The organism is Rhodococcus sp. JVH1 (assembly GCF_000280725.2).
Taxonomy (GTDB): Bacteria; Actinomycetota; Actinomycetes; order Mycobacteriales; family Mycobacteriaceae; genus Rhodococcus_F; species Rhodococcus_F jostii_A.
The window spans coordinates 6,517,672-6,574,744 of the sequence record NZ_CP166289.1 but is presented as its reverse complement, the minus strand read 5'-3'; the positions used below and the strand labels follow the sequence as shown (position 1 = coordinate 6,574,744).

At 67.4% G+C, this 57,073-nt stretch carries 54 protein-coding genes and 3 tRNA genes (2 of these 57 running past the window's edge); 23 read left to right on the top strand and 34 right to left on the bottom strand.

The features are described from left to right. From JVH1_RS30565 to JVH1_RS30545, 5 genes are all read left to right on the top strand, one after another. Positions 1-171, top strand: the 3' end of a protein-coding gene (locus JVH1_RS30565) for a Gfo/Idh/MocA family protein (RefSeq protein ID WP_009474062.1). The gene continues 930 nt to the left of window position 1, outside the view; only the last 171 of its 1,101 coding nucleotides appear in the window; its start codon lies off the left edge, out of view; the stop codon is at positions 169-171. 5 nt (positions 172-176) lie between these two features. Beyond that, positions 177-1,049, top strand: coding sequence for a sugar phosphate isomerase/epimerase family protein (locus JVH1_RS30560; RefSeq protein ID WP_005261338.1), 873 nt, complete (start codon positions 177-179; stop codon positions 1,047-1,049). A gap of 11 nt (positions 1,050-1,060) precedes the next feature. After that, the gene (locus tag JVH1_RS30555) at positions 1,061-2,566 is read left to right on the top strand and encodes a CoA-acylating methylmalonate-semialdehyde dehydrogenase (RefSeq protein WP_009474063.1); all 1,506 of its coding nucleotides are present in this window, start codon (positions 1,061-1,063) and stop codon (positions 2,564-2,566) included. Between the two features lie 66 nt (positions 2,567-2,632). Further along, entirely contained in the window at positions 2,633-4,024 is a 1,392-nt protein-coding gene (locus JVH1_RS30550; protein ID WP_009474064.1) for an NAD(P)/FAD-dependent oxidoreductase, read from the top strand. Continuing rightward, complete coding sequence (locus JVH1_RS30545; protein ID WP_016879931.1) at positions 4,021-5,022, top strand: ROK family protein; 1,002 nt, start codon at positions 4,021-4,023, stop codon at positions 5,020-5,022. The genes JVH1_RS30550 and JVH1_RS30545 overlap by 4 nt, the downstream gene beginning before the upstream one ends. A gap of 66 nt (positions 5,023-5,088) precedes the next feature. Here the strand turns inward: JVH1_RS30545 and JVH1_RS30540 are convergent, their stop codons facing one another. Together JVH1_RS30540 and JVH1_RS30535 are read right to left on the bottom strand one after the other, a co-directional pair. After that, positions 5,089-5,493, bottom strand: coding sequence for a hypothetical protein (locus JVH1_RS30540; protein ID WP_043778407.1), 405 nt, complete (start codon positions 5,491-5,493; stop codon positions 5,089-5,091). Between the two features lie 62 nt (positions 5,494-5,555). Beyond that, positions 5,556-7,025, bottom strand: coding sequence for a sugar porter family MFS transporter (locus tag JVH1_RS30535; RefSeq protein ID WP_009474066.1), 1,470 nt, complete (start codon positions 7,023-7,025; stop codon positions 5,556-5,558). Between the two features lie 236 nt (positions 7,026-7,261). On the opposite strand from JVH1_RS30535, the gene JVH1_RS30530 reads away from it, so the two are divergent. Further along, entirely contained in the window at positions 7,262-8,314 is a 1,053-nt protein-coding gene (locus JVH1_RS30530; protein ID WP_009474067.1) for a LacI family DNA-binding transcriptional regulator, read from the top strand. Between the two features lie 41 nt (positions 8,315-8,355). Here the strand turns inward: JVH1_RS30530 and JVH1_RS30525 are convergent, their stop codons facing one another. Beyond that, the gene (locus tag JVH1_RS30525; RefSeq protein WP_009474068.1) at positions 8,356-9,222 is read right to left on the bottom strand and encodes a sugar phosphate isomerase/epimerase; all 867 of its coding nucleotides are present in this window, start codon (positions 9,220-9,222) and stop codon (positions 8,356-8,358) included. A 71-nt stretch (positions 9,223-9,293) separates the two neighbouring features. Beyond that, positions 9,294-10,481, bottom strand: coding sequence for a phytanoyl-CoA dioxygenase family protein (locus JVH1_RS30520; RefSeq protein WP_009474069.1), 1,188 nt, complete (start codon positions 10,479-10,481; stop codon positions 9,294-9,296). Positions 10,482-10,553: 72 nt separating this feature from the next. On the opposite strand from JVH1_RS30520, the gene JVH1_RS30515 reads away from it, so the two are divergent. Continuing rightward, positions 10,554-11,567 (top strand): LacI family DNA-binding transcriptional regulator, encoded by a 1,014-nt coding sequence (locus JVH1_RS30515; RefSeq protein WP_009474070.1) that lies wholly within the window; start codon positions 10,554-10,556, stop codon positions 11,565-11,567. Positions 11,568-11,583: 16 nt separating this feature from the next. Here the strand turns inward: JVH1_RS30515 and JVH1_RS30510 are convergent, their stop codons facing one another. The 8 genes from JVH1_RS30510 to JVH1_RS30475 all read right to left on the bottom strand — a co-directional run bounded on the left by JVH1_RS30510 (position 11,584) and on the right by JVH1_RS30475 (position 19,607). After that, on the bottom strand, positions 11,584-12,360 hold the full coding sequence (locus tag JVH1_RS30510) for a M23 family metallopeptidase (protein WP_043778443.1): 777 nt from the start codon (positions 12,358-12,360) through the stop codon (positions 11,584-11,586). Between the two features lie 260 nt (positions 12,361-12,620). Then, on the bottom strand, positions 12,621-14,555 hold the full coding sequence (locus JVH1_RS30505; protein ID WP_009474073.1) for a sugar phosphate isomerase/epimerase and 4-hydroxyphenylpyruvate domain-containing protein: 1,935 nt from the start codon (positions 14,553-14,555) through the stop codon (positions 12,621-12,623). A 7-nt stretch (positions 14,556-14,562) separates the two neighbouring features. Continuing rightward, positions 14,563-15,003: a type II 3-dehydroquinate dehydratase gene (gene aroQ, locus JVH1_RS30500; protein WP_005248177.1), complete on the bottom strand. Its 441-nt coding sequence runs from the start codon at positions 15,001-15,003 to the stop codon at positions 14,563-14,565. Between the two features lie 68 nt (positions 15,004-15,071). Continuing rightward, complete coding sequence (clpX, locus tag JVH1_RS30495) at positions 15,072-16,352, bottom strand: ATP-dependent Clp protease ATP-binding subunit ClpX (protein WP_009474074.1); 1,281 nt, start codon at positions 16,350-16,352, stop codon at positions 15,072-15,074. A gap of 240 nt (positions 16,353-16,592) precedes the next feature. Then, complete coding sequence (locus JVH1_RS30490; protein ID WP_009474075.1) at positions 16,593-17,255, bottom strand: ATP-dependent Clp protease proteolytic subunit; 663 nt, start codon at positions 17,253-17,255, stop codon at positions 16,593-16,595. Between the two features lie 48 nt (positions 17,256-17,303). After that, entirely contained in the window at positions 17,304-17,891 is a 588-nt protein-coding gene (locus JVH1_RS30485; RefSeq protein WP_011594411.1) for an ATP-dependent Clp protease proteolytic subunit, read from the bottom strand. Between the two features lie 184 nt (positions 17,892-18,075). Further along, the gene (gene tig / locus JVH1_RS30480) at positions 18,076-19,470 is read right to left on the bottom strand and encodes a trigger factor (protein ID WP_009474077.1); all 1,395 of its coding nucleotides are present in this window, start codon (positions 19,468-19,470) and stop codon (positions 18,076-18,078) included. Positions 19,471-19,530: 60 nt separating this feature from the next. Continuing rightward, positions 19,531-19,607: transfer RNA gene (locus JVH1_RS30475), tRNA-Pro, on the bottom strand. A 139-nt stretch (positions 19,608-19,746) separates the two neighbouring features. Between JVH1_RS30475 and JVH1_RS30470 the strand changes: the two genes are divergently transcribed. Beyond that, positions 19,747-19,820 (top strand) — tRNA-Gly (locus JVH1_RS30470). 254 nt (positions 19,821-20,074) lie between these two features. Then, positions 20,075-20,893 carry a hypothetical protein gene (locus JVH1_RS30465; protein ID WP_009474078.1) on the top strand — a complete coding sequence of 273 codons (819 nt, stop codon included), beginning with the start codon at positions 20,075-20,077 and terminating at the stop codon, positions 20,891-20,893. A 7-nt stretch (positions 20,894-20,900) separates the two neighbouring features. Here JVH1_RS30465 and JVH1_RS30460 read toward each other — a convergent pair whose 3' ends face one another. Both JVH1_RS30460 and JVH1_RS30455 read right to left on the bottom strand, forming a co-directional pair. Then, the gene (locus tag JVH1_RS30460) at positions 20,901-21,698 is read right to left on the bottom strand and encodes an Fpg/Nei family DNA glycosylase (protein WP_009474079.1); all 798 of its coding nucleotides are present in this window, start codon (positions 21,696-21,698) and stop codon (positions 20,901-20,903) included. A gap of 6 nt (positions 21,699-21,704) precedes the next feature. Next, positions 21,705-22,178: a ribose-5-phosphate isomerase gene (locus tag JVH1_RS30455; RefSeq protein ID WP_005248193.1), complete on the bottom strand. Its 474-nt coding sequence runs from the start codon at positions 22,176-22,178 to the stop codon at positions 21,705-21,707. Positions 22,179-22,245: 67 nt separating this feature from the next. Here JVH1_RS30455 and JVH1_RS30450 point away from each other — a divergent pair, with 67 nt between their 5' ends. Continuing rightward, complete coding sequence (locus tag JVH1_RS30450) at positions 22,246-23,220, top strand: M48 family metallopeptidase (RefSeq protein ID WP_011594414.1); 975 nt, start codon at positions 22,246-22,248, stop codon at positions 23,218-23,220. Positions 23,221-23,244: 24 nt separating this feature from the next. Here the strand turns inward: JVH1_RS30450 and JVH1_RS30445 are convergent, their stop codons facing one another. Continuing rightward, positions 23,245-23,901 (bottom strand): DsbA family protein, encoded by a 657-nt coding sequence (locus JVH1_RS30445; protein WP_009474081.1) that lies wholly within the window; start codon positions 23,899-23,901, stop codon positions 23,245-23,247. Between the two features lie 100 nt (positions 23,902-24,001). Between JVH1_RS30445 and JVH1_RS30440 the strand changes: the two genes are divergently transcribed. Next, entirely contained in the window at positions 24,002-25,237 is a 1,236-nt protein-coding gene (locus tag JVH1_RS30440; protein WP_009474082.1) for an NAD(P)/FAD-dependent oxidoreductase, read from the top strand. 72 nt (positions 25,238-25,309) lie between these two features. Continuing rightward, positions 25,310-27,913: an aminopeptidase N gene (pepN, locus tag JVH1_RS30435; RefSeq protein ID WP_009474083.1), complete on the top strand. Its 2,604-nt coding sequence runs from the start codon at positions 25,310-25,312 to the stop codon at positions 27,911-27,913. A 21-nt stretch (positions 27,914-27,934) separates the two neighbouring features. Here pepN and dinB read toward each other — a convergent pair whose 3' ends face one another. Further along, complete coding sequence (dinB, locus tag JVH1_RS30430) at positions 27,935-29,161, bottom strand: DNA polymerase IV (RefSeq protein ID WP_009474084.1); 1,227 nt, start codon at positions 29,159-29,161, stop codon at positions 27,935-27,937. 37 nt (positions 29,162-29,198) lie between these two features. After that, positions 29,199-29,675: a helix-turn-helix transcriptional regulator gene (locus JVH1_RS30425; RefSeq protein WP_009474085.1), complete on the bottom strand. Its 477-nt coding sequence runs from the start codon at positions 29,673-29,675 to the stop codon at positions 29,199-29,201. A 12-nt stretch (positions 29,676-29,687) separates the two neighbouring features. On the opposite strand from JVH1_RS30425, the gene JVH1_RS30420 reads away from it, so the two are divergent. Next, entirely contained in the window at positions 29,688-29,843 is a 156-nt protein-coding gene (locus tag JVH1_RS30420; protein ID WP_009474086.1) for a hypothetical protein, read from the top strand. A gap of 73 nt (positions 29,844-29,916) precedes the next feature. Here JVH1_RS30420 and JVH1_RS30415 read toward each other — a convergent pair whose 3' ends face one another. From JVH1_RS30415 to JVH1_RS30405, 3 genes are all read right to left on the bottom strand, one after another. Next, the gene (locus JVH1_RS30415) at positions 29,917-30,396 is read right to left on the bottom strand and encodes a DUF5130 family protein (RefSeq protein ID WP_005264322.1); all 480 of its coding nucleotides are present in this window, start codon (positions 30,394-30,396) and stop codon (positions 29,917-29,919) included. Beyond that, positions 30,383-30,643, bottom strand: a complete 261-nt coding sequence (locus JVH1_RS30410; protein WP_009474087.1) for a hypothetical protein — start codon at positions 30,641-30,643, stop codon at positions 30,383-30,385. The genes JVH1_RS30415 and JVH1_RS30410 overlap by 14 nt, the downstream gene beginning before the upstream one ends. Before the next feature lie 75 nt (positions 30,644-30,718). Continuing rightward, a complete protein-coding gene (locus tag JVH1_RS30405; protein WP_167540926.1) occupies positions 30,719-31,390 on the bottom strand; it encodes an HNH endonuclease in 672 nt (223 codons plus the stop codon). 140 nt (positions 31,391-31,530) lie between these two features. Between JVH1_RS30405 and JVH1_RS30400 the strand changes: the two genes are divergently transcribed. From JVH1_RS30400 to JVH1_RS30390, 3 genes are all read left to right on the top strand, one after another. Continuing rightward, the gene (locus JVH1_RS30400) at positions 31,531-31,926 is read left to right on the top strand and encodes a globin (RefSeq protein ID WP_043778414.1); all 396 of its coding nucleotides are present in this window, start codon (positions 31,531-31,533) and stop codon (positions 31,924-31,926) included. A gap of 67 nt (positions 31,927-31,993) precedes the next feature. Further along, positions 31,994-33,589, top strand: coding sequence for a glycoside hydrolase family 13 protein (locus tag JVH1_RS30395; protein WP_009474090.1), 1,596 nt, complete (start codon positions 31,994-31,996; stop codon positions 33,587-33,589). Then, on the top strand, positions 33,577-34,488 hold the full coding sequence (locus JVH1_RS30390) for a DMT family transporter (protein WP_009474091.1): 912 nt from the start codon (positions 33,577-33,579) through the stop codon (positions 34,486-34,488). Before JVH1_RS30395 ends, JVH1_RS30390 begins: the two co-directional genes overlap by 13 nt. 7 nt (positions 34,489-34,495) lie before the next feature. Here the strand turns inward: JVH1_RS30390 and JVH1_RS30385 are convergent, their stop codons facing one another. The 7 genes from JVH1_RS30385 to JVH1_RS30355 form a co-directional block, all read right to left on the bottom strand. Next, a complete protein-coding gene (locus tag JVH1_RS30385) occupies positions 34,496-35,182 on the bottom strand; it encodes a hypothetical protein (protein WP_009474092.1) in 687 nt (228 codons plus the stop codon). Beyond that, complete coding sequence (locus tag JVH1_RS30380) at positions 35,175-35,600, bottom strand: thioesterase family protein (RefSeq protein WP_009474093.1); 426 nt, start codon at positions 35,598-35,600, stop codon at positions 35,175-35,177. The genes JVH1_RS30385 and JVH1_RS30380 overlap by 8 nt, the downstream gene beginning before the upstream one ends. After that, on the bottom strand, positions 35,597-40,498 hold the full coding sequence (locus tag JVH1_RS30375; RefSeq protein WP_009474094.1) for an NAD-glutamate dehydrogenase: 4,902 nt from the start codon (positions 40,496-40,498) through the stop codon (positions 35,597-35,599). Before JVH1_RS30375 ends, JVH1_RS30380 begins: the two co-directional genes overlap by 4 nt. Before the next feature lie 106 nt (positions 40,499-40,604). Beyond that, on the bottom strand, positions 40,605-41,030 hold the full coding sequence (locus JVH1_RS30370; protein ID WP_009474095.1) for a thioesterase family protein: 426 nt from the start codon (positions 41,028-41,030) through the stop codon (positions 40,605-40,607). A 3-nt stretch (positions 41,031-41,033) separates the two neighbouring features. After that, entirely contained in the window at positions 41,034-42,713 is a 1,680-nt protein-coding gene (gene ettA / locus JVH1_RS30365; protein WP_007296602.1) for an energy-dependent translational throttle protein EttA, read from the bottom strand. A 133-nt stretch (positions 42,714-42,846) separates the two neighbouring features. After that, positions 42,847-43,275 (bottom strand): single-stranded DNA-binding protein, encoded by a 429-nt coding sequence (locus tag JVH1_RS30360; protein ID WP_009474096.1) that lies wholly within the window; start codon positions 43,273-43,275, stop codon positions 42,847-42,849. Positions 43,276-43,444: 169 nt separating this feature from the next. Beyond that, positions 43,445-45,475 (bottom strand): cytochrome c oxidase assembly protein, encoded by a 2,031-nt coding sequence (locus JVH1_RS30355; RefSeq protein ID WP_009474098.1) that lies wholly within the window; start codon positions 45,473-45,475, stop codon positions 43,445-43,447. Between the two features lie 103 nt (positions 45,476-45,578). Here JVH1_RS30355 and JVH1_RS30350 point away from each other — a divergent pair, with 103 nt between their 5' ends. Next, a complete protein-coding gene (locus tag JVH1_RS30350; protein WP_009474099.1) occupies positions 45,579-45,956 on the top strand; it encodes a DUF4345 domain-containing protein in 378 nt (125 codons plus the stop codon). 57 nt (positions 45,957-46,013) lie between these two features. Continuing rightward, positions 46,014-46,086 (top strand) — tRNA-Arg (locus JVH1_RS30345). A 70-nt stretch (positions 46,087-46,156) separates the two neighbouring features. Here the strand turns inward: JVH1_RS30345 and JVH1_RS30340 are convergent. The 3 genes from JVH1_RS30340 to JVH1_RS30330 form a co-directional block, all read right to left on the bottom strand. Continuing rightward, positions 46,157-46,981, bottom strand: a complete 825-nt coding sequence (locus tag JVH1_RS30340; RefSeq protein ID WP_009474100.1) for an alpha/beta fold hydrolase — start codon at positions 46,979-46,981, stop codon at positions 46,157-46,159. A 295-nt stretch (positions 46,982-47,276) separates the two neighbouring features. Next, positions 47,277-47,837, bottom strand: a complete 561-nt coding sequence (locus tag JVH1_RS30335; protein WP_011594430.1) for a PaaI family thioesterase — start codon at positions 47,835-47,837, stop codon at positions 47,277-47,279. Next, entirely contained in the window at positions 47,837-48,553 is a 717-nt protein-coding gene (locus JVH1_RS30330; RefSeq protein ID WP_009474103.1) for an SDR family oxidoreductase, read from the bottom strand. The genes JVH1_RS30335 and JVH1_RS30330 overlap by 1 nt, the downstream gene beginning before the upstream one ends. Before the next feature lie 87 nt (positions 48,554-48,640). On the opposite strand from JVH1_RS30330, the gene JVH1_RS30325 reads away from it, so the two are divergent. Then, the gene (locus tag JVH1_RS30325) at positions 48,641-49,144 is read left to right on the top strand and encodes a helix-turn-helix domain-containing protein (RefSeq protein ID WP_011594432.1); all 504 of its coding nucleotides are present in this window, start codon (positions 48,641-48,643) and stop codon (positions 49,142-49,144) included. A 100-nt stretch (positions 49,145-49,244) separates the two neighbouring features. Next, positions 49,245-50,588: an NADP-specific glutamate dehydrogenase gene (gene gdhA, locus JVH1_RS30320; protein WP_009474105.1), complete on the top strand. Its 1,344-nt coding sequence runs from the start codon at positions 49,245-49,247 to the stop codon at positions 50,586-50,588. Between the two features lie 414 nt (positions 50,589-51,002). Here gdhA and JVH1_RS30315 read toward each other — a convergent pair whose 3' ends face one another. The 3 genes from JVH1_RS30315 to JVH1_RS30305 are packed head-to-tail and all read right to left on the bottom strand — an operon-like array spanning position 51,003 to position 53,540. Further along, positions 51,003-51,212 (bottom strand): hypothetical protein, encoded by a 210-nt coding sequence (locus tag JVH1_RS30315; protein WP_009474106.1) that lies wholly within the window; start codon positions 51,210-51,212, stop codon positions 51,003-51,005. A gap of 12 nt (positions 51,213-51,224) precedes the next feature. Beyond that, positions 51,225-52,397: an acyl-CoA desaturase gene (locus tag JVH1_RS30310; RefSeq protein WP_009474107.1), complete on the bottom strand. Its 1,173-nt coding sequence runs from the start codon at positions 52,395-52,397 to the stop codon at positions 51,225-51,227. A 33-nt stretch (positions 52,398-52,430) separates the two neighbouring features. Then, positions 52,431-53,540: a ferredoxin reductase gene (locus JVH1_RS30305; protein WP_009474108.1), complete on the bottom strand. Its 1,110-nt coding sequence runs from the start codon at positions 53,538-53,540 to the stop codon at positions 52,431-52,433. A 118-nt stretch (positions 53,541-53,658) separates the two neighbouring features. On the opposite strand from JVH1_RS30305, the gene JVH1_RS30300 reads away from it, so the two are divergent. The 3 genes from JVH1_RS30300 to JVH1_RS30290 all read left to right on the top strand — a co-directional run bounded on the left by JVH1_RS30300 (position 53,659) and on the right by JVH1_RS30290 (position 55,900). Further along, on the top strand, positions 53,659-54,366 hold the full coding sequence (locus JVH1_RS30300) for a TetR family transcriptional regulator (RefSeq protein WP_009474109.1): 708 nt from the start codon (positions 53,659-53,661) through the stop codon (positions 54,364-54,366). Between the two features lie 26 nt (positions 54,367-54,392). Further along, positions 54,393-55,244 (top strand): alpha/beta fold hydrolase, encoded by an 852-nt coding sequence (locus JVH1_RS30295; RefSeq protein WP_009474110.1) that lies wholly within the window; start codon positions 54,393-54,395, stop codon positions 55,242-55,244. 77 nt (positions 55,245-55,321) lie between these two features. Then, positions 55,322-55,900 carry a hypothetical protein gene (locus tag JVH1_RS30290; protein ID WP_009474111.1) on the top strand — a complete coding sequence of 193 codons (579 nt, stop codon included), beginning with the start codon at positions 55,322-55,324 and terminating at the stop codon, positions 55,898-55,900. Here the strand turns inward: JVH1_RS30290 and JVH1_RS30285 are convergent. After that, on the bottom strand, positions 55,897-57,073 hold the 3' portion of the coding sequence (locus JVH1_RS30285) for an MFS transporter (RefSeq protein WP_009474112.1). The gene runs 149 nt beyond the window's last position; 1,177 of the gene's 1,326 nt are visible here — the last part of the coding sequence; the start codon falls outside the window, past its right edge; it ends in the stop codon at positions 55,897-55,899. The genes JVH1_RS30290 and JVH1_RS30285 overlap by 4 nt on opposite strands.

Sequence of the window (57,073 nt, the reverse complement as noted above, 5' to 3'; positions counted from 1 at the left end):
GGCAACTACATCGACGGACCGGGTGCGTGGGACGGCTACGCCGCCGCTGCCGTGTGCGCCGCCGGCGTGCAGTCGCTCGAGACCGGCGAACGTGTGGCCGTCGACATGGTCGACCGTTCCTCCATCCCAGGAGCGGAGCCTGCGGAGCGACCCATCGGACCGGGGGCCTGAACACGATGAAGATTGCACTCGATCCCACCCCCTTCCACCACGACTACTCACTTCTCGAACTGCCGGCGGTGGTTGCGGAACTCGGCTTCGAACACCTGCAGCTCACCCCGCATCGCGACATGATCCCGTTCTTCAACCACCCGAAGGCCGACGACGAGTTGGTCCGGCAGTTCCGCAAGTCCTGCAGCGACGCGGGCGTCGGAATCGCCTCCGTTTTGCCGGTCCTGCGGTGGTCCGGCCCGGACGAAGACGCCCGCGAGGCGGCGGTGCGGTACTGGAAGCGCGCAATTCAGATCACCGTCGACCTCGGTGTGAACGTGATGAACACCGAGTTCAGCGGCCGCCCGGAGAAGGCCGAGGAATCGGAGCGCGCCTTCTACCGGTCGATGGAGGAACTCGTCCCCATCATCGAGCGTGAAGGCATCGACGTTCGCATCGACCCGCACCCCGACGATTTCGTGGAGAACGGTCTGGACGCCATCCGGATGATCCGCGGCATCAACTCCAAGAACTTCGGACTGGTGTACGTCGCGTGCCACAGCTATCACATGGGCGCCGGCATGCTCGAGATCATGCGCGCGGCCGGAGACATGCTGCGGCTCGTCCATGTCGCGGACACGATGGATCACCACCGCTCCCACGGACTGCGGTACATCACCAACCCGCCCGGCAACCCGGTGCGTGTCCACCAGCACCTCAAGATCGGTGACGGCGACCTCGACTGGGACGAGTTCTTCGGCGGGCTCGGCGAACTCGGCTTCTACGACAAACCCGACACGGTGATGGTGTCCAGTGTTTTCGCCGAAGACGAGAACGCTCACGACGTCTCCCGCTACCAACTGAAGACCATGAAGGATTACATCGCGCGCACGCGGTGAAAGGACAACACATGAGCACCAACATCACTCGCGAAATCGCACACTGGTCCGACGGCAAGGGATTCGCCGGTACCAGCGGCAACACCGCCCCGGTCACCAACCCGGCGACCGGTGCCGTCACCGGTCAGGTCGCCCTGGCCAGCGTCGAGGACGCCCGCGCCGTCGTCGACGCCGCCGCCGCCGCGTTCCCCGCCTGGCGCGACACCTCCCTCGCCAAGCGCACCCAGGTGATCTTCACGTTCCGGGAACTGCTCAACGCCCGCAAGGGCGAACTCGCCGAAATCATCACCGCCGAGCACGGCAAGGTCGTCTCCGACGCCCTCGGCGAGGTCTCCCGCGGCCAGGAAGTCGTCGAATTCGCCTGCGGCATCGCGCACCTGCTCAAGGGCGGCATGACCGAAAACGCCTCCACCAACATCGACGTCTCCTCCCTCCGCCAACCCGTCGGCCCGGTCGGGATCATCTCCCCGTTCAACTTCCCCGCCATGGTCCCGATGTGGTTCTTCCCCATCGCCATCGCCGCCGGCAACACCGTGGTGTTGAAGCCGTCGGAGAAGGACCCGACCGCCGCGATCTGGATGGCCGAACTCTGGGCCGAAGCCGGCCTCCCCGCCGGCGTGTTCAACGTCCTGCAGGGCGACAAGACCGCCGTCGACGAACTGCTCACCAACCCCGCCATCAAGGCCATCAGCTTCGTCGGCTCCACCCCCATCGCCCAGTACGTCTACGCCACCGGCACCGCCCACGGCAAACGCGTCCAAGCCCTCGGCGGGGCGAAGAACCACGCCATCGTCCTCCCGGACGCCGACCTGGATCTGGCCGCCGACGCCATGGTCAACGCCGGCTTCGGCTCCGCGGGCGAACGCTGCATGGCCATCAGTGCCCTGGTCGCGGTCGGCGACATCGCCGACGAACTCGTCGCCAAGATCAAGGACCGCACCGACACGTTGAAGATCGGCGACGGCACCCAGGACTCCGACATGGGACCACTGGTGACGAAGGTGCACCGCGACAAGGTCGCCTCCTACATCGACGCCGGCGAAAAGGACGGCGCCACCATCGTCGTGGACGGCCGACAGGTGCAGGCCAATGGCGGCAAGGACGGGTTCTGGCTCGGCCCGACCCTGATCGACCACGTCACCACCGACATGTCCGTGTACACCGACGAAATCTTCGGACCCGTCCTCTCCGTCATCCGCGTCGGCTCCTACGACGACGCCCTGGAACTGGTGAACTCCAGCCCGTTCGGGAACGGCACCGCCATCTTCACCAACGACGGCGGCGCCGCCCGACGGTTCCAGAACGAGGTCGAGGTCGGCATGGTCGGCATCAACGTCCCCATCCCCGTCCCGATGGCGTACTACTCCTTCGGGGGCTGGAAGAACTCGCTGTTCGGCGACACCCACGCCCACGGCACCGAAGGCGTGCACTTCTTCACCCGCGGCAAGGTCGTCACCACCCGCTGGCTCGACCCCAGCCACGGCGGCCTCAACCTCGGATTCCCCCAGAACGCATAGGTACTGGTTCTCCGCGCCGGACCGTCCGCGGTCCGGCGCGGAGTCCGTTCGATCGAAAGGAACTTCATGAGCGACACCTCTCTCGCCCGCCGTCATCGGGTCGTGGTCATCGGATCGGGATTCGGCGGCCTCTTCGCCACCAAGGCCCTGAAACGGACGGACGTCGATGTCACTCTGATCGATCGCACGACGCACCACCTGTTCCAGCCGTTGCTGTACCAGGTGGCGACGGGAATCCTGTCCGAGGGTGAGATCGCGCCCGCGACCCGGCTCGTCCTCGAGGACCAGCAGAACGCGTCCGTCCTGATCGGCGGAGTCGAGAAGATCGATGTCGCCGACCGGACCGTCACGTCCACACACCGCGGCCGCACCACCGTCACCGAGTACGACAGCCTCGTCGTTTCGGCAGGCGCCCGCCAATCCTATTTCGGCAACGACCATTTCGCCGAGCACGCACCCGGAATGAAGACGATCGACGACGCCCTCGAGCTGCGCGGCCGCATCCTGGGCGCCTTCGAAAGCGCCGAGGTGAGCACCGATCCCGCCGAGCGGGAGCGACTCCTGACATTCGTCGTGGTCGGCGCCGGGCCCACCGGAGTGGAGATGGCCGGCGAGATCGCCCAGCTCGCGCACCGCACTCTCGCCGGCGCCTACCGCACCATCGACCCCCGTGACGCGCGGATCATCCTCCTCGACGCGGCGCCCAGGGTGCTTCCGCCCTTCGACGAGAAGCTGCGTCGGGCTGCCGCCGACACGCTGGAGGATCTCGGCGTCGAGATCCAACTCGGCGCGATGGTGACCGACGTCGACGACGACGGACTCACCGTCCGCGACCAGGACGGTGTCGAGCGGCGGATCGAGGCCGCCTGCAAGATTTGGTCCGCCGGTGTCGCAGCCAGTCCGCTGGGCCGGCAACTGGCCGAACAGACCGGCGCCGCCACCGACCGTGCGGGCCGCGTCCTCGTCGAACCCGACCTCACCCTCCCCGGCCACACCAACGTCTTCGTCGTCGGCGACATGATGAACCGCGACGGCCTTCCCGGCGTCGCGCAGGTCGCGATCCAGGGCGGCCGCTACGCCGCGCAGCTGATCGCCGCGGAGGTGCGGGCCCACCGGAAAGGTCGCGAGAAGCCCGAACGCGCCCCGTTCCGCTACACGGACAGGGGCAGCATGGCCATGATCTCCCGCTTCCACGCGGTCGCGAAGGTCGGCCGCCTCCAACTGACCGGGCTGCTCGCCTGGTTGCTCTGGCTCCTGATCCATCTGGTCTACATCGTCGGATTCAAGAGCCGACTCGCGACCGCCATGTCCTGGACATGGTCGTTCCTGGGCAGAACTCGGGGACACCTGGCGGTCACGGAGCAACAGGTGGTCGCGAGGACGGCGATCAACCGGCTCGATGCCTGGGAGGATTCCTCCCGGGCGGTACCCGAGGCGGCGACGGCCTCCGCACGGTGAGTACCGTCCCCTCCGTGCCTGCTTCCGCTCTCACCGTCGGCATCGACGTCGGTGGTACCAGTATCCGTGCCTGCGTGGTCGACGAGACCGGCGAGGTGCTCGACTCCGTCCAGGCACCCACACCGCAGTCGGCGAAAGCCCTCGAGGACGCGCTCGACCGCGCCGTCCGCGAGCTCGCGTCCCGTCATCGGATCGCCGCCGTCGGTCTCGCCGTGGCGGGATTCATCAGTTCCGACCTCACCACCGTGCGCTTCGCCCCGCACCTGCCGTGGAAGAACGTGCCGGTCGCGAACGACCTGAGCGACCGGCTCGGACTGCCGGTGGTCCTCGAACACGACGCGAACGCGGCGGCGTGGGCGGAGCACCGGTTCGGCGCTGCCGCCGGTGGTCGCAATGTCGTGATGGTCGCGATCGGCACCGGTATCGGTGCGGCGCTGCTCATCGACGGCACCCTGTACCGGGGCAGTTACGGCGTCGCTCCCGAACTGGGCCACCTCCAGGTGGTCCCGGGCGGCAGACCGTGCGCCTGCGGTAAACGGGGGTGCTGGGAACGGTATTGCAGCGGAACCGCGCTCGTCGACACGGCCATCGAACTCCTCGCCGCCGACCCGACGAGTTCCACGGTGCTCGCACGCGAGGTCGCGAGCGATCCGGGCTCGCTCACCGGCCGCCGCATCGCGAGCGCCGCGCGGGACGGTGACCCGCTCGCCGTGCGCACCATGGAGGAGTTCGCACGGTGGCTGGGCGTCGGACTCGCCATGGTCGGTGACGTCTACGACCCCGATCTCGTCGTCGTCTCCGGTGGCGTCAGCGGCTCTGCTCCGCTGTTCCTCGACCACGCACGCGACGTCTACGCCTCTCTCGCAACCGGTTCCGGACACCGCCCCCTCGCCCGCATCCGCGAAACCCAACTCGGCGAATCGGCCCAGCGGATCGGGGCCGCCACGATGGCAAGGGACGCGCTGCTGAACGGAGCTCCGCTCCCCGTGCGTGGTTGACGAGTCTCTGGACTCCTCGAGCACTCACGACCGGCGGAGCCGCATTTGTCGGTGGCCGCCGCGGACTCAACCCGGCCCACTCCGGGGGCCCGCGACGGTAACTGCCGCTTCCCCGACTGCCAGGTCCCGGCGCGGCTCTGCGACATCGACCACACGACGCCGTTCGATCACGACCACCCCGAGAACGGTGGTCTCACCGTCGAGTCGAATCTCGCGTGCCTGTGCCGACGTCGCCACCGGCTGAAAACCGACGGCTCCTGGACCGTCCGCCAGACCGGCGGAGGGAACCTCGAATGGACCACGCCGCGCAGCGACATCATCCGAACCGAACCCGAAGGGGCAGCAATCGAACTCACCCACAACCACATCCGCGGGGTGCAGCCCTCCCGTGCCCTCCGACTCCTCACCGAGCGCTCCCACGACCAGCAGGACGAGGTGTATCCGAACGAACTGCACGGGGAGGCTGGCCACACACCACCACGCACCGGCACCACCACCCGAAGGCGGCGGCACCGGTACGTGAGAGCGTGCGATCAGTGGGCGGCGACGGCGGCGGTGCTTCCTGCAGCCGACGCGTCGGGCCTGCCTGCGCCGAGGCGGTCCTCCAACTCTTCGAGGCTGCGCCCCTTGGTTTCCGGGACGAAGCGGTACACGAAGTACACCGATATCAGGTTGACCAGGACGAACAGGCCGAACGTTCCGGTGGACCCGAGGACGGAGTTCAGGATCGGGAAGACGAACGAGATCAAGGCGTTCGTCGTCCAGAGCACGAAGACCGCGATGCCCATGGCGAACCCACGGATGGCCATCGGGAAGATCTCCGAGAGCAGCAACCACACGCAGGTTCCGATGAAGCACTGCACGAAGGCGACGAACACCATCATCGCGGCGAGGATGATGTAGCTACGCCCCGTGGACGAGGGCAGCAGGAACACAAGCGACAACGCAGCCTGCGAGGAGGCCACACCGATGAAGCCGGTCAGCAGCATCTTGCGACGATTCACGAAGCCCAGCAGGATGATTCCGAGAATCGTCATGACCACAGACGTGACACCCACCGCGATGGTGGCCACCAGGGACGCGCTCACGCCCAACCCGCTCTGTTCCAGGATCGTCGGGGCATAGTAGTTGACCGTGTTGATGCCCGTCGCCTGCTGCACGATGGCCAAACCGCAGCCGATCCAGAGGATCCGGCGCATCCACGGGTAGTCGCGCAGATAGTGGACGGCGCCACTGACCTTCGAGTTCCGGTCGCGGGCGGCGTGGAGGCTGATGCTGGCGTACTCGACTGCGGCCTCCGACTCGCTGCGGCTCAGCTCGAGCGTGCTGCGGGTCTCGGCGAGCCGGCCCTTGGACGCGTACCAACGCGGTGAATCCGGGAGCGCGAGCATGCCGAGCAGCAGCAGAACCGCGGGCACCGAGGCGATGGCCAGCATGTACCGCCACACCGTCGGGTCCTCGATGAGGTGATCGAGTAGCGCGTTGATCGAGAAGGCGAGCATCTGACCGGTGACGATCATCAGTTCGTTGATGGTCACCATCCGCCCGCGACGCTCGACCGGCGCCATCTCGGCCAGGTAGAGCGGGCAGGTGACGGCGGCGGCGCCCACACCGAGACCGAGGACGATCCGCGCCAGCACCATGATCTCCACGTTGGGGGCCATCGCACACCCGAGGGCGCCGATGAGGAACAGACCCGCACAGACGAGGAGTGTGCGCTTGCGGCCGAGAGCGTCCGACAGTCGGCCTCCCAGCAGCGCACCGACGGCGGCACCCGGGAAGAGCAGCGAGCTCACGACGGTTGCTTCGCCGACGGCGCTGAGGTTCAGCTCGTCCTTCATGTAGAGCAGCGCACCGGAGATCACACCGGTGTCGTAGCCGAACAGCAGGCCCCCGAGCGTGGAGATGACGGTGAGCTTGGTCAGGAAGCGTTTGTGACTGCGCTCGTTGCGCGCAGCGCCGCCGCTTCCGCGGGCACTGGCAGCCGAGTGGGTTGTCGACATCAGGTGTTGGCCTTTCTGGGGAATGCTCACGCATCGCGACACGGAAGATCGGTTCACGTGTCGATACCGCCCGAGTGCGCTCGGCTCGATGCAGCCGAAGGGGCGTTCTCTCCTGGACTGAAGCGCTTCACTAACGCGCTTCAGTTACCTACTATGATGTGAATCACAGAGGGTGTCAAGGGCAGAGATCTCGCTGCGGGAGAATGTCCCTGACGACACAACCGAGGGAGTTCGAGATGCTCGACGATCGAGCCGCCGCGCACGACGGTGCGGAGCGGCTACCGGCCGGCCTGCACCGACGCCCCACGATGGCAGATGTCGCGACGCGGGCCGGGGTGTCGCGCACCCTGGTGTCACTGATCTTCAGCAACAAGCCCGGAGCGTCCGACGAAACCCGGGACCGCGTCCTCCAGGCTGCAGACGACCTCGGTTACCGTCTCGACCGGGCCGCCCGCATGCTCGCGCGCGGCCGCAGCCGCACCCTCGGCGTGCTCATCGACGTCCACCAGACCTTCCAGGCCGACCTGATCGGAACCGTCTACGCGGAGGCCGAGGCCGCCGGATACGAGGTGCTGCTCTCCGCGAGCGCACCCACCCGGGACGAGCACAAGGCGATCGAAGCCCTCCTCAGCCACCGCTGCGAGGGCCTGATCCTGCTCGGCCCGCTCTCCGAGGTGGACTATCTGCGCACGCTCGCGGACCGTGCCGTCGTCACCGTCGTCGGCCGCGCACTCCCCCACACCGCCGTCGACACCGTGCGGACGGCGGACGCCAAGGGCATCCGGCAGTCCGTCGACCACCTGGTCGAACTCGGGCATCGCGAGATCGTGCACGTCGACGGCGGCGCGGACCCGGGGTCACCCGAGCGGCGTCGCGCGTACCTCGCCGCGATGCGCAGGCACGACCTCTCCGACCACATCCGCGTCATTCCCGGTCAGCACAGCGAAGCGGCAGGTGTCGCCGCCGCGAACACTCTGCTGGCCGAAGACCGCCTGCCGACCGCCGTGCTCGCCGGCAACGACCGCTGCGCCATCGGTCTGATGGACGTGTTCACCCGCGCCCACGTCGACGTGCCCGGCGACATCTCGATCGTCGGGTACGACGACAGCCACCTTGCCCAGTTGTCGCAGATCGACCTCACCACCGTGCGGCAGGACACGGAGGGTCTGGCGCGGCACGCCGTGCAGTTCGCCATCGGCCGGCTCGAGAACGACGACCTCGGCCCGCATGATTTCGTGATCGACCCCCATCTGGTGGTGCGCGGCACGACCGGTCCGGCCCGGTCGTAGCCGCGTCCCGCTGCAGCCGATTCAGCGCAGAGGCAACGGACTCACTGCGTGATGCTCCTCAGGTATTCGACGCTCCGGAGGACGTCGCGCACGGGGCCTTCGTCCTCCGGTTCCGACGCGAGGATGGTGTCCTGTTCGAGGACGTACCAGCCGTCGTAACCCTGATTCTGCAGCCGCTCGACCACCCCTGCGATATCCACGTCTCCGGTGCCCAGTGGCGTGTACATCCCTTGCGCGACGGCCTCGGTGTAGGTGAGTTCGCCCGCCCGGACCCGCGCGAGAAGCGCCGCATCGACGTCCTTCAGGTGCGCGTGGGCGATCCGCTCGGGGGCGGTGGTGACGAGGTCGAGGGGGTCGGTGCCACCGATCAGCAGGTGTCCGGTGTCCAGGCACAGCGGGATCGACGAGCCGTCCAGGATGTGGTCCACCTCGGCACGGTTCTCGATCATCGTCCCCACGTGGGGGTGGATCACCGCCCGGAGTCCCCGGTCGGCGGCGGCCGACGACAGCCGGTCGAGGTTGCGCAACAACGTCTTCCATCCCGAGTCGTCGAGTTCCGGTCGCGAATCGTAACCGACGGCTCCCGTGACCGCCGCCAGAACCATCACCTCCGACCCCGACGCGACGAGTGAATCGATCGCCCCGCCAACCGCAGCGACGGCGTCGTGATCCGGATCGTGGAGCAGCACAGGAACGAATCCCCCGACCGCCGTCAGGTCGTACCGGGCGAGGGTGTCCGTCAGCTCGCGCGGATCCGAGGGGAGGAATCCGTCCGGACCCAGTTCGGTGGCAGCCAGGCCGGCGTCACGCATCTCGGTGAGCACCCGGTCGGGGTCGAGCTGGTGACCCCAGCCCTCCACCTCACACACTCCCCACGAAATGGGCGCACCTGCAAGTCGAATCGTCATCGTCCTATTTCATCCCATCGCACCGGTCGGTGCTGTTGCAGTGACAGTGGGGCCGTGTCCGGGAATCCCGCTCACGGCTGTCGCCGGGTGGTCTGTGCGGCCAGACGTTCCGCGAGCACCGCCGGATCGGCGTTCTCCCGCAACGCTTCCCAGACCGTGTCCACCTGAGTGGCCGGCGCGAGACTGTGCACCGGTTGATCCTGGTCGAGGTTGGTGGGGAACGGGTAGCACTCGGCCGTCGCGACGACGGCATTGCGGAGGGTGCGCTCGCTCGCCCCGGCACTCTGCAGTGCCAGCAGGGTCGGGTATACGGCGTTCGCCATGGCCTCCCGGTCCAGCACCTCCATCGCCCGGCCGAACGGCGACGAGATCTGGAGCAGATTGGCCGACCGCCGGATCGCGTGCGAACGGTTGTGGCCTGCGCCGTGGTAGAGCGCCGGGTTGAAGAACACCGCGTCGCCCTTCCGCAGAGGCAGCTGAACATGACTGTCGCGGAAGAACTCGACGAACTCCGGCAGGGAGAACGCCAGGTATCCCGCCTCGAACAGTTGCGAGTACGGCAGATACAGGGTGGGTCCGCTCTCGACGGGCATGTCGCAGTGCGCCACCGCCCCCTGCAGTGTCAACGTGGCCGACATCCGATGCAGATGCGCCGGATAATCCGCCAGTTCGTGCCGGGGCACGATGCCCAGGTGGTAGTCCCGATGCGGCACCTGCGCGGCACCACCGGGGTTGACCACGTTGACCTGCGACGTCACCTGATACAGCGGGCCCAGCCAGCTCTGGCAGATCAGCGCGAGAATGTCGTTGGCGTAGTACTCGGCGAACACGTCCGGAGCGCCGAGAGCCAGCTTCTGCGCTGCGTTCCAGATTCGGTCGTTGGCGCCCGCCTTGCCGAAGTGGTCACCCACCACACCACCCGACGCGTGTTGCTGCGCGATGAGGAGGTCGAATTGTTCGGTGGCGCGGTCAAGGACCGCGAGATCACTGAAGGCATTCTGGAACACCACGATTCCGGGACCGTCCGTGAGCGCGCGCCCCAGTTCGGTCTGCACGGCGCGGCGGGACTGCGCGTCGTCGAGGTGGGGCATCAGCACGTCACTGCGGTACAACAGGACGTTCTGTTCCACGGAGTGAGCGAACGGGTAGTCGGCGAGGTTCGTCGAGCGATCCACGGAGGCGCGAAACGCGTCGAGGTCGCAGTCGGAGTCGCGGATCCAGTCACGCCGGCCGGTCGGCGGAGGAGTCGTGATGGTCATGGGGATAGTCTTGCCGTGATGTGAGTGGCAAACAACAGCAGAAATCCATCATTTTCACCTCAGGAGGCGGCTGTGAAGCACCGCTACAAGGTCCGTGAGATCGCCCAGCAGTCGGGATTGAGCGAGGCTACCGTCGACCGCGTGCTCCACGAACGCCCCGGAGTACGGGAATCGACGAGAGCGGAAGTGCAGCAGGCAATCCACGATCTCGACAAACAACGCACCCAGTTGAAGCTGAGTGGGCGCAAGTTCCTCGTCGACGTCGTCATGCAGTCACCCGAACGCTTCACCACCGCATTCCGTGCGGCCGTGGAGGCGGAACTGCCCGCTCTCGCCCCCGCCGTCGTGCGGTCGCGGTTCCATTTCCGGGAAACCGGCTCGACACCGGCGATGGTCGAGACTCTCGATCGGATCGCAGCCCGCGGCACGCAGGGCGTGATCGTGAAGGCGCCCGACTCCGTCGAGGTCGTCGAGGCCATCGACCGGCTCACCGCGGCGGGGATACCGGTGATCACCTATGCCACCGACGTCCCGGGCAGCTCGCGGGCCGGCTACGTCGGGATCGACAACCGGGCCGCGGGGGCGACCGCCGCCTACCTCGTCGACCAGTGGCTCGGCGACCTGTCGTCCGCCGTCCTGATCACGCTGAGCAGCAATGCCTTCCGTGGAGAGGAGGAACGGGAGATGGGGTTCCGCGCCGCACTGCGAAGTTTCGGCACCGACCGTGCGGTGATCGACATCGCGGAGAGCGACGGACTCGACGCGACCATCGAGAGCCTCGTGCTCCGGGCGCTCGAACATAACCCGGACATCGCGGCCGTCTACTCGATCGGCGGCGGCAACGTGGCCACGGCCCGCGCATTCGAACGGACCGGCCGCACCTGCCGCGTGTTCATCGCCCACGACCTCGACGAGGACAACACACGGCTGCTGCGAGCCGGCACGCTCTCCGCCGTGCTGCACCACGATCTCCGGGCCGACGCCCACCTGGCGTGCCGCATGTTGCTGCAGGCGCGGGGCGCGCTCGGCGGTGTCACGACGGCCGCGTCCCCCATCCGGGTGGTCACCCCGTACAACCAGCCGTGACGGCGTGGATCAGCGCCTAGCTGCCCTGCCCCTGGGGGACGGGCACGCCGCGGGACTGGAACCAGCCCGCCGGATCCATCTTGGTTCCGTTGACCGCCCACACCTCGTAGTGCAGGTGCGGTCCGGTCGACTGACCCCGGTTGCCCATGGTGGCGATCTGGTCGCCGGCCCGGACCTGCTGCCCGACCGACACCAATGACTGGTCGATGTGGCCGTACACGCCGGTGGTGCCGTCGTCCTGCTGGATGCGGACCCACAACCCGAATCCCGAGGCGGGACCGGACTCGATCACGGTGCCGTTGGTGACGGCCTTGATCGGGGTGCCGATGGAGTTGGCGATGTCGATGCCGTTGTGGTTGGTGCCCCACCGCGGACCGAAGCCCGAGGTGAACGTGCCGTCGGCCGGGACCAGCACAGCGGGTCGACGTGCCGCTTCCGCGGCCGCAGCCGCGCGGGCAGCCTGTTCTGCGGCCTCGCGAGCCAGCCGCTCGACCTCGGCCTTCTCGAACGCGAGCCGCTCGACTTCACGCTGGGCGGCGCGCTGGAGTTGCTCGGCGTAGTCGACGGGCACCGGGCGCGTGACCTGCAGGAACTGGGGCGGTGTCGAGAGAGACACGCTCGTCTCGGTCGACGCCTGCGCAACCTCACCGGTCGCGGCGGAGGCGATGCCCCCGGATGCGAGCAGAGCAGCGGCCGCCAGTGAGGTCGCCACCAGCCGTCGGCGGGAGGTCGTCGTCGAACGGAGGCGCCGGGTGCGCCGGGTGCGCGGGACGGTGTTCGGGTGTAGAGCCAAAACCACATTCCTCTGTCGAGTTCGTGATCGATAACGAAACGGTCACGGTTTCGACACAGGTTAGTACGGATCAGGCTGAATCCAGCGCGCCTCATTGACGAATGTGCAGCGCTCTGTCGTCTCGCGCCGGATTTTCCGGCCTCATCAGTCACATGCACCCCGTGAGAGCACATCGACGACAGTGGCCACGCGTCAGAAGTGTCCGACGTCACGGATCACGCGGTCGGGACCGCGGGCTCCGTGACCTCCGAATCGGCCGCTCAACCGGCGGCCCGCAGCTGCGCCGCCAAACGCATCGCGGAGTTCGCGTCCCCGTATCCCTCGTAGCCGCCGACGCGTTGCACCACCTCGAAGAACAGGTCGGCGCCCACCGTCTGGGTGAACAGGTGGAAGAACTCGCCATGGGCATCGGCGTCGTACATGATGCCGGACCCGCTCATCCGGTCCAGGAGTTCGCGGGAGAGTCCGAAGCGGGCCTCGAGATCGTCGTAGTAGTTCGGCGAGATCACGAGGGGGTCGAACCCGTTGGACTGCATGGTCGCGGCGGCGGTGAAAATGTCCGTGCACGAGAACGCGACGTGGCTGATGCCGCCGCGCCGGGCCGCGGCGATGTGGGAGTTCCCCGACACCGCACCCGGAACCATGTTCAGGGAGATGCGCAGCGGACGGTCGATGCCGTCGGCACCCGTCTGGTCCATCGTCAGGGCCTGACTGCGCATCATGCCGACCGCGTCGGTGACGTCGAGACCCTCGTGCGGCGCCATCGCGAACACCGAACGGAGCAGCAGCATGATGCCGTCCCAGTTGTCGGACGGCACGGCGAGCGCCACGTGATCGACTCCCGTGAACACGGGCACCTCGTCCTGCCAGCGCGACTCCGTCGGATACAGGTCGAACGCCGACTGCCACGAGGCGGCACTGCCCGGGCCGCGCAGATCCAGCGACGTCGCATCGGTGATCTTCAGACGCACCACATCGGATTCGGGGGCCGTGTCCACACCGGGCAACAGGACCTCGTGCACCGGGACCTCGAGCGCCGCGGCGCGCTCACCCCACGCATCGGGATCGCTCGACCGGATACCGATCTGGGTGAGCACCGGCAGGTGCGCAGGCAGACCCGGAGCGGTCCACACGGTGCCCGCGGTCGCGTCGACCACGATGGTCATCCGGCCGTGCCGCCACAGCTGGAGGTCGTGGCTGCGGTGGCGGCCAACCAGACGGAATCCGATGTGCTGCAGCGCCTGCCGAAGGTCGGAATCCTTGCCGGGACCGGCCGCGAGCCGGAGCGACACGATGCCTTCGAGGGGTGCGCGCGGCGGCGGCTCGAACAGGGCCAGACCGCGACCGGTGTCCTCACCGTGCTCGGCCTGCACGCGTGCGACCTCCTCCTGGAGGTACAGCAGCGAGCGGTGAGCGTCGGCGGCGGTGCGGCCTGTCGACGACTGCCGGAACGTGTCGTTGAAGATCTCGAGCGACCACGGTCCGCTGTATCCGGCGGCCTGAACATGCGCGCCGAACGTCGCGAGATCGAAGGTGCCCTGCCCCGGGAAGTTCCGGTGGTGCCGGCTCCACTGCAGGATGTCCATCGACATCCGGGGCGCGTCGGCGAGCTGGAGGAAGAAGATCTTCTCCCCCGGGATGTCGCGGATGCCGGACGGGTCGTCGCCGCGGGAGAGGATGTGGAAGCTGTCGAGGCACGTACCGAGGGCAGGATGATCCGCGTCCTGCACGATCTTCCACGCGTGCCGGTACGTATTGACATGCGTGCCCCAGGCCAGCGCCTCGTACGCGATGCGGAGTCCCCGGCTGTGTGCGCGCTCGGCGAGAGTGTGGAGTTGCTCGGTCAGGCGGGCGTCGTCGCGCACCGCCTCGGGCAACGGCGAGGAGCACACCAGCAGGGTGTCGCAGCCGAGCTGCTCCATGATGTCGAACTTGCGCTCGGCTCGGATCAGGTTGCGCGCGAACGTCGCCTCGTCCACGGAGTCCAGATCCCGGAACGGCTGATACAGATCGAGGGTGAGCCCGAGATCCGCTGCGCGGGAAGCCAGCTCACGCGGCGACCACGGCGAGCTCACGAAATCGGGTTCGAAAACCTCGAATCCGTCGAACCCGGCTGCCGCGATCGCGGTGACCTTCTCCTCCAGCGATCCGCTCAGGGATACCGTGGCAACGCTCGTACGAACCTGTCGTCCCATGGTGGCGTCAGCCCTTGTTGCAGATGAAGTCGACGGCCAGCGCATAGCCGAGAATGCCGAGCCCGGCGATCACACCCGTCGCGACTCCGGACACGTACGAGTGGTGCCGGAACTCCTCGCGGGCGTGCACGTTGCTGATATGCACCTCGACGAGCGGCACCTCGAGCGTCACCAGGGCGTCGCGCAGCGCCACCGACGTGTGCGTGAAACCGCCGGGGTTGATCACGACGCCCGACGCCGTGGTCCGGGCCTCGTGCACCCAGTCGATCAGATGGCCCTCGTGGTTGGACTGCCGCGCGACGATCTCACGTCCGGCTTTCGCGGCGGCCGTGCGGCACAACTCGACGACGTCGTCGAGCGTCTCCCGCCCGTACACCTCGGGCTGCCGTTGCCCCAGCAGGTTCAGGTTGGGGCCGTTGAGAACAAAGATCGGTCCGGGAGCGGTCATCGCGCGCTATACCTCCATTTGTACGAACTAGTGAGTTAGTTCGCACCCAGGATACAGCGCGCTCCCGCCTAGGCGGACTTGTCTCGGCGTTCTCCCCGCTCCGGCTTGCGCGGAACGATGGTCGGAAGCACGTTGTCGTTGACCGTCTCGGCGCTGACCACGACCTTCTCGACGTCGTCACGGCTCGGGATGTCGTACATGACCGGCAGCAGAACTTCCTCCATGATCGCGCGCAGTCCACGAGCACCGGTGCCGCGCAGGATCGCCTGGTCGGCGATGGCCTCGAGCGCGTCCGTGGTGAACTCCAGCTCCACGCCGTCCATGTCGAACAACCGGTTGTACTGCTTGACCAGCGCGTTCTTCGGCTCGGACAGGATCTGGACGAGCGATTCCTTGTCGAGGTTCGTCACCGACGCCACGACGGGAAGACGACCGATGAACTCGGGGATGAGCCCGAACTTGATCAGGTCTTCCGGCATGACCTCCGCGAAGTGGTCCTGCGTGTCGATCTCCGCCTTGGACCGCACCTCCGCACCGAAACCGATGCCGCGCTTGCCCACGCGATCGGACACGATCCGCTCGAGGCCGGCGAACGCGCCCGCCACGATGAACAGGACGTTCGTCGTGTCGATCTGGATGAACTCCTGATGCGGGTGCTTGCGACCGCCCTGCGGCGGCACGCTGGCCTGCGTGCCCTCGAGGATCTTCAGCAAGGCCTGCTGCACACCCTCGCCGGACACGTCCCGCGTGATCGACGGGTTCTCGCTCTTGCGGGCGATCTTGTCGACCTCGTCGATGTAGGTGATGCCGGTCTCGGCGCGCTTGACGTCGTAGTCGGCGGCCTGGATCAGCTTGAGGAGGATGTTCTCGACGTCCTCACCGACGTACCCGGCTTCGGTGAGCGCCGTCGCATCGGCGATCGCGAACGGGACGTTGAGCATCTTCGCCAGCGTCTGAGCCAGATACGTCTTGCCGCAGCCCGTAGGACCGAGCATGAGAATGTTCGACTTCGCCAGCTCGACCGTCTCGCCGCGCGCGTCACGGCCCTTGTCACCGGCCTGGATGCGCTTGTAGTGGTTGTAGACCGCAACGGCGAGAGTCCGCTTGGCGGCATCCTGGCCGATCACGTAGTTCTCGAGGAAATCCCGGATCTCGGCCGGCTTCGGCAGCTCGTCGAGTTTCACCTCGCTGGACTCGGCCAGCTCCTCTTCGATGATCTCGTTGCACAGGTCGATGCACTCGTCGCAGATGTACACCCCAGGCCCAGCAATGAGCTTCTTGACCTGCTTCTGGCTCTTACCGCAGAAAGAGCACTTGAGCAGATCCCCGCCGTCACCGATGCGTGCCATCTCGTCAGGTCCCTACTTCCTTCGTCTGCGTGCAACCATCGAACCGATCCCACGCTGTGCGCGCACCGACCGAAAACGAAAGCCCGTTATGTGACCGTACCCGCAGATCGCGAGCGAGGTCGACTGGTTGTCGGTGATTCGCGCACCGATCTTCCGGGAAAGCCAGCCTTGCCGATCCCGCACCCGGCTCGCGGTAACCGCGCCGTAACGGCGTGTCGCCCGAGCCGGGGCGGCAGGAAATCACTTCTGGGCGCTGAGTTTGCGGTACTCGAGCACGTCGTCGATGATTCCGTATTCCTTGGCCTCGGCGGCCGTGAGGATCTTGTCGCGATCGGTGTCCTTGCGGATCACGGCGGCGTCCTTGCCGGTGTGCTTCGCGAGGGTGGTCTCCATCAGGCGACGCATCCGCTCGATCTCGGCGGCCTGGATCTCGAGGTCGGAGACCTGACCCTGGATGCCGCCGGTGGCGGGCTGGTGGATGAGGACACGAGCGTTCGGCAGGGCGAGACGCTTGCCGGGGCTACCGGCCGCCAGCAGCACCGCGGCGGCCGAGGCCGCCTGGCCGAGGCACACCGTCGTGATGTCGGCGCGCACGTACTGCATGGTGTCGTAGATCGCCATCAGTGAGGTGAACGAGCCACCCGGCGAGTTGATGTACATGGTGATGTCGCGATCGGGGTCCAGCGACTCGAGAACGAGCAGCTGAGCCATCACGTCGTTGGCCGAGGCATCGTCCACCTGCACGCCGAGGAAGATGATGCGCTCCTCGAACAGCTTGTTGTACGGGTTGGACTCCTTGACGCCGTAGCTCGAGTGCTCGATGAACGACGGCAGGATGTAACGCGACTGGGGGCCTGCGGGCGCCTGGCCTCCCAGGCTGCGGGGATCGAACAGGTTGGTCATCAGTTCTCCAAGGGATGTATGGGAGCGGTCAGTGAGGAAGCCGGGCTGCTACTGCCCGGTCCCGCCCGCCTGCGCCGCGCGGGAGACGACGTGGTCGACGAAACCGTATTCGAGAGCCTGCTGTGCGGTGAACCAGCGGTCACGATCCGAATCGGCGGTGATCTGCTCGACCGTCTGACCGGTGTGCTCGGCGATCAGCTCGGCCATTTCACGCTTGGTGTGCGCGAACTGCTCGGCCATGATCGCGATGTCACTGGCGGTACCCCCGATTCCGGCGGACGGCTGGTGCATCATGATCCGCGCGTGCGGGAGGGCGTAGCGCTTGCCCTTGGCCCCCGCGGAGAGCAGGAACTGGCCCATCGACGCGGCCAGACCCATTCCGAACGTCGCGACGTCGCACTCGGCGAACTGCATCGTGTCGAAGATCGCCATGCCGGCGCTGACCGAACCGCCGGGCGAGTTGATGTAGAGGGAGATGTCCCGGCTGGGATCCTCTGCCGACAGCAGCAGAATCTGAGCGCACAGCTTGTTGGCGATGTCGTCGTCGACCTGGGTACCGAGGAAGATGATGCGCTCGCGCAGCAGGCGTTCGTACACCGAGTCGCTGAGGTTCAACCCAGCGGTGGCTGAAGTCATGGCGGGACTCTGCAAAGTCTCCAGGTGATTGGAAGTCACGGTACCTGCCTTCTCCGTAAATCGTTGATTGCTGACACAGACACTAACGAAGGAGGGCGGCACCGGAGTCCCGGTGCCGCCCTACTTCGCTCAAAGCGGAAAACAACTCACCGCCGAACGCGAGAAAAACATCCCGCGACCAGCATTACTTCTGGTCTTCGCTCTCGGTGGAATCCGACGCAGCCTCGTCCGTGGACGCAGCCTCCTCGGTCTCGGCCTCACCGTTGCCGAACAGTTCGGCGGTGTCGACAGCGGCACCCGAGGTGTCGGTGACGGTGGCCTGCTCGACGACACCGGCGAGAGCCTTGCCGCGACGCACGTCCGCGAAGACGGCGCCGAGCTGACCGGCCTGCTGGATCTGCTGGATGAACTGCTCGGGCGCCATGCCGTAGCGCTGTGCCTGGAACAGGATGCGCTCGGTGAGCTCGTCCTGGCCGACGGTGACGTCGGAGGCGTCGGCGATGGCGTCCAGCAGCAGCTGGGTCTTCACCGAGCGCTCGGCGCTCTCCTTGGCGTCCTTGTCGAACTCTTCGCGGCTCGTGCCCTGCTCCTCGAGGAGCTTGTTCAGCGCTTCCTCGTCGTGATCGAGACCGTGCACGGCGTCGTGGAGTGCAGCGTCGACCTCGGCCTTGACGACGGCCTCGGGCAGCGGGACCTCGACGGTCTCGAGGAGGGTCTCGAGGACCTTGTCGCGGATCTGACCGGCCTGCTCGACCTTGCGAACGCGTCCGACGCGCTCACGCAGGTCGGCCTTCAGCTCGTCGAGGGTGTCGAACTCGCTTGCCAGCTGAGCGAACTCGTCGTCCTCGGCAGGGAGCTCGCGCTCCTTGACGGTGCCGACGGTGACGGTGACGACAGCTTCCTTGCCTGCGTGGTCACCGGCGACCAGCGTCGAGGTGAACTCCTTGGACTCGCCGGCCTTGACGCCGACGACGGCCTCGTCGAGGCCCTCGATGAGCTGACCCGAACCGACCTCGTGCGACAGACCGCTCGCGGTGGCCTCGGGAACGACCTCACCGTCGACGGTGGCCGACAGGTCGATGGAGATGAAGTCTCCGTCCTCGACCGCACGCTCGACGCCGGTCAGGGTGCCGAAGCGCTGACGCAGCGACAGCAGCTGCTCCTCGACGGCCTCGTCGGTGATCTCGATCGGATCGACGGTGACGCTCAGCTCGCTGTAGTCGGGCAGCGTGATCTCGGGGCGGACGTCGACCTCGGCGGTGAACTCGAGGAGTTCGCCGTCCTCGATCTTCGTGATCTCGATCTCGGGCTGACCGATCGCCTTCACCGAGGCGCTGGTGACGGCCTCGGAGTAGCGGGACGGGAGTGCGTCGTTGACGACCTGCTCCAGGACTGCGCCACGACCGACACGAGCTTCGAGCAACTTGGCCGGTGCCTTGCCCGGACGGAAGCCGGGGAGACGGATCTGTTGCGCGAGGGCCTTGTAGGCCTTGTCGAAATCAGGCTTGAGCTCCTCGAAGGGCACCTCAACGTTGATACGGACTCGCGTCGGGCTGAGCTGCTCGACGGTGCTCTTCACGGACTGGCTCCTTCGTGTGGTCGTGCTTTTTCTGTGCGGCAGTTGCCTGCCCTGTGGTTCTGGTCGGGGTGACAGGATTTGAACCTGCGACCCTCCGCTCCCAAAGCGGATGCGCTACCAAGCTGCGCTACACCCCGGTCGAAGCCGGCTCTCGCCAACCTCGCGAGGACCCGAGGAAGAATCCTACGGCCCCCCGATTATGAAATCCAAAGCGAGGTTGGGTACAGTCACTCATCGCAGACGACATGCATGGCGATCCCAGGTTGTCGTATGCACGGGGATGTAGCTCAATGGTAGAGCCTCAGTCTTCCAAACTGATTACGCGGGTTCGATTCCCGTCATCCCCTCCACACAGGAGCGTTCCCACCCCAGGGAACGCTCCTTTTTTTGTCGCGCACAGGCGGTCGCGGACACCTCTGCCGCTATGACATGCGTCACAGGCGCACCAGACGCGCCCGCACCTGTCGTCTGGGGCCCGCTCCCCCGTTCGCCGAGCGCGTAACCACGATTTCGGTCAGTACTCTGGGAGATGTCCGATTTGTCCCCTACTCGTGGATGTTGCAGCCCCGCAGCCGGCGGTCCGCGAGAACTCCGGAGGCCCACCGTGGAACTGCTACTCATTCTCGTGATCGTGGCGGCGGTCGCCTTCCTGGTGGTGAGGAGCCGCAACAACCGCGCCGGGCAGACCGCGAACCAGCTCGAGGACGCCAAGGCGGACGCTCGCCAGGCAATCGAACGGCTCGGCGGACAGGTGTACAGCCTCACCGGGTCCGACACCGCCTCGCAGCAGGCACTCGCCGACGCGTCCGAGCGGTACACCGCGGCGGGCTCCCAGATCGATCAGGCCACGACGCCCGTCCAGGCGCGTCTCGCCAAGCAGACGGCGCTCGAGGGTCTCTACTACATCCGCGCCGCCCGCACGGCCATGGGGATGGACCCCGGCCCGGAGATTCCGTCGATCGACGGCCAGAAGTCCGCGGGAGCTGTCACCGAGGACCGTGAGGTCGAGTTCGAGGGGCGGCAGGTCGCGGCGTCGCCGAACCCGTCGTCGAAGACACCGAACTACTACCCCGGCGGCCGTGTCGCAGGACGCCCGGTTCCCGCCGGCTGGTACTCGGAGCCGTGGTGGAAGCCCGCTCTCGTCGCAGGCGCGTGGGGCCTGGGCTCGATGTTCCTGTTCTCGGCGATGTTCTCCGGCATGGCCGGAGTGGGGTACGACGCACAGGGCTTCGAGAGCGGAGCGGGCGACGCGTCCCAGGACACCGGTGACGCGGGCGCGGACGGCGGGGGCGACGGCGGTGACGCGGGCGCAGACGGCGGCGGCGACATGGGCGGGGACGCCGGTGGCGACGGCGGCGGATTCGACTTCGGCGGCGGCGGAGACGGCGGCGGGTTCGACTTCGGTGGCGGGTTCGACTTCTAGCCGGCCGTCAGGAGGGCTGGCAGCTCGGGCACCAGAAGAGGTTGCGGCCCTTCATGACCGAGTGGGTGACCGGGGTGCCGCAGATCCGGCACGGTGATCCCGCTCGCCGGTAGACGTACGTCCGGGGACGGTCCTTGGCATACGCCGGATCGCCGTGATCGTCCTCGGGGCGGACGACGTGCATCTTGCCGCGGCGGACCCCGACCTTCATCAGGGCGACGAGGTCGGCCCACAGCGCGTCCCACTCGTCACGGGACAGCGCTCGACCGGGCCTGTCGGGGTTGATGCCGTGCCGGAACAGGACCTCCGCCCGGTACACGTTGCCGATGCCGGCGATCACGGCCTGATCCATCAGCAGTGCCCCGATCGGGGTCTTCGACGCCGAGATGCGTTTCCACGCCTTGTCGGGGTCGGCGTCCTTGCGGAGCGGGTCCGGCCCCAGCCTCGCCTCGATGGCGGCGACCTGCGGCGGATGGAGGACCTCACAGGCCGTCGGACCGCGGAGGTCGGTGCCGAATTCGGCGCCGACCATCCGCATCCTGACCTGCCCGACCGGCGGTTCCATCGGAACGGCCGATTCCGTGAACGCTCCGTACAGTCCCAGGTGGACGTGCACGACCAATCCGGACTCGTAGTGATGCCACAGGTGTTTACCCCAGGCCTCGGACTTGACGAGAACGCGGCCGTCGACGAGCGCCGCGTCCTCGGAAAATCGGCCCTGCGGGCTCAGCACCCGCACCGGCGCACCGGCGAACCGGCGTTGGTGTAGCCGGGCCAGCCGGTGCAGGGTGTGACCTTCGGGCAAGGGCGATCAGGCCTCGGGCAGGGCGGGGGCGACGCCGGTCTTCTCGAACTCGGACAAGATGTCGATGCGGCGCTGGTGGCGCTCCTCGTTCGACCACTCGGCGGCGAGGAAGGCGTCCACGATCGCGAGGGACTCCTCGAGGGAGTGCATGCGCCCGCCGAGGCCGATCAGCTGAGCGTTGTTGTGCTGGCGGGCCAGCTGCGCGGTCTCGACGCTCCACGCCAGGGCACATCGCGCACCCTTCACCTTGTTCGCGGCGATCTGCTCACCGTTGCCGCTGCCGCCCAGCACGATGCCGAGGCTGCCCTCGTCGGCGACGACACGACGGGCCGTCTCGATGCAGAAGGCGGGGTAGTCGTCGAGGGCGTCGTAGACGTGAGCACCGCAGTCGACGGTCTCGTGGCCCGCGGCCTTCAGGTGTTCGATGATCTCGTTCTTACGTTCGAATCCGGCATGGTCGGCACCCAGGTATACGCGCATGACTGGTGATTCTGTCAGGCGTCGTCGCGAATCGTGTCAGGGGCCCGGGACGCTTATCGTGATCAGCATGTATCCCGACAACGGACAGAACTGGGGACAGGCGTATCCGGGACATCGGCCGGTCCCCGCGCAGCACCAGTGGGGTGGCGGGACGGGATGGAATCCTCCGGTCCCGTTGCCGGGCCTCATGCCGAACGACCGGCCCGCCCGGCACTCGTGGGAGATCCCGCTGCTCGTGGTGGCGATCGTTCTCACCGTCGTCGCCTACGTGGCATCGATCGCGGCGCTCTTCCTCGGCGTGGTGTCGACGTGGGTGCTCATCGTGCTGGTCGCGCCGATCCTCATCGCCGTCGGCCGCGGCCAGCTCTACGGCTCGCAGCAGGTGAACGGGATCAAGATGACGCCCACCCAGTTCCCCGACGGGTACCGGATGGTGGCCGAAGCGGCCGCACGGTTCGGGATGACCGAGCCGCCCGACGCATACGTCGTGCTCGGGAACGGCCGGATCAACGCGTTCGCGTCCGGACACGGCTTCCGCCGCTTCGTCGTGGTGTACAGCGACCTGTTCGAGATCGGCGGCGAGGCCCGCGAGCCCGACGCCCTCGCCTTCATCATCGGCCACGAGGTCGGCCACATCGCGGCCGGTCACGCCTCCTACTGGCGGCAACTGGGACAGTTCGCCGCCAACTACATTCCTGTCGTCGGGTCGGCGCTGTTCCGTTCGATGGAATACACCGCGGACAACCACGGTTACTGCGTCCGTCCTGCGGGCGCCCGCGGCGCGATGGGCGTTCTCGGCGCCGGCAAATATCTTGTGAGCATCGTCGGATTCGACGAACTCGCCGACCGGGCCACCACCGAACGCGGGTTCTTCCCGTGGTTCGTGAATCTGCTGTCGGGACATCCGGTGCTCACCTGGCGTGCCGCCGCCCTGCGGAACAGGACCCGGCACGGTCACCTGTTCGTGAAACCCGGCCAGATCTACCGCGATCCGCAGCAACTGCAGTACGCGGCCGACCCGGCCGGGCCCGTCACTCGGTGACCGTGCCCAGGATCGGGGCCGGGCTCAGTCGAACTGAGGGTCCTCGGTCCGGGTGCGCTTGAGCTCGAAGAAGTGCGGGTAGCCGGCCAGTGCGACCGCACCGTCCCACACCTTGCCCGCATCCTCGCCGCGGGGAATCCGCGACAGGACCGGGCCGAAGAACGCGACGCCGTTGACGTGGATCGTCGGGGTTCCGACGTCCGGTCCGACGGCGTCCATGCCGGCGGCGTGACTCTCGCGCAGTGCGGTGTCGTACTCCTCCGATTCGGCGGCCTCGGCCAGTTCGGCCGGCAGGCCGACCTCGGCGAGCGACTTGACGATCACGTCGCCGAAGTCCTTGTTGCCCTCGTTGTGGATGAGCGTGCCCATCGCGGTGTACAGCGGCAGCAGGATCTCGTCACCGTGCTTCTGCGCGGCCGCGATCAGCACCCGCACCGGGCCCCACGCCTTGGTCATGAGCTCGCGGTATTCCTCCGGCAGATCCCGGCCTTCGTTGAGAACGGCCAGGCTCATCACATGGAAGTTCGCCTGCAGGTCGCGAACCTGCGTGGCCTCGAGGATCCATCGCGAGGTGATCCAGCACCACGGGCACAGTGGGTCGAACCAGAAATCAGCGACGTCCCTGGCGGTCCCGGCGTTCGTCCCAGCACTCACGTGATGCTCCTTCTCGGTGATGTACACATTCCCGTCCAGTCAACACCTCCCTGCCGGGAATCCTTCCCGGAGACCCCGCTCGCGGCAGTAGGGTCGACAGTGGTCGACCGGAAGGGAGCATCCTCACATGTCCTCCACTCGCACGTTCGTCGTCGTCGGCGGCGGCCTCGCCGGAGCGAAAACGGCAGAAGCATTGCGTGACAAGGATTTCGACGGTTCGATCATCCTCCTGTCGGAGGAGGAACACCTTCCCTACGAGCGACCTCCGCTGTCGAAGGAACACTTCGCAGGCAAGAAGGCTCTCGGCGACTTCACCGTCCATCACGGCGACTGGTACCGCGACCATCACGTGGACCTGCGGCTCGGCACCACCGCCACCGCCCTCGACCTCACCGCCCATACCGTGACGCTGCCGGACGGTTCCACGCTGGGCTATGACAAGCTCGCCCTCGCCACCGGTTCACGCTCACGCCGCCCACCGATCTCCGGCTCCGACGCCGAGGGCGTCCACTACCTCCGCACCATCGACGAATCGGACAGCCTGATCGACGCGGTCGCCGGCGGCGGGCGGCTCGTGGTGATCGGCGCCGGCTGGATCGGCCTCGAGGTGGGTGCCTCCGCACGGGAGAAGGGCGCCGACGTGACGGTGGTGGAAGCCGCCGAAGTTCCCCTGCTCGGCTCCCTCGGCCCCGAGATCGGCTCGGTCTTCGCCGAACTCCACCGCGAGCACGGTGTTCAACTGCACCTCGGCGCCACGGTCGAGGAGATCGTCGTCGACGACGGCAAGGCCACCGGGGTTCGGCTGGGCGACGGCACCGTCCTTCCCGCCGACGCCGTCCTCGTCGCCGTCGGCGCGGCACCCAACATCGAGATCGCGGAACGGGCCGGACTCGACGTCGACGGCGGCGTTCTCGTCGACGCCGGGTTGCAGACCAGCGACCCCGACGTCGTCGCGGTGGGCGACATCGCCGCGCAGTGGCATCCGCAGCTCGGCACCCGAATCCGGGTCGAGCACTGGGCGAACGCACTCAACCAGCCCGCCGTGGCCGCCGCCACCATGCTCGGGCACGCAGCCGAATACGGGAACCTGCCCTACTTCTTCACCGACCAGTTCGATCTGGGCATGGAGTACGTGGGGTACGCCCCGCACGATTCGTACGACCGGGTGGTCGTGCGTGGCGATTTCGCCGCACGCGAATTCGTGGCCTTCTGGCTCGACGCGGACAATCACGTCCTCGCCGGCATGAACGTCAACATCTGGGATGTCACCGATCAGATCAAGCAACTGGTGTCCTCGTCCGCCCCGGTCGATCCCGACCGCCTGGCCGACCCCGAGGTGCCGTTGACCGACCTGTCCGGTTAACACCCCCGGCCCACTCGTGATGGGATGGCAGCATCGAGTACGAGCACCGCCGCCGATCACGAGGAGACCTCTGTGGCCCCACCCAACCTGACCCGCGAACAGGCAGCCGAACGAGCCCGACTGCTGACCGTCGACAACTATCTGATCGAACTCGACCTCACCGACGGGACAGGTCAGCCCGGAGTCGAGACGACAATTCAGCCCGGAGTCGAGACGTTTTCTTCTCGCACCACCGTCACGTTCGGGGCCTCCCCCGGCGCGTCCACGTTCGTCGACATCGTCGCGGCCCGTGTGCATTCGGCCACGCTGAACGGCTCTCCCGTCGACGTGTCGAACTACGACGAGTCCACCGGCATCACGCTCACCGGTCTCGCGGAACGCAACGAGCTGGTGGTCGAGGCCGACTGCGCGTACTCGCACACCGGTGAAGGGCTGCACCGCTTCGTGGACCCGACCGACGACGCGGTGTACCTGTACTCGCAGTTCGAGACCGCCGACGCCAAGCGCATGTTCGCCTGCTTCGACCAGCCCGACCTGAAGGCGACATTCGACGTGCACGTCACGTCCCCGGCCGACTGGAAGGTGATCTCCAACTCCGCGACCGTCGAGACGGTGGCGGCGGAACCCGGCCGTCACATCTTCCGCACCACGCCGAAGATGAGCACCTACCTCGTCGCGCTCATCGCCGGCCCGTACGCGGAGTGGACCGACAACTACTCCGACGAGCACGGCGACATTCCCCTCGCGATCTACTGCCGCGCCTCGCTCGGGAAACACATGGACTCCGAGCGCCTGTTCACGGAAACCAAGCAGGGCTTCGCGTTCTACCACCGCAACTTCGGCACCCCCTACGCGTTCGGGAAGTACGACCAGCTGTTCGTTCCCGAATTCAATGCGGGCGCAATGGAGAACGCAGGCGCCGTCACGTTCCTCGAGGACTACGTCTTCCGGTCCAAGGTGACGCGGGCGTCGTACGAGCGGCGCGCCGAGACCGTGCTGCACGAGATGGCGCACATGTGGTTCGGCGACCTCGTCACCATGCGCTGGTGGGACGACCTGTGGCTCAACGAGTCCTTCGCGACGTTCGCCTCCGTGCTCTGCCAGAGCGAGGCCACCGAATACACCAACGCCTGGACCACGTTCGCCAACGTCGAAAAGTCCTGGGCGTACCGGCAGGATCAGCTGCCGTCCACCCACCCCATCGCCGCCGACATCCCCGACCTCGCCGCGGTCGAGGTGAACTTCGACGGCATCACGTACGCGAAGGGCGCCTCCGTCCTCAAGCAGCTCGTCGCGTACGTCGGGCTAGACCCCTTCCTGTCCGGCCTGCGGGACTACTTCCGCGACCACGCCTTCGACAACGCCACGTTCGACGACCTCCTCGGTGCACTCGAGAAGTCCTCGGGCCGCGACCTGTCCGACTGGGGAGCCCAGTGGCTCAAGACCACCGGGCTCAACATCCTGCGTCCCGAATTCGACGTCGACGCGGACGGCAAGTTCACCCGGTTCGCCGTCCTGCAGTCCGGCGCAGCACCCGGTGCCGGTGAGCGACGGGTGCACCGCATCGCGGTCGGCGTGTACGACGACCGGGACGGCAAGCTCGTGCGCACGAAGCGGGTGGAACTCGACCTCGACGCCACCGAACGCACCGACGTCACCGAACTCGTCGGTGTCGAACGCGGGCAGCTGATCCTCGTCAACGACGACGACCTCACGTACTGCTCGCTGCGGCTCGATCCCGACTCGCTCGCCACCGCCATCGACCGCATCGGCGACATCGACGAGCCTCTCCCCCGCACCCTGGTGTGGTCGGCGGCCTGGGAGATGACGCGTCAGGCCGAACTCAAGGCGCGGGACTTCGTCGCCCTCGTGCAGCGCGGCATCGGCGCCGAAACCGAGGTCGGTGTCGTCCAGCGACTGCTGATGCAGGCCCAGACCGCGCTGCACAGCTACGCCGAACCCGAGTGGTCCAAAGAACACGGCTGGCCGGACTTCGCGAACCGGCTCCTGGAACTGGCGCGGGAAGCCGAGCCTGGTTCGGATCACCAGCTGGCGTTCGTCAACGCGCTGGCGGGCGCGCAGCTGTCGGCATGGCACACCGAGGTGCTGCAGGAACTGCTCGACGCCGCACCCGAAACGGTCGGGCTGCCGGGCCTCGTCGTCGACACGGACCTGCGCTGGCGTCTCGTCACCGCGCTCGCCGGGGCCGGTGAGATCGACGCCGAGGGCATCGAGACGCCGTTCATCGACGCCGAAGCCGAACGCGATCCCACCGCGGCAGGCGCCCGCAACGCCGCCGCGGCGGCCACCGTCCGCCCGCAGGCCGCGGTGAAGGAACAGGCCTGGAACCGGGTGGTCGGCGACGATTCCGTGCCGAACATCACCGCCCGCTCGATCATCGGCGCCTTCGCCGGTCACGGGCAGTCCGAGATCCTCGCACCGTACGTGGCCCGCTATTTCGCGGACATCCCCGCGGTGTGGGAGCGGCGGTCGAGCGAGGTCGCGCAGACCGTCGTGGTGGGTCTGTACCCGTCGTGGTCGATCAGCGAGGAGTCCGTGGCGGCAGCCGACGAGTTCCTGGCCGGCGATCATCCGCCGGCTCTGCGCCGCCTGGTGGTCGAGGGCCGGGCCGGGATCGTCCGGTCGCTGGCGGCCCGGAAGTTCGACGCGAGCTGATCGGTGGCCGATCCTGCCGGCCTAGTCCGGCAGGATCGGCACGCTCACACCCTGGTCCCGGCCCAGCAGCACCGCGCGGGTGACCGCCGAGGAGCCGAAGCGGTCGCGGAGGCTGTCGAGTGTGCTGTCGAGGGAACTGCTCGTGTACGGGTCGAACGGCAGCGCGAGCTGTTGCGGGCAGTCGTCCTCGAGGTTGGCCACCGCGATCCCCACCAGGGTGACGCCCTTGGATTCGATCATCGGCCACGCGGTGCTCAGCAGGCCCCGGGCCGTGGTGAGGATCGTCTGTGTCTGAGCCGACGGCTGCGCGAGAGTGTGCGAACGCGTGACCCGGGTGAAGTCGTCGAACCGCAGCCGGAGCACCACCGTGCGCCCCACCCGCTCGCCGCGGCGCAGCCTGCCCGCCACCCGGTCGACCAACGTCACCAGGGCGGCGTCCACGTCCTCCCTCGCCTTCGGTCTGCGCCCCAGGGCGCGCTGCGCGCCGACGGATCTCCGCCTGCGCCCCACCTGCACGGGCCGCGGGTCGCGTGCCCAGGCGAGCGCATGGAGGTGGTGGCCCGCCGCGGGTCCGACGATGGAGACGAGCAGCTCTTCGGGATAGTGGGCGAGCTGGCCGACGGTGGCGATCCCGGCGTCGCGGAGCTTGACCGACGTCACCGCGCCGACTCCCCACAGCCGTTCGACCGGCAGCGGATGGAGGAACTCGATCTCGCGGTCCGGCGGCACGTGCAACAGTCCGTCGGGTTTGCCCACCGCGCTGGCGACCTTGGCGAGGAACTTCGTTCTCGCGACGCCGACGGTGATCGGCAGCCCCACCTGCTCGCGCACGTCGCGGCGCAGGCGTGCCGCGATGTCGACCGGCGTGCCCGCGATCTTGCGGAGACCGGCGACGTCGAGGAAGGCCTCGTCGATGGACAGTCCCTCGACCAGGGGCGTGGTCCGGCCGAAGACCTCGAACACCGCCTTGCTCGCGGCCGCATACGCCGACATCCGTGGCCGCACCACGACGGCGTGCGGGCACAGGCGCAGCGCCTGCGCGCCGCTGCTGGCCGTGCGCACCCCGTACGCCTTCGCCTCGTAGCTCGCGGCCAGCACGACGCCGCCGCCGACGATCACCGGACGACCCCGCAGACCGGGGTCGTCCCGCTGCTCCACCGAGGCGTAGAACGCATCGAGGTCGGCGTGCAGGATGGTCGCCTCGGCGCCACTCGAGATGCGCGGGCGCGGCGAATCGGACACGAACATATGTTCGCATCGACCACCGACAGAAGTCGAGGGTCGTTCAGACCGACAACAGCATTCGCAGTGCGGTGGGTGTCTCGCCGAGTTGGGCGCGGATGGTCCTGGTCATGTGCGCCTGATCCGAGAAACCCAGGTCGGCCGCGAGGCCGGCGAGGTCCCGGTCGCCGTTCTCGATCCGCTCGAGCGCCCGCCCGACCTGCACCATGTTGCGGTACCTGGTGAGCGAGACGCACATGACGGCGCTGAACGCGCGACTGAGCGCGAACGGTGACACCCCGAGCCGCTCGGCGAGCGGTATCAGACCGTCCGAGCCGGGCTCGTCGTCGAGGACCGCCGCACGGGCGGCGGCCGCTATTACGTCGTCCGGAAGGCCGCCGCGCCGGCGTGAAACCGACGGCCCCCGTGACGCGGCGAGCGCGGCGACCGCGACGAGCCGGACGATCTCCTCGGCGAGGGCGAAGTGGACGCGCGCCGACTGGCCTGGTCGATCGTCGACGGCCCCTACCGGCATCACCATGCGTCCGCCCAGGTGAGCGAAGACGGCAACGGCGCGACCGTGTTCGTCTGGATCGCGGACAGGGTGCCCGCAAGTCTCACGGACCGGACCGCGCAGATGATGGAACTCGGCATCGGCGCCGTCCGGCGGACCCTCGAGAGCGCCGACCGCGTCGTCGACATCCGGTGAGACACCGACGGCCCGATCCGGTTCAGGAGGACTGAGCCGGGATCGGGCCGCGCGGACGCTGATCTGTGCAGTTTTACGGCGAGGCGATTGCCGCGCTCATCACGCGAATGGCACTCACGAGACCGTCGATGAGGTCGCCGTCGCCGAACGACGATACGGCGGCGGTGGCACCGAGCTGGGCGACCCGGTCGGTGACCCGGTTGGCCACGGCCCGGCCGCTGCGGATCTCGACCGTCCGCTGGTTGGGCGAGACCGCGATGAGCACGGACCGTTCCGCCTCGGGCGTCGTCGGGAACAGCGCGTCGGCGCCGGCTGCGGTGTCGGCGCCGAGGTCGCCGATGTACGCGTTGAAGCGCACCTTCGTCTTGCGAGTGCCTTCGGTGAGGGCATCGTCGAGGCGGACGAGTTCGTCCGTCGTGAACGGCAGGTCGTCGGTGAACGGCTCACCGACACGGTGCACGCCCGAGATGCGACCGCTGGAGGTCACGACGCTGCCGACAGGGAGATTGTCCGCGGATACCGCGGACGCGGGAATCAGGTCACCACTTGCCACTTGCCGAGCCTCCAATCAGGTCTGCCGAACCGGCGTGCACGCCGTGGTGTCCGCCGTGATGACCGTGCGTGGTCACCTCGTCGACGGCGCTCCACAGCACCGGCGCGTGCGTCCATTCCTCACCGAGGTGGAACGCGGGCGGCACGGGGCCCGGCGTCTTCTTGCCGACGAACGACATCCCCGCGAAGAAGGCGGTGATCAACGCCGGAATTCCTACGAATATCAGCACTGTCTCGAGAATGCTCACGACGCAAACGGTAGCCCAGAACCGTGCGAGGGGAAGCGTCAGGGCCGAACTTCGCGAAGGGGACCCGCGGAACGCTCAGGCGGCGCCTTCACCGAGGTAGGGCATCCACGACGGGTGCAGGTCCTTGGTGGACGCCAGCAGTCGCCAGTGCGGCCCCGACGGAGGGACCAGGGACGCCCGGAGCGTCCAGCCGAGTTCGCTCAGCAACTTGTCCGCTTTGCGGTGGTTGCAGGGTGCGCAGCAGGCCACGCAGTTCTCCCACGAATGCTCGCCGCCGCGACTGCGGGGAACCACGTGATCGACGGTTTCGGCCTTGGCACCGCAATAGGCGCACCGGAACCGGTCCCGGTGCATGAGGGCTGCGCGGGTCATCGGAACCCGGGCGCGATACGGCACGCGCACGTAGTTCCGGAGGCGGATCACGGACGGCACCTGCACGGACCACTGCTCGGAGTGGACGACCGGGGCCTGGGGATCCTCGTGGACGGTGTCGGCCTTGCCGCAGGTCATCAACACCACGGCGCGGCGGGCAGGAAGGGCGGTGAGCGGCTCGTAGGTGACATTCAGGAGAAGCACCCGGCGCTTGATCCAGAGCGGAACCGCATTCTCGCCCGGGAAAGAAGGCTCTGCGCTGTGCGCGGAGCCTTCGGTGATCACTTGTAAAGCAAACGCCCCTGAAACCCCGGCACTCCGGGCATCAGTGGGCACGAGTTGTCGGTGCGCGCGGGCGCTGTGTCGATTCTTCATGCGACCTCCGGGAGATTGCCACCAAGTGCACCATGAATTGCCAGCTCGTGCACGTCCATTTCCGACAAAAATGCAGGACATTCGGTGAACAGACGGTGACGAAGACCGTTCGCGCCCACACGTGCACAATGGAAGGCGCCATGACTGACGTGCAGCAGACCTTCTACGAGGCGGTGGGCGGAGCGGAGACGTTCCGCAAACTCACCGCGCGCTTCTACGAGGAAGTCGCCAAGGACGACATCGTGCGGCCCCTCTACCCCGAGGAAGATCTGGGTCCGGCCGAGCGCCGGATGCGGATGTTCCTCGAGCAGTACTGGGGCGGGCCGCACACCTATTCGGACGAGCGCGGCCACCCGCGACTGCGGCTCCGTCACCAGCCGTTCAAGATCGGCCCGATCGAGCGGGACGCCTGGCTGCGGTGCATGCACACGGCCATCGCGTCGATCGACTCCGGCACCCTCGACGACGCCCACCGCAAGGCCCTCATCGAGTACATGGACATGGCCGCGGCGTCGATGGTGAACTCCGCCTTCTGAAACCGCCCCGCGCCGATAACGCCGGTCGAGTCGTGGTGCGGGCGATCGTTTGGCACGATGGGCGTTTGTGAGCACTCCCGCCGAAACGCCCGCCGACGACACGCAGCCGGCACCCTGGTGGTCCGACGCCGTCTTCTACCAGATCTATCCCCGCTCGTTCGCCGACGCGAACGGTGACGGTGTCGGCGACCTCCACGGAGTGCGGGACAAGCTGGGATACCTCGAACTGCTCGGTGTCGACGCCCTCTGGCTGAGCCCGGTCATGCGCTCCCCGATGGCCGATCACGGTTACGACGTGTCCGATCCCCGTGACATCGATCCGCTGTTCGGTGACCTCGCGAGCATGGACGCCCTGATCGAGGCCGCGCACGCGCGGCAGATCAAGGTGACGATGGACCTGGTGCCCAATCACACCAGCGTCGAGCACGAATGGTTCCGCGCCGCCCTGGCGTCGCCGCCGGGCAGTCCCGAACGGGACCGGTACATCTTCCGCGACGGTCGCGGTGAGGACGGCGCGGAGCCGCCCAACAACTGGCCGAGCATCTTCGGCGGGCCGGCGTGGACGCGGATCACCGAGGCCGACGGCAAGCCCGGCCAGTGGTATCTGCACATCTTCGCGGCGGAGCAGCCCGACCTGAACTGGAATAACCCGGAGGTCGTCGACGATCTCACGAAGACGCTCCGGTTCTGGCTGGACCGCGGCGTCGACGGATTCCGCATCGACGTCGCGCACGGCATGGCCAAGCCGGAAGGTCTGCCGGACCACGACTGGTCCGCCAACGAACTGCTGCAGAACTCCGATGACGATCCGCGGTTCGACAACCCCGCGGTCCACGACATCCACCGCGGCATCCGCAAGGTCCTCGACGAGTACCCGGGCACGATGGCCGTCGGGGAGATCTGGGTTCGAGACAACGAACGCTTCGGCGAGTACATCCGGCCCGACGAACTGCACCTCGGGTTCAACTTCCGGCTGGCCGAGGCCGAGTTCTCGGCGGAGACGGTGCGGGAGGCGATCGAGAACTCCCTGACCGCCGTCGACCAGGTGGGCGGGACACCCACGTGGACCCTGTCGAACCACGACGTCGAACGGGAAGTCACCCGGTACGGCGGCGGCGAGATCGGCACGGCACGCGCCCGGGCCATGATCCTCGTCGAACTGGCGTTGCCGGGTGCGGCGTTCCTGTACAACGGTGCCGAACTCGGCCTGCCCAACGTCGACCTCCCCGATTCGGCGTTGCAGGATCCGGTGTGGGAACGATCCGGCCACACCGAACGCGGCCGCGACGGCTGCCGTGTGCCCGTGCCGTGGGAGGGCACCGAACCACCGTTCGGGTTCAGCACCGGCGAGCCCTGGCTGCCGATGCCCCCCGAGTGGGCGGACCTCACCGTCGAGGCGCAACTCGAGGACGTCACGTCGACGCTGTCGCTGTACCGTGCAGCACTCGAACTGCGCTCGCTGCGTCCGGAGTTCTCCGGTCCCGGGGTCGACTGGTACGGGAGCCCCGCGGGCTGCTTCGCCTTCCGCAGGCGCGGCGGGCTGATCTGCGCCCTCAACGCCACCGACGCGCCGATCTCGCTGCCACCCGGTGAGGTGCTGCTCAGCAGCGCGCCGCTCGTCGAGGGGCAGCTCCCACCGAACGCGGCTGCGTGGCTCATCTGACCCGCACTCCCGCAGTTGCGGCGGTCGTCGCAGCATCGATCCTGTTCGCCACCACGGGAACCGCGCAGGCCCTTGCGTCCCGCGCCCTCGGATACGACCTCGACCCACTGGCCGTCGGCTCGGCCCGGGTCGTGGCCGCGGGCGCGCTCCTCGCGGCGTTCGCGGCGCTGCGCGGCGGACTCGGGTTCGGTGACGGCCCCGGGATTCGCCGATATGCGCCCGCCGTGTGGGGCGGGATCGGGGTCGCGGCGTACCAACTCGGATTCTTCACTGGCGTGCAGAGCGCCGGAGTGGCCGCAGGAACCATGATCGCGCTGGGTTCGGGACCCGCGTTCACCGGCGCGCTGCAATGGGCGGTGCACCGTCACCGCCCCGGCCCGGTGTGGGCCGTGTCCACCGTCATCGCCGTCGCCGGCATGGCGTTGATCGTGGCGGGCACGACCGGCGGCTCCGACTCGTCCGGGATCCTGGCGGGTGCGCTGCCTGCGCTGATCGCCGGTCTCGGGTACGCCGCCTACACGGTCGCCGGGTCGTCGCTGCTCGCGGCGGGTTCGAGTCCCGAGGCGGCGATGGGACAGATGTTCGGTCTCGGTGGACTGTTCCTGATCCCCGTGCTCGTCGCGACCTGGCCGGGCGGCCTCGACACCGGGGCGGGCGCCGCGGCCGCCGTGTATCTGGCGATCGTCCCGACCGTGCTGGCGTATCTCCTGTTCGCCGCCGGTCTGCGGCGGCTGCCACCCGCGACGGTCGCGACGCTGACCCTCACCGAACCGGTGGTCGCGGCACTGCTCGGGACCGCGGTGCTCGGCGAGCAGCTGACCCTGGTCGCGGGGCTGGGCATGGCAGCCGTCGTCGCGTCGCTCGCCGTGCTGGCCACCAGCACGCTGCGGTCCGACTGACGGCGCGCTACCGCGCGACCGACAACGGAATCCCCCCACCGCGGTGCCGGTAGATCGACCCGAACCGGGCGTCCACCCGCAGCCACGACGCGGTGGCACGCACCCGGACCAGTTCGGAGGCGTCGATGCGCTCGAGGTCGATGTCGGCGGTCAGCCGATCCGAGCCCGCGTGCGGAACGAACCCCATCGCGGTGAGAGCGAACACCACCCGCATCGGGATGCCGACCGTGTGCTCCGCGCCCGCCACCTGCAGGACTTCCTGGTCGAGAAGTGATGCGGGCGGGCCGTGGCCGCTGCCGTGCTCCTGCGCCAGGGCCGCACCGCGCTGCGCGAGGTCGACGAGAACACGCGCCGGGACGTCGTCGACGTGAACGAAGCCCTCCGCCGGAGGCAGTGCGCCCCGCCACGCCGAATCCATCGAGAAACCCGGATCGATGTCGGCTGCGGTCGCCGCTTCGAGAGCGGCGAGCAGTTGGTCGCCGGCAGCCGACGTGTCGTCGGGGGTGATGGTCCCCGCGACCGTGCGCACCGCCAGCGCGTCGAAACCGGTTGCCGCCCAGATCGTCAGGCGGCCGGGTCCGCGTTGACGCAGACGCACCACCGTCGACTCGTCCAACCGGACCACCCTCGTGAGGAATGTGGCGAGGTCACCGCGCTCAGTGGCGTCCGGGATCGACAGGACGCGCTCATACACGCTGCCAGCTCTCCAGGTACGCCCGCTCGACGTCGGTGATTCTGCGCAGGCGCTGGGTGTCGATGTCGAACGCCGCGATCTGCGTCGACGCGATGATGGACGGCGCGACCGAGACGTCGACGCCCTTCGGTCGGACCTCGTAGTTGATCGTGAAATCGACCGCGCGCACCTTCTCCACCCACATCAGGACGTCGAGCGGTGAATCGCTGTGCCGGAGTTGCCCGCGGTAGCGCACATGGAGGTCCGCGATGACCGCGCCGTCACGCAACGTCACGGTCGGACGGTCGTCCTCGAACAGCCAGGGAATCCGCGCCTCCTCCAGCAACGTCACCATCCGTGCGTGGTTGATGTGCTGGAAGACGTCCATGTCCGACCACCGAACTTCGACCTCCGCGTGAAAGCCCTCGCTCAACGTCATACCTCCGATCGGGTGCCCATACCTCGCACCATGCTGCGTACCTGACGCGCCGCCACCGAGAGCGTCGCGAGGTCAAGGGTCCCAGACTCGAATATTTCGGTGAGAGCGGACCTCGCCCTGGCCAGCCGGGACGCGTTCGTCGACTCCCAGTCGTCGATCTTCTCCTGCGGCGTCTCGTGAGGTTCACCACCCAGGAGCACTTCCATCGTGAGCTGACGCAGCGAACTGTAGAGGTCGTCGCGCAACGCGAGACGGGCCAGCGAATGCCAGCGGTCACCCCGCGCGAGAGTGGACACGGCGCTCAGCAGCCAGTCGATGCCGAGGTGCGCGTCGAGCTCGTAGTACAGCTCGGCGACCTCGTCGATGTCGCGTTCGGCGATGTCGGCGATGTCGCTGATGTCGAGCAGACAGAACTTGTCCAGAAGCCGGAACACCTCGAACGCGAGGTCCTCGGGCGCGCCGCGGACGACGAGGGGCCGCGCCCGCGTCTCCACGTCGGCGAGCTGATGCCCCCGCACGAGCTGCGGCACCCTCGGCGAGAGTGCACGGAAGTCGGCCGAGTACCGGGCGATCTCGGCGCCAACGGCGAGGGGCTGAGGCCGGTTGGTCAGGAACCAGCGGGACGCGCGGTCGAGAACTCGGCCGGACTCGAGAATCAGGTCGTCCTCGATGTCCGCCGCGATGTCCGCCGACCGGATCCTCGACCACAGCTCCGGCAGGGCGAAGATCTCGGTGACCGCCGCGTAGGCGCGGATGGCGTCGGTGCTGCTCGCACCCGCCTCGTCCGCCAACCGGTACGCGAAGGTGATACCGCCGTTGTCGATGGTCTCGTTCGCGAGCATCGTCGCCACGATCTGCCTGCGCAGAGGATGCGCCTTGATCGCGCTGCGGAACCGCGTGCGCAACACCGTCGGGAAGTACCGCGGCAGCCGCGGCGCGAACGTCTCGCTGTCGGGCAGGTCCGTCGCGAGGAGGTCGTCCTTGAGCGCGAGTTTCACATGCGCGGTGAGGGTCGCGAGTTCCGGAGACGTCAGGCCCTGACCGGCCTGCCTGCGTCGGGCGATCTCCTCGTCGGTGGGCAGGGCCTCGAGCTTCCGGTCGAGTCCGCGACGCGACGCCAGGTGCTCGATCTGGCGGCGATGCACGGTCAGCATCGGAACCGCGCTGGTCCGGGAGACACCGAGGAGATCGTTCTGCGCGATGTTGTTCGCGAGTACGAGTTGGGCCACCTCGTCGGTCATCGACGCCAGCAGAGGATTGCGTTCCTCCCGCGGCAGCCCGCCGCTGCTCACCAGCGAGTCCAGCAGGATCTTGATGTTCACCTCGTGATCGGAGCAGTCGACGCCCGCGGAGTTGTCGATCGCGTCGGTGTTGATCCGGCCACCGTTCTGGCTGTACTCGATCCGGCCGAGCGCCGTCACCCCGAGGTTGCCACCCTCGCCGACCACCTTCGCCCGCACCTCGTTGCCGTCGACGCGCACGGAGTCGTTGCTCTTGTCGCCCACCATCGCGTTGGTCTCGGTGGACGCCTTGACGTACGTGCCGATGCCACCGTTCCACAGCAGGTCCACCGGGGCACGCAGGATCGCCCGGACCAGTTCCGGCGGGGAGAGTTCGGTGACGGCGTCGTCGAGTCCGAGCGCGGCACGCGCGGCGGCACTGATCGGGACCGATTTGCGGGTCCGGTCCCACACGCCCCCGCCCTCGCTGATGATGCTGGTGTCGTAGTCGGCCCACGACGACCGGGGCAACGCGAACATCCGCGACCGCTCCGCGAACGACCGGGGGGCGTCGGGATCGGGGTCGAGGAAGATGTGCCGGTGGTCGAACGCCGCCACCAGCCGGATGTGTCGGCTCAGGAGCATGCCGTTTCCGAACACGTCGCCGCTCATGTCGCCAACGCCGACCGCGGAGAAGTCCTGGGTCTGGGTGTCGACGCCCATCTCCCGGAAGTGCCGTTTCACGCTCTCCCAGGCACCGCGCGCGGTGATGCCCATCCCCTTGTGGTCGTATCCGGCCGACCCACCGGACGCGAACGCGTCGCCGAGCCAGAATTTGTACTGCTCCGCAACAGAATTGGCGAGGTCGGAGAATTTCGCGGTGCCCTTGTCCGCGGCCACCACGAGATACCGGTCGTCGCCGTCGCGACGCACCACCCGGGCCGGGGGCACGATCTCCCCCGATACCTGATCGACGTTGTCGGTGAGGTCCAGGAGCCCGCAGATGAATGTGCGGTAGCAGTCCTGGCCCGCCTCGAGAGCGGCGGCGCGGTCGGCCGCCGCGTCCCCCGAGGGCGTCGGCGGATTCTTGACGACGAAGCCGCCCTTCGCGCCGACCGGGACGATCACCGCGTTCTTCACGGCCTGGGCCTTCGCCAACCCCAGGATCTCGGTGCGGAAATCCTCACGCCGGTCCGACCAGCGCAACCCGCCGCGGGCGACGGATCCGAACCGCAGGTGCACACCCTCGACGTCGGGTGAGTACACGAAGATCTCGTACTTCGGGCGGGGCTTCGGCAGTTCCTGGATCGAGGTCGGATCGAGCTTGATCGACAGGTATGTGGGCGGCTCCCCGGTCTCGCCGACGACGAAGTAGTTGGTGCGCAGCGTCGACTTGATCAGCCCGAACAGACCGCGCAGGATGCGGTCCGTGTCGAGGCTGACCACGGCGTCGATGTACTCCCGCAGACGGGTGTCGAGTTCGGACACCAGATCGGGTGAGGGCGTCTCCGGATCGAACATCGCCTCGAACAACTCGACGAGTGTGTACGCCGAACGGGGATTCGCCAGCGCAACCCCCTCGATGTGGAACTGACTGTACGGAAACCCCGCCTGACGCAGGTACTTTGCGTACGTCCGCAGGATCACGGCCTGCCGCCACGACACTCCCGCCCGCAGGATCAGCTCGTTGAACCGGTCGGCCTCCGCCCGCCCGAACCAGACGGCGGTGAAGGCATCGGTGAACCGTTCCTGAAGCTTCGGTGCGGCGGCCGACGCCTCCTCGGCGGCGAGTTCGGCATCCAGGTCGTCCTCCACCGAGGAGCGGAGCAGCTCCGCGGGCACCGACAACCCGAAATCGTAGATCCAGCACGCCAACCCGTCCGGCCGCGGAATCAGATAGGGCCGTTCGTCGAGCACCTCCACACCCAGGCTCTGCAGCACCGGAAGCACCTGGCTCAGCGAAATGCCGTCCCCGCCCACGTACAGGGTGAATCGCCAGTGCCCGACCTCCGCCCCGGGATCGCGGTAGAGCAGCAGATCGATGGAACCGTCTTCGAGCGCCTCCAGCCTCGCGAGATCCGACAACGCGCGCGTGGCGTCGAAATCCTCCTTGTACCCCTCGGGCAGGACGGCGGCGTAACGCTGCGCCAGAACGGGATCCACACCGGTGGTCACCGGGAGGAGGTCGCCGAGATGGTCGTCCCAGCTGCGGCTCACCTCGGCCAGCATGGCCTGGACCCGTTCGCGGTCGGCGTCCGAGAGGTCGAGCCGAGACCCCATCTGTTCGGTGCTCTTGCGGATCGTCACGTGCAGCAACGCCAGGTCGGATTCCGTGACGCGCGCGGTGTATTCCAAAGTGCCGCCACCGAATTCCCGCAGCAGGATGTCCTGCATCGCGAGCCGGACCCGGGTGGTGTACCGGTCGCGGGGCAGGTAGATCAGGCAGGAGACGAATCGTCCGAGAAAGTCCTCGCGCACGAACAGACGCACCTGACGCCGGAGCCCGATGCTGTGCACGGCGGTCACCGTGTCGAAGAGTGTGTCGGCGTCGCTCGAGAAAAGCTCGGTGCGCGGGAACGACTGGATGACCTCCAGCATCGCCTGCCCCGAATACGAATTCAACTGGAACCCGGCCCGGTCGATCACCTTGCGCACCCGGCGAGCGATCACGGGAATGTCGAGGACGTTCTCGTGCAGCGCCGTGACCGTGAAGACCCCGAGGAAACGGTGCTCACCGGTGATGTTGCCGTTCTCGTCGAGAATGCTCACGCCGACGAAGAACGGGTAGACCGAGCGGTGCACGGTCGCGGGGAACGAGCCCTGCGTGAGCACGAGCAGGGGACGGTCGGGGATCTCGGCGGCCGGCGGCAGACTCAGCGGGCCTTCGGTGACCGTGTCGGAGCGCAGCAGTCCGAGACCGCTGCCCGGCACCACCTGCAGGCTGCGGGCGCCGGAGCTGTCGGGCTCCCCCAGTTCGAAGCGGCGGTAGCCCAGCGCCGCATAATTGCCCTGCGACATCCACCGCAGCAGATCGGCGCAGTCCTCCAGGTCGTCCTTCGACACGCCGGGACAGGGTGCGGACGTCTCGAGTTCGTCGGCGAGTGTCCGCTCGAGCTTGCGCATGATGTCGGTGTCCCGGACCACCTGGCGCACGTCGGCGAGGACGGTGCCGACTTCCTTCTCGAGTGTGTCGAGAACCGCGGAGTCGGTACGGGGATCGAGTTGGACGTGAATCCACGACTCGGCGAGGCTGCCCTCGTCGGCATCCTTGGCCGTGTCTCCCATGAGGATTTCGCGCAGTGCACCGATCGGATCGCGCCGGACCGAGACGATGGGGTGCACGAATTCGCTGATCCCGATGCCCAGGCGGTTCAGCAGCGCGGTGATCGATTCGACGAGCAGCGGCATGTCGTCCGTCACGATCTGCAGGGACGCACCGAGTTCGTGCCCGTCACCCGGGCGGTAGACGCGGGTGACCGCGCGCTCCGGCGGACGGTGCAGGGCAAGTGTCAGATGCGCGCCGAGCACGGCCTCGGAGGCGCCGTTGACGGCGCTCTCGCTGTCACCGCGATCGACGTGACGGAAATACACGGCTGCGAGAGTCGGCACCTGCGACCGGAGGCCTTCGGGCAGATTCCGCGCCCACTCCGCATCTTTCAGTGCTGCCGATTCCGTCATCGGGGCTCACTTCCTCTGTTCCGATCGCCGCGGGCAACTCTCTCGAGACTAGCCCGCGGCGATGGGAACAGAGGGTGAACTTCGGGCACCCCGCGTGCCGGATCCGTCAGCCGGTGGTCACCGGCGCGAGGTACCGCTCGAGCGCGTCCCGTTCCGCCTCGGAGAGCGGACGCGAGCGTTCGGTCTTCGCGTCGAACGCCACCATCAGGGCGTCGCCCGTCGCGCAGCGGACCCCGTCGCGGTTCGTGACGATGTGCCGGATCGTGTACGACGAATTGCCGACATGGAGCACCGACACGTCGATCGTCAGCGGACCGGAAGCGTCGGTGACGGGACGCAGGAATTCCACGTCCATCTTGCGCACCACCGTGGCGCCCGCCCGGGCTCCCACCGACTCCAGCTCCGACGACAGGAAATGCACACGTGCTTCCTGCATGTACTCGACGAAGCGGGTGTTGTTGACGTGACCCAGGCGGTCGGAGTCACCCCACCGGACCTGGATCTCGTACGTGAAGACCTTCGACTCCGCCAAGGGTCAGTCCCTCGTGAGCTTGCGGTGCGTCACCCGGTGCGGACGTGCCGCGTCCGGTCCGAGCCGCTCGACCTTGTTGGCCTCGTAGCCCTCGAAGTTGCCCTCGTACCAGTACCAGGCGGCTTCGTTGTCGCCGAAGCCACCCTCCCACGCGAGGATGTGCGTGCAGGTGCGGTCGAGGAACCAGCGGTCGTGGGAGATCACGACGGCGCAGCCGGGGAACTGCTCGAGGGCGTTCTCCAGCGAACCGAGGGTCTCGACGTCGAGGTCGTTGGTCGGTTCGTCGAGCAGGATCAGGTTTCCGCCCTGCTTGAGCGTCATCGCAAGGTTCAGGCGGTTGCGCTCACCACCGGAGAGGACGCCCGCAGGCTTCTGCTGATCGTGGCCCTTGAACCCGAACGAGCTGATGTAGGCGCGCGACGGCATCTCCGTCTGGCCGACCACGATGTGATCGAGACCGTCGGACACGACCTCCCACACCGTCTTGTCGGGGTCGATGCCCGTACGGTTCTGGTCGACGTAGCTGAGCTTGACCGTCTGACCGATCTTCACCTCACCGGCGTCCGGCTCCTCGAGCCCGACGATGGTCTTGAACAGCGTCGTCTTACCGACACCGTTGGGGCCGATCACGCCGACGATGCCGTTCCGCGGCAGGGTGAACGACAGGTCCTTGATCAGAACCCGGCCGTCGAAGCCCTTGTCGAGGCTCGAGACCTCGACCACGACGTCGCCGAGTCGCGGCGGCGCCGGGATCTGGATCTCGTCGAAGTCCAGTTTGCGGGTCTTCTCGGCTTCGTTGGCCATTTCCTCGTAGCGGTCGAGGCGGGCCTTGTTCTTGGCCTGACGGGCCTTCGCTCCAGAGCGGACCCAGGCCAGCTCCTCCTTGAGGCGCTTCTGCAGCTTCTGGTCCTTCTTGCCCGCGACTTCGAGCCTGGCGGCCTTCTGCTCCAGGTAGGTGGAGTAGTTGCCCTCGTAGGGGTACAGGCGGCCGCGGTCGACCTCACAGATCCACTGGGCGACGTGGTCGAGGAAGTACCGGTCGTGGGTGACGGCCAGGATCGCGCCCGGGTAGGCGGCCAGGTGCTGCTCCAGCCACAGGACGCTCTCCGCGTCGAGGTGGTTGGTCGGCTCGTCGAGCAGCAGCAGGTCGGGCTTGCTGAGCAGGAGCTTGCAGAGGGCGACGCGGCGCTTCTCACCACCGGAGAGGTGAGTGACCATCTCCTCCGGCGGCGGACAGCGCAGGGCGTCCATCGCCTGCTCGAGCTGGGAATCGATCTCCCACGCGTCGGCATGGTCGAGCTTCTCCTGGAGCTCGCCCATCTCCTCCATCAGCTCGTCGGAGTAGTCCGTGGCCATCAGCTCGGCGATCTCGTTGTACCGCTTGAGCTGGACCATGGTTTCACCCAGGCCCTCTTCGACGTTCTCGCGAACGGTCTTGGTCTCGTCCAAGTGCGGTTCCTGCATGAGGATCCCGACGGTGGCACCCGGAGCGATGAACGCTTCACCGTTGCCCGGCTGATCCAGCCCCGCCATGATCTTGAGGATGCTGGACTTACCCGCGCCGTTCGGGCCGACCACACCGATCTTGGCGCCGGGGTAGAAGCTCATCGTGACGTCATCGAGGATGACCTTGTCACCGTGCGCCTTGCGCACCTTCTTCATCGTGTAAATGAACTCAGCCATGGGGCCAGCCTAATGGTGAAGTGCGATGAACCCACATCGCGGAGGGTCGGGGACGTGATCGGGGGCTTCGCAGGAAGAAGCCGCGGGCACCGGCGCCGCGGGCGCGGGGTCGGCGCCGATACCCGCTGGTGCGCTACGCGACGAGGGACCGAGTGGCGACCTGTTCCGTCGCCGGGGTCGCCGCACCCCCGTCCGCGGTTCTGGGCGCGCGCTCGAGGACGACCGTGCAGCGGGCGAGATCCGGTCCGATCGCGGTCGCGCTCAGCTCCAGGTCGGAGCGGGCGATTCCGTCCCGCGTCGTGTACTCCGTGGTGCGCAACTCGCCGGTCACGATGACCGGATCCCCCTTCGCGATCGATTGGACGACGCCGGCCATCAGTCGCCGCCTGCAGGTCACCGTGAGGTAGAGCGTGCTCCCGTCGCGCCACTCGCCCGTCGCGTGATCGCGGCGCCGGACCGTGCTCGCCATCCGGAAATTGAGGAACTCGTCACCGGCCGCGTTCGACCGGGTGACCGGGCTGGTGATGACCGTTCCGACCACGGTGCCGTGTGTTTCGTACATTTCGCTCTACCCCCTGTGAGTGCGGCAAGGTGCCGTCACTCACAGCGTGCCGTCCGGATGGGAGATTGCCGGACGGCATCCGAAATCTGTGGAGAAACGGAGCGGGTGTGGATAGAGCAGCCGAAACGGCTGCTGACGCTCCGACGGTGTCGGAACCACGTGCTAGCGGTCAGTGTCCGGCTTCTCGGTCCCGTCGCGCCAGTTCCGCGAACATCGCGTTGTGCGCTGCCAGGTCGGCATCGTCGTCGCGGTCGGCGGCCCGGTCGACCCGCCGCGCCGTGCGGCCGTCGCTGCGGGACCACTGGATGAGCAGCGCCATCATCACCAGCACCAACGGGATCTCGCCGGTCGCCCACGCGATGCTGCCACCCAGTTGCTGGTCACCCACCAGGTCGGCGTTCCAGCCCAGTCCGAGCGACCGGTAGTACCACTCGCCCATCACCGCGCCCATGCTCATCAGCGCCACACCGAAGAACGCGTGGAACGGCAGCGAGCCGAACACCATCGCGAGCTTCGTCACCGGCTGAAGTTTGCGCGGCGAGGGATCGACGCCGATGGCGACCCAGTAGAAGAGGTAGCCGCTCAGCAGGAAGTGCAGGTTCATCAGGACGTGCGCGGAGTGCGAGTCGACGGCGGCCTCGAAGATCCCGCCGAGGTACAGGGCGTAGAAACCGCCTACGAACAGCACGGCCGCGACGACGGGATGGGTGATGAACCGGGAGAACGGGCTGTGCAGCGCCGTCAGGATCCACTCGCGCAGACCCGGCACACCATTCTTGCCCGCCGGATCGAGGGCACGCAGGGCGAGGGTGATCGGCGCACCGAGCACCAGCAGGACCGGGGTCAGCATCGACAGTGCCATGTGCGCGCCCATGTGCACGCTGAACACGGCCGGTGAATAGCGCCCGACACCCGACGACGTCGCCACGAGGAGCACCACGCATCCGCACATCCACGCGACGGTCCGGCCCACGGGCCAGCTGTCGCCGCGACGCCGGAGTTTGCGCAATCCGAGCGCGTAGACGACGACCAGCACTATCGCGGCGGTGCCGTAGAGGAGGTCGAATCGCCAGTCCAGCATCAGCCTGGAGAACGTCGGCGGCCCCGCCAGGTTGTAGCCGAGTTCCACCTCCGTGAGGGTGGGCGCCGCGGTCGGAGGGGGCGGGGGTGTGCGACCGAGCCCGACGGCGAGACCGATCGTGGCGGCGAACACCATGGCCTCCGCGCCGGCGAACCGGATCAGGTTGCCGCGGCCGGCCGGGTCCTTCTGCAGCGCGGGCAGGGCCCGTCGACGCTGCGCCCAGCCGAAGACCCCCAGGATGACGAGCGCCACGATCTTCGCGACCACCAGGCGTCCGTACGTGGTGTCGACGAGGTCACCGATCTGGACGCGAACCAGCGCGTTCACCACGCCACTGATCGCCATGACGACGAAGCAGACCGTCGCGACCGCGGAGAACCGGCGCGCCGCCACATCGGTGTAGGCGCCGCGCCTGCGCGCGTGGGCGAGGAGAGCGAACAGGCCGCCCGCCCACAGCGACGCAGCGACCAGGTGCAGGATCAGACTGTTCGTCGCCATGTCGTGCGAGCCGCCCGACGACGAGTGCCCCGTCAACGCGAGCGGCATCAGCCCGAGGATGCCGACGAGCAGAAGGATCGGCGTCCACCACCAGCGCAGCACGAGCCGGGACGCGATCGCGAGGACGATCGCGATGATCGCGGTCCAGCGCCAGGCGCCGGCGAGTTCGACCTGATCGATCGAATTGAAGATATTGGCCGGTTCGACCGCCTCGGCGAAGGGTTGCCCGGACGTGTCCGACAACGTCAGCGGGACCAGGACGAGGGCGGTCGCGGCCCATACGATCGCGGCGTACGACGCCGTCCGGACCGCGCGGTAGCCGTCCACGTCCAGGACACCGGATTTCTGCGGCGGCACGAAGAACGCCGCGAGCAGCAGCGATCCGATGGTGATGACGGCAGCGATCTCCGACACAGCCCGCATCGCGGGCAGTCCGTAGGTGGTGATCGGGCCGGGATCCGGAATTCCCAGCAGCACGAGCGCCTGAGCAGCGGAAAGTCCGACGACGATTGCCGCTACCAGACCGGCGATGAGTCCGCCGACGACGAACAGGGCGGTCGAATCGGCGCGATTCGGGGGTTTCGATGCCGGGTCGGACGGCGCGAGCTGGGGTGTAGCCATACATCAAGGGTAGGACCTACGACAGGCCGTCGGAGACGCGAGGGTTCCGTCGCCGATCCGGTTATCGTCGACAGGGACTGTCCCGAGGGAACGAAAGGCTGAGATGGCCGAGTTTCTGATCATCGCCGTGGCGCTGTTCTTCGCGGGCATGGGTGTGTACGGTCTCGCCGCACCTGCCCGGCTGGTCGCCCCGTTCGCCCTGTCCGCGGATTCGGCGACCTCCCGCGCCGAGGTGCGCGCGGTCTACGGCGGCTTCGGTGTCGCGGTGGCGGCCCTACTGTTCTTCGCTGCTTTCGACGCGCACGGCATCCGATCCGCCGCCTCGGTGACCGTGGCCGTCGCCCTGCTGGGGATGGCATTCGGCCGGATCGTGTCGGTCGTCGCCGACCGGCCGACCCGCTTCTACCCGGTGTGGTTCTACTTCGTGGTCGAGCTCGTCCTGGCAGGACTTCTGCTCTCCGGGGCAGCCCTGGGCTCGTGACGCGGACACCCCAGCCCCGGTCGGAGCGCTCGGAGCGGCAGGTAATATTTGCTGCGCGCCTCCGTAGCTCAGGGGATAGAGCAAGAGCCTTCTAATCTCTTGGTCGCAGGTTCGAATCCTGCCGGGGGCACTCATCCGACGGAACACCGACAGACGAAAACCCCCGACCACCTGGACGAACAGGGATCGGGGATTTCGTGTCAGTCCTTCAGGAACGCCAGCAGGTCGGCGTTGATCGTCTCCGCCTGTGTGGTGGGCATGCCGTGCGGGAAGTCCTGGTATGTCTTCAGCGTGCCGTTCGCGAGAAGCTTCGCGGACAATGGTCCCGCGTCGGCGTAGGGAACGATCTGGTCGTCTTCGCTGTGCATCACCAGCACCGGCACCGTGATCTTCTTCAGATCCTCGGTGAAATCGGTCTGCGAGAAGGCCACGATGCCGTCGTAGTGGGCCTTGGCCCCGCCCATCATCCCCTGGCGCCACCAGTTCGCGATGATCGCTTCCGAGGATTCCACGCCCGGTCGGTTGAATCCGTAGAACGGTCCCGACGGCAGGTCGCGATAGAACTTCGAGCGATTGGCGGCGAGCTGTGCCTGCAAGTCGTCGAACACGTCTTTGGGAAGGCCTCCCGGGTTCGCCTCGGTCTTCACCATCAGCGGCGGTACCGCGCTGATCAGTGCGGCCTTCGACACCCGGCTCTCCCCGTGCCGCGCGAGATAGTGCACCACCTCGCCGCCGCCCGTCGAGTGGCCGACGTGGATGGCGTCCTGCAGGTCGAGATGCGCGGTCAGCTCCGCGAGGTCGTCGGCGTAGTGGTCCATGTCGTGGCCGTCGCCGGTCTGTGTCGAGCGCCCGTGACCGCGCCGATCGTGGGCGATGACGCGATAGCCGTGCTGGAGGAAGAACAGCATCTGTGTGTCCCAGTCGTCGGCCGACAGCGGCCAGCCGTGGCTGAACACGATGGGTTGACCGGTTCCCCAGTCCTTGTAGAAGATCTCCGTGCCATCCTGGGTAGTGATCGTGCCCATGTGGTTGCCTTCCTTGACCGCTCTGGGGATGACGCTGATGTGGACGCAATTTCAGTACATCAAAGTTCGGTACGTCGCAGGGCGGCTTCGACCGGCAGCATCCTGTACGACCGTCTGATAGGTATTGCGCCCGTCGTCCGTACCCGGAGTTCCGTACTCGCGGGTAACAAACCGACCAATTAGTCTTGTTCGCGCATCGCCCCAACCCGACGGGGCTAGGGTGCACCGGGACCCGCCACCATCCTCCGCGAGTGGCGGGTTCCCGGGTTCAGCCGCCTTACTCGCGCATCCGGTGTCAGCTCTCCGGCGGAACCTCGAACACCAGCAGGGTGCTGCTCGCGGTGGCGACGAGACGGCCCTGTGAGTCGGTGACCTCCCCTTCTGCGAACGCAATCCGGCGACCCGCCTTCTTCACGACGCCGGTGGCCGTGAGGACTCCGGAGTCCCGGGTCGCCCCGCGGATGTAGTTGACCTTGATCTCGACCGAGGTGTAGCCCCACCCGGCGGGCAACGTGGTGTGCACGGCGCAGCCGGCGACCGAATCGAGCAGGGTGCACACGGCGCCACCATGGATGGCGCCGATCGGGTTGTACTGCGACTCGTCGGGGTCCAGCGCGAAGACGACCCTTCCGGGCTCGGCCTCGAGGAAGCGCAGGTTCATCAGGCTCGCGATCGGCGGTGCGGGAATGTCGCCGCCGAGGATCGCCCGCAGGTACCCGAGGCCGTCGAGTTCTCGCGCCTTCCGCGCCGGACCCGCCGGGTCGCGCCATTCGACGGTCCTCGACCGCACCTCTCCCCACTCCGCGTCCGCCACGCCCTCGACAGTCGACACCGCGCCGTTTCCGGACTCGCTCACTATGCCGCCCCCTGCTGCGCCGGCTGCGGATAGAGGACGTCGAGGTCGCCCGACAGTGCCGCCTTGACGGTGCGGGAGGTGTCGTCCGCGAGGACTTCGTGGGCGCCGGACTCGATGCCGTCGAAGGCCAGTCGCGCGACCTCGGCCGCGGAGATCTTCGGCACGTCCAGTCCGCTCGTCATATCGGTGTCCATGTACCCGAGGTGCAGCCCGACCACCTGGATGTTCTGCGCCGAGAGTTCGGCACGCATCGCGTTGGTGGCACTCCACAGGGCGGCTTTCGAGACGCTGTACGAGCCGCCGACGGCCAGCCAGGACAGGACGGAGTGCACGTTGAGGATGGCGCCGCCCCCATTGGCGGCGATGATCGGTGCGAGCACGCGAGTGACGTTGAGCGGGCCGTAGAGGTTGGTTTCGAGTTCACGGCGCATTCCGTCGAGATCACCCGTGAGCGGCGACTCGCCGATGAGGATGCCGGCGTTGTTGATCAGGACGCCGAGGTCCCCCACGTGCTCCGCTGCGGCGTAGACCGATACGGGGTTCGTGACGTCCAATGCGACGGGCACGACCCGCGGATGCTCCTCGATCGTCGACGTATCACGCGCCGACGCATAGACCGTTCGCGCTCCTCGCGCGAGCGCCTCGGCGACGAAGGCACGTCCGAGCCCGCGGCCGGCTCCGGTGACCAGCACCGTTCGATCTTGAATCGTGGTCATGACGACCCCTTCGAGTGAGTAAGTCTGCTTTTCCAACCAACTACGTTCACGACAGTAATTCCTATTAGTTGGAAAACACAACCCTCTATGATGGAGAGCATGAACAACGGCGACACCGAGCGAGCGACACCCGAGATCGTCATGGACCGCATGCCACTGGCGCCGAGACCCTGCGCGATCGCCGCCACTATGGAACTGATCGGCGACCGCTGGTCCATGCTGGTGATCCGCGAACTGAGCTATGGGGTGCACCGCTTCGACCGGATTGCCGGGTACATCGGCGTCTCGCGCGACATCCTCACCGCGCGACTGCGCAAGCTCGAGGAGGTCGGCGTCATCGAACGCAGGCAGTACTCCGAGCACCCTCCCCGCTTCGAGTACCACCTCACCGCGGCGGGCGAGGACCTGCGACCGCTGCTGCTCTCCTTGTTCCAATGGGGCAGCAAGTGGGCCGTCGACGAGGCCCCGTCGGTGCTCGTGCACGAATGCGGGCACTCACTGGAGCTGGAACACCGCTGCGCGCACTGCGGCGAGGCGGTCGAGAACACCTCTGTCGCAATGCATTCCCGCACACCACCGGCGAAGTCCTGACCTCTCCACCCAGCCCGATACAGGACGCCCGACATCGGGTCTATAGTTTTCAAAGTAAACGTCAGGTAACGAATTCCTCACACGTCAGGCAGGTGGGTCTGTGTCAACGCGCGACCAGGTAGCAGAGATCTACGAGCAGGTCCGCCTGCGGAACGCCGGCGAACCCGAGTTCCACCAGGCAGCCGCCGAGGTCTTCGAGTCGCTGCAGGTCGTGCTCGACCACCACCCCCACTACGCCGACTCCGGATTGATCGAGCGGCTGTGCGAGCCCGAGCGTCAGATCATCTTCCGGGTGCCGTGGGTCGACGACTCCGGCAACGTGCACGTCAACCGCGGTTTCCGCGTGCAGTACAACAGTGTGCTCGGCCCCTACAAGGGCGGCCTGCGGTTTCACCCCAGCGTGAACCTGGGAATCGTGAAATTCCTCGGGTTCGAGCAGATCTTCAAGAACGCCCTCACCGGACTTCCGATCGGCGGCGGCAAGGGTGGTTCCGACTTCGACCCCAAGGGTCGCTCGGAGGCCGAGATCATGCGGTTCTGCCAGTCGTTCATGACCGAACTGCATCGCCACATCGGCGAGTACACCGACGTCCCGGCAGGTGACATCGGCGTCGGCGGGCGCGAGATCGGCTACCTGTTCGGCCAGTACAAGCGCCTCACCAACTCCTACGAGTCCGGGGTCCTCACCGGTAAGGGCCTCACCTGGGGTGGCTCGCAGGTGCGTCGCGAGGCGACCGGGTACGGCGTCGCCTACTTCGTCGCCGAGATGCTGAAGGCGGCGAACAGCTCACTGGACGGCAAGACCGTCGTCGTCTCCGGGTCCGGAAACGTCGCGATCTACGCGATCGAGAAGGTGCACCAGCTCGGCGGAATCGCGATTGCGAGCTCCGATTCCTCCGGATACCTCGTCGACGAGAAGGGCATCGACCTCGAGCTCCTGAAGGAGATCAAGGAGGTGCGGCGCGGACGGATCAGCGAGTACGCGGACACGGTGCCGCACGCCCGGTTCGTGCCGAACGGATCCATCTGGGACGTGCCGTGCGACGTCGCGCTCCCCTGCGCCACCCAGAACGAACTCGACGAAGCGGCCGCCAAGACGCTGGTCGCGAACGGCGTGCAGGCGGTGGCCGAGGGCGCGAACATGCCCACGACCCCGCAGGGCGTCCAGGTGTTCCGCGATGCCGCGGTGGCGTTCGCGCCGGGCAAGGCGGCCAACGCGGGCGGCGTCGCCACGTCGGCGCTCGAGATGCAGCAGAACGCATCCCGCGACTCGTGGGGCTTCGAATACACGGATGAGCGGTTGGCCGGAATCATGCGCGGCATCCACGAGCGCACCGTGGCCACGGCCGCCGAGTACGGCATGCCGGGCGACTACGTGCACGGTGCGAACATCGCCGGTTTCGTGAAGGTGGCTGACGCCATGATCTCGCTCGGGGTCATCTAGCAGAAGCGACGGGTGGGGCGCGGCCGTCGCCGTCCCCAACCCACCGTTCGACGACGCGAATGCGTCAGCTCACCTGACACTGGGCCTGACCCCATTCGACCCAGCACATCTGATTGACGTCGGGCCTGGGTTCTTGGTGGGCAGCGGCTGGGAACAGCCGGTCTCGCAGATCGGCTTGGCCGACGCCGTGCCGGCGGCACCGGTCAGCGAAATGACAAGGGCTGCAAAGCCGGCGAGCGCGATACGCGCTGTGGTGGAGACTATGATGGGGGACAGGGATTCCTTTCGAGGTGCGGTTACGTGCTGCACCCAGCATCGGCCGGAGCCCTGCCCGCAGAAGGGCCGCCGAGGGTGCAATGAACACACCCTCGGCGGCCGGATCTCTACCCTGGGCGATACGCCCGGTCGGCTTACTCAGTCGACCGGTTCGGCCTCGCCCTCGTCGTCGCGGGCCTTCTTCGCGGCCTCGCGCATCTCGATACCGTCGGACACCCAGTCACCGATCTCCCGGGTGACGTCCCGGACGGCGCCCGCGATGATCGTCGCGATCTGGCCCACGTGCGTAGCCGCGGACTCCGTCAGTTCCTGCACGGTGTCCTTGCGCCGCTCGAACTTCCCCACCATGTGTTTCGCCTCTCAGGCTGCAGTCTTCTGCCGCTCGACGATAACACCGGGAGGGGTGTCGGACGAGACGAGACCGGGCGGCAGTGCGAACTTGAAGATCTTCCCCCACACGGAGCCGATCTGCTTGAAGAAGCCACCGGTGTTGTAGGGCAGCCCGTGCTTCTCGCACAGCGCCTTCACGACGGGTGCCATCTCCGGGTACCGGTGGGCGGGCAGGTCCGGGAACAGGTGGTGCTCGATCTGGTGCGACAGGTTGCCCGACATGATGTGGAACAGCGGGCTCCCCTCGATGTTCGCGCTTCCGAGCATCTGCCGGACGTACCACTCGCCGCGAGTTTCCTCCGCGGTCTCGTCCTCGGTGAAACTCTGCACGCCGGTGGGGAAATGGCCGCAGAAGATGATGGAGTACGCCCACACGTTGCGGATCAGGTTGGCGGTCACATTGCCGAGCAGTGTGGGGACGAACAGTGGCCCGGTGAGCGCCGGGAAGATCACGTAGTCCTTGAGCACCTGCCGACCGGCCTTGCGCCACCAGCCCTTCAGCAGCGGCTTGACGTCGTGCCACTTCCGCTTGCCCTGGATCACGTTCTCCGCTTCCAAGTCGTGCATCATGACGCCCCACTCGAACAGCATCATCAGGAAGAAGGCGTAGACCGGGTTCCCGAGATAGTACGGGTTCCACTTCTGTGCCTCGTCGATCCGCAGGATGCCGTAGCCGATGTCCCGGTCCCGGCCGAGGATGTTGGTGTACGTGTGGTGCATGTAGTTGTGGGAATGCTTCCACTGATCGGCCGGGCAGACGGTGTCCCACTCGAACACGCGGGAGTTCAGGCCCGGTTCACGCATCCAGTCGTACTGGCCGTGCATGACGTTGTGGCCGATCTCCATGTTGTCGAGGATCTTCGACACACCGAGGGCACCGACCCCGGCGATCCAGGCCGGCGGGAAGAAGCCGAGATACATCAGCCCGCGGCCGGCGACCTCGAATCCCCTCTGCGCCTTGATGATCTTGTAGATGTATTCGCGGTCCTCGGCGCCGAGGTCCGCAACCGTCCGGTCGCGGAGGGCATCCAGTTCCCGGCCGATCTCTTCGACCTGGTCGTGACTGAGCACCACCGGGGCGTCGTTACGGGAACCGTCGGAGCCGTCGACGAACGGGAGGAACGAGAGTGAGAGTCCAAACATGTCGGTCTCCAAGCGTTGAATGTCTTGTGAAAGTCAGATGTCGAGGGCGACGTCGCCCACCGGAACCGAGACGCACAGCTGGATCGCCTTGTCCGGATCGGTGTCGGTGTCGCCGGTGCGGACGTTCTTGGTGCACCCCGACTTCTTCACCGTCGTGCAGGAGAAGCAGATGCCCATCCGGCACCCGTACTCGGGATGGAGCCCGGCGGCCTCCGCCTGTTCGAGCAGCGTCGCGCCGGAATTGTCTGCGGTGACACCGCTGGCGGTGAAGGACACCTCGCCACCGGCCTCACCCTCCGCAGGGGCTGCGGCGGGAGCGAATTCCTCGGTGTGCAGACGGTCCTCGATGCCGAGTTCGCGATACACCTCCCGAACGCCACGCATCAGTCCGGGCGGGCCGCACAGGAAGGTTTCGGCGTCCGCGTACCAGGGCGCCACAGCGTCGAGGTGCTCCTGACCGAAGAACCCGTGGAGATGACCGCCGGTCTCCTGATCGGTGTACGCCAACACGAGGGAGACGTTGGCGTTCGCGTCCGCGAGTGCGCGTAACTCGTCGAGGTACGCGACGTCGTTTTCGGTGTACGCGTAGTGCAGAAAAGTGATGCTGCCGACGTGCTGCTCGTCGACGAGGGTGCGCAGCATCGACAGAACCGGGGTGATTCCGCTGCCTCCGCTCACCAGCAGGAGCCGGCACGGACGCGGAGACGGAAGGGTGAATTCTCCCGCCGCCTGAGACAGGTCGAGCACGAGACCGGGACGCGCGTGCGCGTGCAGGTACTGCGAGACCAGACCGTCGGGATGCGCCTTGATCGTCAGCTCGACGAGCCCGTCGGTGGACGCCTGTGCATTGGCCGGTGAGTAGCACCGGGTGTGCCGAACCCCGTCGATCACGACGCCCACCTGCACGAACTGCCCCGCACGGAATCCGCGCCACTGACGGGTGGGACGCAGCGTGAGGGTAACGGTGTCGGCGGTGGACCGCCGGACCTCGATCACTTCGGCTCGCAGGTCGCGCACGGTGACCATGGGAGTGACGAGTTCGAGGTAGCGGTCGAGCTGGTGCGGAGTGGCCATCGCCTCGAACAACGACAGCAGCGAGAACCTGCGTCCCTCCGCCGGACGACTGGTGTGGGCAACTGACACGTCAGCCTCCTCCTTTTGAGTGCACGGTTGTACACTGACAATAGTGTGACAGAGAGAGACAGGAACTTGTCAATCGGAATGTGACCGCACGCACACCCCAGACAGGGATCGGATACGCATGTCGGATGACGAGTACGAGCACCCGGAGATGACGGTCGTCGGCACCGCCGCGAATACACTCACTGCCGTGAGTCAGTCGACCGGCGCCGAACCGGAGAGCAGGGCAGCCCGCAAGGAGCGCACGAGGAAGGCTCTCCTGGACGGCACGCTCGAACTCATGGCGGACCGCAGTTTCGCCGGCGTGAGCCTCCGCGAGATCACCCGCACCGCGGGAATCGTGCCCACCGCGTTCTACCGCCACTTCGCGTCCATCGAGGAGCTCGGCGTGGTGCTCGTCGAGGAGGGCATGCGGATGCTGCGGCAGATGCTCCGCGACGCCCGGCGCACCCCGAGCACCAAGAGCGCGGGCGCATCCCTCGACATCCTCGTGCGGCAGGTCCGCACCCACGAGGCGCAGTTCCGGTTCCTCAGCCGCGAACGCTACGGCGGCGTCCCGGAAATTCGCCGGGCAATCGCGACCGAGATGAAGCTGTTCGTCAGCGAACTCACGGTGGACCTGTCCCGCATCGACGGTCTGCAGTCCTGGGACCACGACGACCTGGAGATGGCGGCCGACCTGATCGTGTCCACCATGTTCGCCGTCGTCGTCGATCTACTCGAGGCCGAGCGTCCCGGAAGCCGAGGTGAGGCCGAGGTGGTCGCGCGCGCCGAACGGCAACTGCGCCTGATCATGCTCGGCATGAGCGGGTGGAATCCCGGGAAGTAGTCGCGCTCTCACCGTACGGTGGGGGCATGTTGTCAACCTCGGAACACGCGCACATCACTCTCGGCGACCTGACGTTCGACGTCACCACCAGCGGTCCGGCCGACGGCGTCCCCGTCGTTCTGCTGCACGGGTTTCCGGAGAGCGCCGCGTCCTGGGAACCCGTCAGCGTCCTGCTGAACGAGTCCGGTCTGCGGACGTTCGCCCCGAACCAGCGCGGATACTCGCCCGGTGCGCGACCCGACGGAGTCGACTCCTACCGGATCGACCACCTCGTCGCGGACGTGATCGGATTGCTCGACGCACTCGGCCTCGACTCGGCACATCTCGTCGGGCACGACTGGGGAGCCGCCGTGGCGTGGGTCGTCGCGGCGCGGCACCCCGACCGGATCATCTCGCTCACCACCGTGTCGGTGCCACATCCCGGCGCGTTCGGCTGGGCCTTGCGCGAGGACGCCGATCAGAAGGAACGCTCCTCCTACATCCGCCTCCTGAGGATGGAAGGCAAGGCCGAGCAGGTCCTCCTCGGCGAGAACGCGCAGGCGCTGCGCGCGATGTTCGGTGACGCCGTCGCGCCGGCGCTCGTCGACCGGCATGTCGCGCTGCTCGGCGAACCGGGAGCGCTCACCGGCGCGCTGAACTGGTACCGCGCGATGACGAGCGACTTCGAGCAGACGCCTGCCGTCACCGTTCCCACGACGTACGTCTGGAGCACCGGCGACCAGGCGCTGGGTCGTGCGGGTGCCGAGCGGTGCGGCGAGTTCGTCGATGCGCCGTACGAATTCGTCGTGCTCGACGATGCCACGCACTGGATCCCGGAACAGCGCCCGGGCGCCCTCGCGGATGCGATCCTCGCGCGCACCGCAGCCGCACCGAACTGAAATCCGCTCTTCACCTCGACGGGGCGTCCGTTCTGGTTTGATGGCACTACTCGTCTCGTGCACCCTGGGAGGGCACCATGAGTGGCATCGCAATCCTTCTGGTCGGCGCCGTTCTGTGCTTCGCCGGTGTCGGTTCACAACACGTCGCCGTTATCGCCGCGGGATTCGGCCTCGGCTGGCTCCTGGCCGACCTGCTGTCGCTGTCGCTCGGGACGACGTTCCTGGTCGCGGCGATCGGTGCGGTAGTGGTGTGGGTGGCCACGACCCTGATCTTCAAGTTCGCCGCATTCTTCATCGGGATCATCGCGGGCGCGGTGATCGGAGCGAAGCTCAGTCGTGTTCTGCAACCCGACGACGCCGGCTGGCTCCTCAGTGGGGTCGTGATCGTCGCACTCGCCGTCGCGTGTGGATTCCTCGCCGACCGGTACCGGGCGCGGGCGTTGTTGTGGCTCACCGCGGTCGGCGGCGCCAGCATGGTGCTGACCGGGCTCGGCCTGGCTATCCCTCCGCTGGGTTTCTTGGAGGATCCGAACGAGGGCAGCCAGCAGTTCTTCGCCACGCTGATCTGGATCGTCGTGGCGGCGGCGGGCTGGCTGACACAGCGACGGCTGTTCCCGGACAAGCTCCGGATCGATGACAATCGCGCGCGGCGCTAGTCGCGCTCGGGCGCCTTCACCATCGTCAGCGCGGCGAGCCCGATCGCGAGCACGATCACCAGGCCGATGATCCCCGCCCGATCCGCCGCGAACCACCAGGCGAACAATCCGAAGAGGGTGGGCGAGAGGAACGAGACCGCGCGACCGGTGGTCGCGTACAGACCGAACATCTGCCCCTCCCGGCCGGGTGGTGTGATCCGGGCCAGGAATGTGCGCGCCGACGACTGCGCGGGACCGACGAACAGGCACAGCAGCAGCCCGAAGATCCAGAACATGGCCGGTCCGGAGACGGCCGTCAGTACGACGCCGACGACGATCATCGCGATCAGGGACGTCATGATGACGGTCTTGGGTCCGATCCGGTCGTCGAACCGGCCGGCGGTGAGCGCGCCGAGCGCGGAGACGACGTTGGCCGCGACGCCGAACAACAGCACGTCGCCCGCGCTGATGCCGTAGACGTTGACGGCGAGGACGGCGCCGAACGTGAAGACACCGGCCAGCCCGTCACGGAACAGCGCACTCGCCACCAGGAAGTACACGGTGCGCCGGTCGGCGACCCAGAGGTCGCGCAGATCGCGCCACAGCACCCGGTACGACTCGACGAAGCCGGCCTTGTCGGCACCCGGATCCACGTGCGGGCGGGGTAGCTCGGGGACCTTCAACAGGACGGGGATCGCGAAGATCGCGAACCAGACGGCGGCGAGCAGCGCCACCATCCGGATGTTCAGTCCGCCGTCGGTGGTGAGCCCGAGGAATCCCCGGTTGTCGCCGTCACCGGAGATGAATCCGAAGTAGCACAGCAGCAGCAGCACAATCCCGCCGAAATAGCCCATCGCCCAGCCGAACCCGGACACTCGGCCGATGTTCGCCGGCGTCGACACCTGCCTGAGCATCGCGTTGTACGGGACGCCGGCCAGTTCGAAGATCACCGAACCCGCGGCCAGCAGCACCAGTCCGAGCCACAGGTACTGGTACGAGTCGCGGACGAAGAACATCGCCGCCATGCACCCGACCGTCGCGAACGTGAGGACGCCGAGCGCCCACTTGCGTCGTCCGGCGGCGTCGAATCGCTGACCGGTGACGGGGGCGAGCACGGCGATGAGGAAACCGGCGATGCCGAGCGACCATCCCAGCCACGTGCTCGCGGAGATCGACCCCGGCAGGTCGTCCCCC

Bases quoted from the DNA above. Each gene is read 5' to 3' on its own strand.
- JVH1_RS30560 (WP_005261338.1), top strand. From the start codon at position 177: ATGAAGATTGCACTCGATCCCACCCCCTTCCACCACGACTACTCACTT.
- JVH1_RS30555 (WP_009474063.1), top strand. From the start codon at position 1,061: ATGAGCACCAACATCACTCGCGAAATCGCACACTGGTCCGACGGCAAG.
- JVH1_RS30550 (WP_009474064.1), top strand. From the start codon at position 2,633: ATGAGCGACACCTCTCTCGCCCGCCGTCATCGGGTCGTGGTCATCGGA.
- JVH1_RS30535 (WP_009474066.1), bottom strand. From the start codon at position 7,025: ATGTCGACAACCCACTCGGCTGCCAGTGCCCGCGGAAGCGGCGGCGCT.
- JVH1_RS30530 (WP_009474067.1), top strand. From the start codon at position 7,262: ATGCTCGACGATCGAGCCGCCGCGCACGACGGTGCGGAGCGGCTACCG.
- JVH1_RS30525 (WP_009474068.1), bottom strand. From the start codon at position 9,222: ATGACGATTCGACTTGCAGGTGCGCCCATTTCGTGGGGAGTGTGTGAG.
- JVH1_RS30520 (WP_009474069.1), bottom strand. From the start codon at position 10,481: ATGACCATCACGACTCCTCCGCCGACCGGCCGGCGTGACTGGATCCGC.
- JVH1_RS30505 (WP_009474073.1), bottom strand. From the start codon at position 14,555: ATGGGACGACAGGTTCGTACGAGCGTTGCCACGGTATCCCTGAGCGGA.
- aroQ (WP_005248177.1), bottom strand. From the start codon at position 15,003: ATGACCGCTCCCGGACCGATCTTTGTTCTCAACGGCCCCAACCTGAAC.
- clpX (WP_009474074.1), bottom strand. From the start codon at position 16,352: ATGGCACGCATCGGTGACGGCGGGGATCTGCTCAAGTGCTCTTTCTGC.
- JVH1_RS30490 (WP_009474075.1), bottom strand. From the start codon at position 17,255: ATGACCAACCTGTTCGATCCCCGCAGCCTGGGAGGCCAGGCGCCCGCA.
- JVH1_RS30485 (WP_011594411.1), bottom strand. From the start codon at position 17,891: ATGACTTCAGCCACCGCTGGGTTGAACCTCAGCGACTCGGTGTACGAA.
- JVH1_RS30455 (WP_005248193.1), bottom strand. From the start codon at position 22,178: ATGCGCGTATACCTGGGTGCCGACCATGCCGGATTCGAACGTAAGAAC.
- JVH1_RS30450 (WP_011594414.1), top strand. From the start codon at position 22,246: ATGTATCCCGACAACGGACAGAACTGGGGACAGGCGTATCCGGGACAT.
- JVH1_RS30440 (WP_009474082.1), top strand. From the start codon at position 24,002: ATGTCCTCCACTCGCACGTTCGTCGTCGTCGGCGGCGGCCTCGCCGGA.
- dinB (WP_009474084.1), bottom strand. From the start codon at position 29,161: ATGTTCGTGTCCGATTCGCCGCGCCCGCGCATCTCGAGTGGCGCCGAG.
- JVH1_RS30425 (WP_009474085.1), bottom strand. From the start codon at position 29,675: ATGGTGATGCCGGTAGGGGCCGTCGACGATCGACCAGGCCAGTCGGCG.
- JVH1_RS30405 (WP_167540926.1), bottom strand. From the start codon at position 31,390: ATGAAGAATCGACACAGCGCCCGCGCGCACCGACAACTCGTGCCCACT.
- JVH1_RS30400 (WP_043778414.1), top strand. From the start codon at position 31,531: ATGACTGACGTGCAGCAGACCTTCTACGAGGCGGTGGGCGGAGCGGAG.
- JVH1_RS30380 (WP_009474093.1), bottom strand. From the start codon at position 35,600: ATGACGTTGAGCGAGGGCTTTCACGCGGAGGTCGAAGTTCGGTGGTCG.
- JVH1_RS30375 (WP_009474094.1), bottom strand. From the start codon at position 40,498: ATGACGGAATCGGCAGCACTGAAAGATGCGGAGTGGGCGCGGAATCTG.
- ettA (WP_007296602.1), bottom strand. From the start codon at position 42,713: ATGGCTGAGTTCATTTACACGATGAAGAAGGTGCGCAAGGCGCACGGT.
- JVH1_RS30360 (WP_009474096.1), bottom strand. From the start codon at position 43,275: ATGTACGAAACACACGGCACCGTGGTCGGAACGGTCATCACCAGCCCG.
- JVH1_RS30355 (WP_009474098.1), bottom strand. From the start codon at position 45,475: ATGGCTACACCCCAGCTCGCGCCGTCCGACCCGGCATCGAAACCCCCG.
- JVH1_RS30350 (WP_009474099.1), top strand. From the start codon at position 45,579: ATGGCCGAGTTTCTGATCATCGCCGTGGCGCTGTTCTTCGCGGGCATG.
- JVH1_RS30340 (WP_009474100.1), bottom strand. From the start codon at position 46,981: ATGGGCACGATCACTACCCAGGATGGCACGGAGATCTTCTACAAGGAC.
- JVH1_RS30330 (WP_009474103.1), bottom strand. From the start codon at position 48,553: ATGACCACGATTCAAGATCGAACGGTGCTGGTCACCGGAGCCGGCCGC.
- JVH1_RS30325 (WP_011594432.1), top strand. From the start codon at position 48,641: ATGATGGAGAGCATGAACAACGGCGACACCGAGCGAGCGACACCCGAG.
- JVH1_RS30315 (WP_009474106.1), bottom strand. From the start codon at position 51,212: ATGGTGGGGAAGTTCGAGCGGCGCAAGGACACCGTGCAGGAACTGACG.
- JVH1_RS30310 (WP_009474107.1), bottom strand. From the start codon at position 52,397: ATGTTTGGACTCTCACTCTCGTTCCTCCCGTTCGTCGACGGCTCCGAC.
- JVH1_RS30300 (WP_009474109.1), top strand. From the start codon at position 53,659: ATGTCGGATGACGAGTACGAGCACCCGGAGATGACGGTCGTCGGCACC.
- JVH1_RS30295 (WP_009474110.1), top strand. From the start codon at position 54,393: ATGTTGTCAACCTCGGAACACGCGCACATCACTCTCGGCGACCTGACG.
- JVH1_RS30290 (WP_009474111.1), top strand. From the start codon at position 55,322: ATGAGTGGCATCGCAATCCTTCTGGTCGGCGCCGTTCTGTGCTTCGCC.